The following is a 56,485-nucleotide window of genomic DNA, read 5'->3' on the forward strand; positions in this document are numbered from 1 at the left end:
TTATTACATTATCAACTGTATCCGTGTAGGCTTCATACGCCGTCATGGTTGAATCATATAGCTGCTGCCCTTCACTGCTCGTAACTGTTTTGCTGTATTTTTCCATTTGAACCTGAACCGCGTCCATTTGAGTTACTATTTCCTGATAGTATTGATCGCGACTCGTATCGTAGTAAATATAAAGGTTGCGAACCGCAACTCTGATCTCCTTAAAGCTGCTCTCCGCGCCAGTGCTGTAAACAATTCCCATGGTTTGATTGTCATAGGTGGTCTGTTGGTTTTTGCTCATTCGCAGCATGTTGACAATGCCGACAGCGCCGACTACGATTCCCAAAACCGATATAAAGAGAAACCCTATAATTAGTTTTTTAGATATTTTTAAATCCTCAAACCACTTCTTCATTGTCCTGACTCCTTCAATTATTCACGGCATCGTGTCAATCTACTGTGCCGTGATACTTTTATTTGCACATTTTAGCCTCGCCTCAGGGGCAGACCGAGACAGTGCCGATGTCTTCCGTGTTTAGCAGCCTCACCCAGTCGCGCAGCAGTATCTTCATTCCGCGCGGCTTATCCATGTTTTCAACATACCCGCCGCCGGTCCCGGAACTTAAGTTCGGTTTCTGATATTTCCGCCCAGCGGAAATATCAAAAACCGTCTTCTTTGGAGTCTTCGCCGTCATCCAAATTTCTCTTTAAAAGGCTGGCCATTATCTCACTTCCTTAAACTTTTTTTGAAATACGCTTAGCACCTGTAAAAACTTGCTCGCACGACCCTGAATAAGGTGCGCCTAATTCAGGGCACTATATTATTGTATGGGAATAGATTCACTGGCCGTAGTTTGTCAAAGACTGCGGAATCACAACGCAAGCACATTGCTATTGCTGGATTATCTGATATTTACGACTGAAGCTTTGACGGCGATTGAAGGAATTGCCATATGCGTGATGTGCAGTTCGTTGAACTTGTCCATTGCAATTTTCTTCTGTTCCATGAGAGAATGGGCGTAAATGTTCAGGGTAATTGAGACGCTGGCATGTCCCAAAATTTCGCTGAGTGTTTTAATGTCAACGCCAAGCTCCAATGCTCTTGTGGCGAAGGTGTGACGGATCGCGTGAAATTTCCGATCCTTTACGCAAGCGTCCTTTAAAATCTTTTTATATAGCTTCTGATAAGCTCTGGGGTCTGTCGGAGTGCTTGTACCGGAGATCAAATGGCAGTTTTCTCCGGTGCATTGATCGCTGTACTTTTTATGCATGTCCAGGAGAAATGCAGGCAGAGGAATTTTTCTCATGGATCTCTGACTTTTCGGCGTGCCAACAAGAAGCTTCGTTTTGCATTTGCCACCCTGCATGTTTTTTACGCGAGTTACCGTTTTTGTAACAGACATTGTTCCGGCTTCATAATCAAAATCACTCCATTTCAAGGCGCAAAGCTCTCCAAGGCGTATCCCGGTATAAAATGTCAGAAGAATTCCAAACGTTCGGATGTCCTCAGAATGAGAAATCGCAGTTTCGATTAGCCGCTGTTCATTTATGGAGAATACCTGCACCTCCGTGTTTTCCGTCTTTGGCAGCTTGACAGCTTCCATGATGACTGAATATGTGGGCCAGCCCTTTACAATCTCTTTTAGCGCCGTCTTAAAAACAATTAGTATTTTTCTCTTGTAGGATTCGGAAAGCGTAGAATAATGATTGATAGACGCGGTGAATTGTGCAGCTGAAAGCTCCGTAAGGCACTCGTTTCCGGGCTTTTCAAAAAAGGGAATTACATAGTGCTGTACGCAGGAAAAGTAATTTCCGAAGGTTGATGCTTTTACGTGATTGGTAATATCTCCATACAGCCAATGCTCAAATAGTTCTGCCGCACACTCAACTGGTCCGGGTTGTTTCATTTCCCGAGGTCTTATGTGTTCCTTGTAATTTTTTTGCTTATCCTTAACTTCTTTGTACGTTTTAGCATAGACATAACGGTATTTCCCGTCCGGCTTGAGGATACGCCCCTCCCAACGCCCGTCTTTGCGTTTATAAACATTTTCTCCTCTTCTTGGCATGTTGCTGCTCCTCTCGTGAATGACTTGAATTTTGACGGCGATTAGATCGCCAAACACAGAAAAAGCTCTGCATTTTCATATGAGTATATCGGATATTTGCCCTTCCCCACCGGTTTTTTTATTTTACAGACCAAACGGGGTTATTTTATACTCAGAATATGTCGATAAATAAGATAATTGGTGATAAAAAGCCTCCGCAGTCTTTGACAAACTACGGCCAATTTTTGTATTTTTAAGGTCCTAATTTATGGAAATTTAAACAGCGTGAGTGCACTCTACAAAAACGTTTACCGGCCCGTAAAAGTGGCGGAAGAATTTCTCCATAATAAGCTGGGGGAGTGGAGAGAGGCCGTCAACCTGTCGGCGCTGCGTTGTAATACACATGATAGCTTGAGGCTGCATTGTTCGCTCTATGGAGGAACCAAGAAATCAGGCGACCTCACGCGCAGAAAACAGCCGCAGCCAAGTCCAAAAGGCCCAGAATTCAATTCTGCCGCTCCGAACGTCAAGAGGACCGTCGACAAAAGTCGACGGTCTTTTGCTTGTCCTGTATTTAGCGGGGTTTCGGTCCTTATGTATGTCATAACACTCGAAAGAAAAATTGAGTGACAGAATTTGCAAGCCTACTCTACGGAGCGTTGATTGATTATTCATCGGTAATCGCTTACACTATGTCTGATGATTGCAGGAGAGCAGGCACGGTTTACACGCCTTATAAAGGCATCGGGGAAAGAAGAAGGGGTATCGCAAATGGATTTTGTGAAACGGAAGGAACTGAAAAACGCCTATAAAGAAAAAGCGGCCGTCGGCGGTATCTACCGCATCCAGTGTAACGGGAACGGACGCGCTTGGGTGAAATCCACAACGAACCTGGCGGGCCAGCAGAACAAGTTCGCATTTTCCGTTTCGACCAATTCTTGTCCGGAACCGGCCATGCGAACAGAGTGGATGAAATATGGATTACAGTCGTTTTCATTTGACGTTCTTGAAGTATTGAACAAGAAAGAGACGCAAACGGACCGTGAATTTTCGGAGGATATTCGCTCTCTCCACAAAACATGGCTGGAACGGCAGCGGCAGGAAGGCGTCTTACATGGAACAGATCATTAAAATCAAGCAGTTTCTTGATGATTCCGGAAAAGTCAAGCAGCTGCCGCAAAAACAGAAAGTGAGACACGCCCTGTTGGAATATCTCGCAGATAAATTTGAACTTGGCCGTACGTATTCGGAACAGGAAGTCAACGGTATCTGCGACCTGTGGCACACCTTCGGGGATTACTTTCTCATTCGGCGAGAACTCGTCGACCACGGCCTTTTGTGTCGTGAACAGGATGGGTCCCGCTACTGGAGAGCACAGACCGCCGGGCAAGAAACGGAGCTTGAGCATGACTCGTGAATTTTATTCCATTGGATTTCATATGACGGCGCAGAATTCGGCGGAGGATTCCTACGTTGTGGGCGGCTGGGCGTCCGAGTGAGGCTGCGAATCACTTCTATAACCATATACCTCCTGAAAGGGCATGAGAAAAGGGCGGACGCTGCAGCGTCACGCCCTTTTTAACAATATTGTAAAAAAGTATTTTAATGCACGAAAACGGTCGACATAACCGCAGGGAATGTTCCCGGCACAATCGCGCCGGTGTGTATGTCACGATCAGCCCACAGCGGGGTCATAGATCCACTGGATATAAGGCGTACCTCTCTGTTCATAAGATTTATATGGTTCACCAATCCAGAGGCTTTGCCCAACCATGTACCAGATTCCCAGTGTGTTCCGGTAAAGGAATGCAGTGCCGCAGGCCACAGGATCGCTTTTTAGAAGGTAATCAGACGGGTGATACCACGCCAGCACCGTCTCACCATTGTAGACAGGCCCTTTGGCAATCGACGGATTGGTAGGAGGCTGGTGGTAGACGTTTAAAAGTGGCACCTTCGGATCGGGGCGGGTTACGATCACGGAGCAGCCAGTCAACCCTCCTGTAAACAGAAAATCGTGACCGGGCGCCGATGCGTCAAACGTGACCATCGCCACGCCAACTCCGGTGGACAGGTAGGGTAGGAAGTGCGCCTGGAGAGGCGTAGAGCCCGGGGCTGCCACTCTGAAATAGATGTTTTGAATCGTTCGATGGTTATAGGTGTACATCTCCTCGTCCAGAGAAAAGGTATTGATTACCGGCGGGGGCGTGTGCGCGGGGAGAAGATAGAAGAAGTTGGTGGCATAATCGGCCACGCAGTGAAACGGATCGTTCATAAATTCTGTGTAAATCGACATAGCTATACTCCTTTCCCAAGATTTTTAAAAATTATAGCACAATTTTGGTAAATATGTTGAAATATAATTTGAAATTGCTATAATTTTAATATACATATCGTACAGTTCAATTTGAAAAAGAAAGGGGACCGTATCATGGGAATCATCAGCACGCTTTTAACTGGAGGTTGCCTTGTGGGAAAGCTCTGCCAGGGTCTCTCCAGTGCGTTTTCCAGCAACAGCATCTGCGTACAAAACGGAGTAACTAAAATTTACGATGCGGATTTGTCGGTGGGCGGCGCCACGTTTTACAGCAGCAACGAGGACAGCGCCACCGAACAGTATTACAACTATGTGGCCAACCCCACCACGCTGCCCATTTCTCTGGCTATGCCGAATGTAGATGAGAAGGGTGGCATTGAGATGCTGGTTCCGGCCAAAAAATCCCGGCCCATGAGTCTTCTTCTGGATAAATTTGTGGCGCCGTCCACCGAATTGCTGATTGGTCCCATCTCCGACAAGGATGCTGCCAATGGCGGCATTGAGGACACCGCCGTCAAACTCAGCCTGCGCAGTCTTCCGCTGAACGGTACGCCGGTGACCATCGGCGGCGTCACCATCTCCGCTGACCGAGCCTCCGGACTACTTCACGTCTCCACCGACAGCGCCGTCATCGGAAACCTGACCTATTTTTCCGCTACCGCTGACTCCGGCGTGGAGGCAGAGCGGCGGGACACCATTAGCCCTCAGCCGCAAAACGAGGCGCTGGTTGCCGGAATTACCCGGAACTACGCGCTGAATTTTGGGGACATGGGCTTCTCCTCAAACGACAAGCTTAACTGTCGGCTTTATTTTACCATCGCCGGAGGAAATGCGCTTCGGATAGAACAGCTGTCTAAGGGGAGCCGTCCACTTCCCCATGGCTATCTGGCTTATCTCCAGCAACGGGGGCTGGCGCCAGAGGAATGATCTCCATTGTCACCAGCTGCCTACCCATGGGCTTTGTGGGGGACGCTTACCGAGCGGCTCTGGAGGCTGAGGTTTATCTTTTGCGAACGGTAGTCTGGACGGCGGAGGGGGAGAGCGTACCGCCGGGGCTTTCCCTCAGCGCAGACGGTGTACTTTCTGGCGTGCCGATACGCAGCTATCGGGGCAGCATTGAGGTTTGTGCCACCTGTGAAAATCCGGAGGAAACGGCGCGGACAGTACTCTCACTGAGAATATACGGTGCGCTTAGCCTGAAAGCGCTCTCTCTGCCTGACGGGCAGGCCGGACAGGCTTATTCCGCGCGGCTGGTGGCCGGGGGCGGCGTAAACCCCTACCACTGGATGGCCGACAGCCTTCCCTCGGGGCTGCATCTCTCGGGCGCGTGGCTCACAGGAACGCCACAGGTTTCAGGGGGCTTTGCCCCCATCACGTTCACTGTTGTTGACGCGGCGGGACACAGCGCGGAAAAGTGTGTGTTTCTCCGCATTTTATAAAACAAGAGGAGGTATCAGCATGACCCGTTACACAATGACCGCAAGCAAATCGATTCCTCTGGCGGTGCCAGAGGGCTACTATGTTTTTCTTCAGGCCACCACTATGGCTGGCTTTAAAATTGGCTTTACTGTTAGAGACGCGAAGAGCGGCACGGCCTATTTCGACGGAAGCCGCCAGGGCTTAGATCCATTGCCGCCGCTGGCTGCTTTTTTTCAGTCCCATGCATCGGCGCTTGAGCTGTTTGTGGACATTCCCCAAAGCCAGCAGATCGACATCCGAATGGACAGCATGGACATCGCGGACGAGAAAGGGAATCTGCTTCTGCGCACCATTTCCATTGCCGGGGAGGACTGGACCGATAAGGATTATAACGATTTGTTGGTGACGGTGACCGCCTGCAAGAGCAATCATTAACCGAAAAAGCCGTTTTAACACAGCTTCTGAAGAACTGTATCCGGCTTGTCAATGACAAGCCGGATACAGTTCGCGTCATGCAGTGCGTTGGCCCAGACCCATTCATGCTGGTGCTTTTTCTATGATGCGGTTCATCGTTCCAAGAGAAAACATACTCTGCCCCAGGCCGTGAAATGTTTTATTCTCTATAAAAAAGTATTGTCCTTGCACAAGATTACCTGATGCACTCTTAATCATGCATATTTGTAGTCAGCATATCCAATTGGAGATTAACCTCTGTACTATCACTGCATTAACGGTGCTCCGGGAGCTGTATGAGCAGAACGACAGAGAGAAGCTGGGGCGGCATTGACGGAAAAGCTTCCCTCCGGCAGAGAGCCTGCCCTGTGTGAAAATTATGCGGTAAACGCCGCCGAAGCCTGCGCCCGCATGACCGGGGGCGCCCGCTTTGTCCGGGTGGGCAGCCATTTGCAGCACGGCGTCCTGACCCTTGCGGTGGACAACAGCTTTGAGGGGAATCTCCGTCAAAAAGACGGCGTATTTCTCTCCTCCAAACGGAAGGGCGAGGGCATCGGGACTGCCTCCGTAGCGGCCGTGGCGAGAAAATACGGCGGCAGCGCACAATTTGAGAAAAAGCGCGGCTTGTTTCAGGCTTCGGTGTATGTGCGGGTTGAACAGAAGTAGTAAAAAAGCAACCGCACAGGATTCTCTCCTGTGCGGTTGCTTTTTTCGTATGCGCTGTGCTTTCTGTACTTGTTTGCCATAGAGGTTCACATCATATTCCTATGAAGCGCATTCCTTAAGAAAGCATGCCTTTTTTATACGACAGGGGGACACCCCGTCAGCCGCAGCAGGGCTTGCAGCCCCGGTGACTTTGTGTACTGCGATATAGCGCACGGGGCTGTCCCCACAAAGCATCAACACCCGAAACAACCGTCAGGCGCTTAGCGATATAAGAACCGGAACACCCGGAAGTGCTCGAATAGTCCGCCGTGCGCAAAATCAATTGTGATGGCGATTGTTGTTCTGACGGTTTAATTTGCAGCAATCGGGTGTTGAATTACCAAATAGCTGCTGATTCGATTTTGCCATCCGGTCCAGATAATTCTGAAAGGCCTTTTTTAAATTTTTCCAAAGCTTCATGTATCCGTTCCTCCTTATCAAATCTGATGCACTAACAGTAGCATGCAAGTTTGTAGAAGTTGTGTAGAAATTTCTTCTCCGTCGCATTCCTATAAACGTTCATTATAAAAATTCAATTTCCGCCGCCTGTTTGCATTGAGCCCCGCCTATGTCAAAACAGTCTCAAAGCCCTCGGTATGATATACCGGGGGCTTTGAGGCATTGCTTTTTTACCGGCGGCCCCGGGTCTTCAGTCTTGCCATTGCCCGGGCCAGAGCAGCCTTGGAATTATAATACTCTGCGATACTCTGCTTGTGGTGCAGGCGTTCCTCGGCCCGCTGCCGGGCTTCCTCCGCCCGCTTGAAGTCAATCTCCTCCGGATGCTCCGCAGACGCTACCAGCATTATGACATAGTCCGGCGTAATCTCTGCGAAGCCGCCGCTCACAACGGCGGGATACCAGATGTTCTCCGCCTGATAGCGTACCTCGCCCGGCTCCACGGCCACCACCGTGGCCTCGTGCCCCGGCAGGATGCCGTATTGTCCGTCCTGAATGGGCAGTATCAGTGCCTGTGCTTCCCCGGTATAAACCTGGCGGTCAACGGTAACGATCTCCAGATAAAAGGTGTTTGCCATGAATCATCCGCCCTTTCTCACAAACGCTCCTGCCGCTTACGAAACGCCCAGTGCCTTCGCTTTCTCAGCTACCTCGTCGACCGTGCCCGTCATGCTGAACGCCGCCTCCGGAAAGCGATCCGTCTCGCCGCCCAGAATGGACTCGAAGCTGCACAGCGTATCCTCCAGCTTGACATAGCGGCCCTTCAGTCCGGTGAAATTCTCGGCCACCGAGAACGGCTGGGAAAGAAACTGCTGCACCTTCCGGGCGCGTTCTACGGTCAGCCGGTCGGCCTCGGACAGCTCCTCCATGCCGAGAATCGCAATGATGTCCTGCAGCTCGCTGTATCGCTGCAAAAGCTCCTGCACCGCCCGTGCGGTATTGTAATGGCGCTGGCCCACAATGTCGGGCTCCAGAATGCGGGAGGTGGATTCCAGCGGGTCCACCGCAGGATAAATTCCCATTTCCACGATTTTACGGGAGAGCACCGTGGTGGCGTCCAGATGGGCAAATGTGGTGGCGGGGGCCGGGTCCGTCAGGTCATCGGCGGGGACATAGACTGCCTGCACGGAGGTAATTGCTCCATCTTTCGTGGAGGTAATCCGCTCTTGCAGCATGCCCATTTCATTGGCAAGCGTGGGCTGATAGCCCACGGCGGAGGGCATCCGCCCCATAAGGGAGGACACCTCGCTGCCCGCCTGGATATACCGGAAGATGTTGTCGATAAACAGCAGCACATTTTGCTTTTCGTGGTCGCGGAAATATTCCGCCATGGTCAGCCCCGTCAGGGCCACGCGCATTCTGGCTCCGGGCGGCTCGTTCATCTGCCCAAATACCAGAGCCGTCTTGGACAGGACCCCGGAATTTGCCATCTCGTGCCACAAATCGCTGCCCTCCCGGGTCCGCTCACCCACGCCGGTGAACACGGAATAGCCTCCGTGCTCCGTGGCGATATTGTGAATCAGCTCTTGAATCAGCACGGTCTTTCCCACGCCGGCGCCGCCAAACAGGCCGATCTTTCCTCCCTTGGCATAAGGCGCCAGCAGGTCAATCACCTTGATACCCGTCTCCTGTATGTGAACCACGGGGCTTTGATCCTCGAATTTGGGGGGCTGGCGGTGAATGGACCATTTTTCAGAGGCGCTGACATCCCCTTTCTCGTCAATGGGATCGCCCAGCACGTTGAACATCCGGCCCAGCACCTCCTTCCCAACGGGGACAGAAATGGGACCTCCGGCGGCGACAACCTCCGCGCCGCGGCCCAGCCCCTCCGAGGGGGAGAGCATAATGCAGCGGACTGTGTTGCCGCCCATATGCTGTGCCGCCTCCATCACGGCCTTTTCGCCATTCAGGCGGACTTCAAGGGCATCCTTGATGGACGGAAGCTTCCCTGCGGGAAACTCCACATCCACCACGGGCCCCATAACCTGAACGACGGTTCCCTTGTTTTCAGACATAAAATCACTCTTTCCGAACTTGTTACGAAACGGTCCGCGCTCATGAGCCGCTGGCCTGTGCGCCGCCCACCACCTCGGTAATCTCCTGCGTAATAGCGGCCTGCCGGGCGCGGTTATATTGCAGATTCAGCTGCCGGATTAAATCCCCGGCGTTTTTTGTGGAGTTGTCCATGGCGGTCATCCGCGCCTGTTGCTCAGAGCAGAAAGACTCCACCAGCAGACTAAAAAACATCCCGTTGACATAGCGTGGGACCAGCGTGGTCAGCACCACCGTCTCAGACGGCACGTAAGTCACCGAATGCACATATTTAGACTGATCGTCCGGCTCCCAGGGAAAGGTATCCCGGCTCAGGGGAAGCAGCTGCACCATCCGCGCCTCCAGCGTCATGGACGTCACCATCTCCGTGTAAACGGCGTACAGCGCGTCCAGCCTTCCCAGCCGGTATTCCTGTGCTAAAAAGGTGCCCATTTCCCGCGCCCGGTGCATATTGGGGTTCTGCGTGGAAAACGGAAATTCCTGTACGGGAATCTTCCGTTCCCGAAACCAGGACAGGCCCACCTGTCCCACCACAAATATCCGGCAGTTCGGCGTTTTGGCGATGGCCGCCTCCGCCAGCTTGAGTACATTGTGGTTATACGCCCCCGCCATGCCCTTGTCGCCGGTAATGATGACATATGCCACCACGCCCTGAGAAGGCTGCGCCCGAAAAATGGGATTCAGATAAGGATGTGTCAGCTCGGGGGAGCGGTGAAGAATATCGGTGATGGTTCTTTCAATCCGGTCAAAGTACGGCTTCACGTCGTTCAGCTGTTTGCGTGCCTTTCTCAGATTGTTGGAGGAAATCAGGTACATGGCGTTGGTAATTTTCCGGGTTTCCTGCACGCTGCGGATGTGGGAACGAATCTCCTGCATACTTGCCATCGGGCATCACCGCCCTTCTTTTTCCGCAGGCACGGCCCCGGTGCGCTCTTTATACTTCGCAAGCTCGGTGCGGATGGTCTGTGCGACCGCATCCGAAATCACGCCGGTTTTTTGAATTTCCTCCGTTACCTCGGCATGTAGAGAATCCAGTTCGTCTACAAAGCCGCGGACGAACGCGGAAACCCGGCTCTGCGGCACATCGTCCAGCAGCCCGCCTGTGGCCGTATAGAGAATCACCGCCTGGCGGTACATCGGCATGGGATGATAAAGGGGCTGCTTGAGCAGCTCCATCATTTCTTTTCCGTGGTCAAGCAGCTTTTGGGTGGATGCATCCAGATCGGAGGCAAACTGGTTGAATACCTCCAGCTCCCGGAAGCGGGCCAGATCAATCCGCAGCGTGCCTGCGGCCTTTTTGATTGCCTTGGTCTGGGCCGAACCACCCACGCGGGACACGGACAGGCCCACGTTGACAGCCGGCCTCTGCCCCGAGAAAAACAGGTTTGTCTCCAGATAAATCTGCCCGTCGGTGATGGAAATAACATTGGTGGGAATATAGGCCGACACATCGCCCGCCTGCGTCTCGATAATGGGCAGCGCCGTCATGGACCCGCCGCCGTATTTCTTTGTCAACCGGCAGGCCCGCTCCAGCAGGCGGGAGTGCAGGTAAAACACATCGCCGGGATAGGCTTCCCGTCCCGGGGACCGTTTTAAAAGCAGAGACAGCGTACGGTAAGCCACGGCGTGCTTGGAAAGATCGTCGTAGACAATCAGCACGTCTTTGCCCCGGCTCATAAAATATTCACCCACGGCCGCGCCGGTATAGGGAGCGATATATTGCAGCGGGGCTGGTTCACTGGCGGTGGCGGAAATAATAATAGAATAGTCCATTGCCCCGTACTTTTCCAGCGTATCCCGCACCTGGGCCACGCTGGACGCCTTTTGTCCGATGGCCACGTAGATGCAGATCATGTCCTGCCCCTTCTGGTTGATGATCGTGTCCACGGCGATGGCGGTCTTTCCGGTCTGGCGGTCCCCGATAATCAGCTCCCGCTGGCCCCGGCCGATGGGGACCATGGCGTCAATGGCCAGAATGCCCGTCTGCATGGGCACATTGACCTCTTCGCGGGTTACAACGCCGCTGGCCTCGTGCTCTACGGGACGGGTTTCCGTGGTTTCCACGGGGCCTCTGCCGTCAATGGGCATGCCCAGCGCGTCCACCACGCGGCCCAGCATCGCGTCGCCCACGGGCACGTCCGTGGTCCGTCCGGTGCGCCGAACCGTCGCGCCCTCACCCAGATTTTCCTCAGGCCCCAGCAGTACGCAGCCAACGCTGTCCCGCTCCAGATTCATCACCATGCCCCGCACGCCGGTTTCAAACTCCAGCAGCTCGCCGTATACCGCGTTGTCCAGTCCGTAAACTGTGGCAATGCCGTCGCCGACGTTTAAAACCGTGCCGGTTTCGCTGCGCAGGGCCCTGTTATCGTAATTTGAAATTTCCTCCCGCAGGACGGAGACAATCTCATCCGCTTCGTTTTTCATATCATTCGCCTCTCTTGCAGCTGTCGCTTCATATCCCGGAGCCGACCGTGGACACTGTAATCATAGGTGAATCCGTCAATCTCCAGAACGAACCCGCCCAAAAGACCGGGATCCGTCTCGATTTCCAGTTCCACCGCGTCTCTGTGATGCAGGGCGCACAGCCGTTTCCGAAGTCCGTCCAGCTGTGCCTCGTCCGGAATGTGGACACAGCGCATCCGGCACACCGCCGTATTGCGTCCCTCCAGCTCCAGTGCGTGAAACGCCTCGGCAATCTCGGGAAGCAGCGCCATCCGGTTTTTGCGCGCCAGCAGCCTGTAAAAATTCAAAAGCTGAGGATCTTCCTTCACAACGTCCAAACGCCCCAGCACCCGTTCTTTCTCCACGCGGTCAACGGTGGGGTCCTCCAGTACGCGGCGCAGCGGCGGAGTATCCTCAATCAGGCGGACGGCGCGGGCAAAGCGCGCCCTGTCCATCCCCAAGTCAAAGCAGGCCGCGGCATAGCGGCGGGCAAGCTCTCTCATGACAGATCACCCGACTCGTACAAAAAGGAGTCCACCATTGCCAGATCGTTTTTCCGATCCAGCTCGCTCTGCGCCACCTTGGCCGCCGCCAAAAGCGCAAGCTGGGCAACCTCCTTGCGTACACCGCGCAGCATGTTTTCCCGCTCGGTCTGCAACTGGAGGCGGGTCGTCTCCATCAGCTTTTGCGCGTCGGTCCGGGCGCTGTCCAGCGTTGCCTCATATTCTTTTTGAGCCTGCGCCCTGGAATGCGCAAGAAGCGTTTCGCTCTCCTGGCGGGTCTGGGCCAGCTGCCGTTCATACTGGTCATGGAGCTGTCCGGCCAGCAGCTTTTCGCCCGCGGCGTCCTCCCGGTCCTTTTGAATGGCCTGCGCCCGGTGATCCAAAATAGCCGTCACCTTCTCAAACAGGAAATGCTTGAGAAACAGCCAAAGCACCAGAAGGTTGATGACCGTAAATAAAATTGTGTAGGGACTGAAATTGAGCACAAAAATCGCCCCTTATCCCATGAAAATTACGACAAGGCCAATGACAAAGCCATAAATGGCAGTAGCCTCGGCCAGTGCGCAGCCCAGCAGCAGGCTGCTGCGGATTTGGCCTGCCGCCTCCGGCTGGCGGGCAATGGCCTCGGTGGCCTTGCCGGTGGCAATGCCGATTCCAACACCGGCCCCGATTCCTGTCAAAACTGCGATACCTGCACCAATTGCGACGGACATAATTAGTTCCCCCTTAATAATAAATAAATCAATGCGATATGGTTACTCTTCTTGAATGGTTTCTCCCGTAAACAGCGCTGTCAAAAACACAAAGACGATGGTTTGAATCAATCCGTCAAAGATATCGAAATAGAGACTGAACACCACCGGAACACCCACCGGAACCAGCGCCTTAATAAGCTCCATGATTACGAACGAGCCCAGCACATTTCCAAACAGCCGCATACAAAGCGACAGCGGCCGAATGATAATCTCCATAACGTTGATGGGAATCAGCAGGGGCATGGGTTCGGCAAACTTGCGCAGGCCGCCCCGCAGACCCAGAAAACGAAACGAGCTGCCGTAAATCAGACATACGCTGGTCAGTGCCAGACCGGCCGTAACGCTGATATCCTTGGTTGGCGGTACCAGACCCAGCAGTCCACTGAGGTTCGCCACCGCGATGTACACGGCAACCGTTCCCAGCCACGGCGCAAACGCCCGCCAGCGAGGCCCGATGCTGTCCTGCGCAAACCCGTTGAGAGAGCCGACGCACATCTCCAAAAACGCCTGAACGCGCCCCGGTCGATCTGGTTTTAACTTCCGTGTCAGCAGCAAAACCAGAATCATCACCAAGACCATCAAAATCCAACTGGTTAAAACCGCCTCCGAAACCGGGATTCCTCCCAGAACCGGAATGGTAAACGCAGTCTGATTTTTTATCCCGGACATCATTGTCTCCTGAATATTTGACATACTATTATCACCTCCTGACCCAGTCAATCCCGCCTTCGCTCCGCGAATCGCAGCGAGCACAGATTCGCAGACAGAAAAGCAGGTTCGCCGCCTGTCGGACAGTATCCGGCAAACGGCGGACAGCACGATCTCACACCTTCAATTTTCCGGCCACAGGCGCGGGCCCCATCGACCGGTCCGACACCCCCGGCAGCCAGGTGATCCCGCCCTCGCACCACGGCGGCATTTTCTTAACGGGCGTGCTGTTGTTTTCATTGGGTTGCTACATTATAATGAACTTGTTGAAAAATGTAAAATGTATATTTGCAATTTTCACTATAACAAATTATTATAGTGAAACGGTCGGCGCACCCACCTTGGCGCCGCGCAGAGGAGGAGTTATTATCTCAGTCAACTATGAGTATTACCGGATTTTTTATTTTGTTGCAAAATATAAAAATTTTACGCAGGCCGCTAAAGTCCTCATGAGCAGCCAGCCTAATATTTCACGCTATATGAACAATCTGGAGGAGGAGCTGGGCTGCCGGCTGATGATCCGATCGAACAGAGGTATCGTGCTCACCACAGAGGGAGAAAAGCTGTTTTCTCATGTGTCTCTAGCCTATGAGCAGCTGCAACTGGGTGAGGCAGAGCTGGCCAGCTATACAGGCATGCAAAACGGGACCGTGTCTATCGGGGCCAACGAAACAGCCCTGCAAAGCGTGCTTCTTTCCAAGCTCAGTCACTTTCATCAGGCCTACCCCGGCTTTCACATTCACATCTCAAATTATTCCACCCCTCAGGCCGTAAAGTCGTTGGAGGACGGCATTCTGGACCTGGCGGTGGTTACCACGCCCACGGGCGCGAGGAAGCACCTGACAGAGATTCCGCTCAAGCCGTTCCGCGAAATTCTGGTGGGTGGTTCAAAGTTTGCATATCTGTCGGAAAAACAGATGAGTTTGAAGGAGCTGGCAGACTTTCCCATGGTCAGCATGGCTGTGGAAACAAAAACCTTTGAGTTTTACAGCCGCTTTTTTCAAAGGCACGGCCTTGCGCTCCATCCGGAAATCGAGGCCGCCAATACGGTGCAGCTCCTCCCCATGATAAAAGGCAACATGGGTCTTGGGTTTCTGCCGGAGGAGATTGCGGCGGACGCGCTTTCGCGCTGTGAAGTTTATCGGATTTCCCTGCTGGAAACCATTCCGGAACGGTTTATCTGCCTGATTAAGGACTCGCGCCAGCCGCTGAGTCTGGCCGCGAAAAAGCTGGAGGAAATTCTGCGGACGCCAGAATGATTTTTAACGGCTGTTTAACAGGGTAACTGCCGCCAAACTGTTAATATATCGAAAGAATTTCAGTAAAACATGTCCCTTTTCTGCGTCCCATAGAAAAATGACGACAAATATGATAGTATAGATTCTCACTGCGGCAGTTTCATGCAGCAGCCGCACGCAACGCAATTGCCGCGTGGAAGGCCCGCGCCGCAACGCGAAGCGATACGAGGAGGATCGTCCCATGCCAAGCATATTCATTCTGGCGGTGGCCCTGTCTGTGGTACTCGCCGTTTTGATGACGATATTTACCATTGCCAACCACACCGTTGAAAAATCTCTTTACCTGATTCTTCTTTCTGTGGCCAATCTCTTTTTTTCCTTCGGCAACCTGCTGGAAATGACCGCCCCTACGCTGGAAACCGCCTTTTACGGAGTTCGGGTTCAGTATCTGGGCGCGCCGCTGCTGGTGCCGCTGGCCTATCTGTTTTTCAGAGACTTATACGGAAAGAAGCGGTTCTCCGCGCGGCGGCACGCCCTGATTTTCGCAATTCCCGCTGTGTCCATGGTGTCCTTGCAGTTGTTTCCCTTGGTGAGGCTGCATTACGGCGATATCTGGTACAGCACCAGCGGGCAGATTGCCAGCATTCAGCATACCGACGGGATTGCCTATCTTCTCGGGGTACTCTTGAATTACATCTGCATTGTTCTGGGCCTTTCCCTTATCCTCAGTCACATCCGAACCGGTAGCAAGGCCCAGCGGCGGCAAAGCTTTATTCTCTTGCTGGGCTGGCTGGCTCCACTGGCGTCCAACTTTTCCTTTGTGTTTATTGGCGGCAGCCAAAGCTATGACTTTACGCCCATTGCCTATGTCTCCGCCCTGGCGGTGTTTCTCTATTCCGCTCTGACGCAGAATTTGCTGAATGTGCTTCCGCTGGCCCGGGCGCAGGTGATTGACGGACTGGAGGATGCCTTTATCGTGTGCGATGCCGACTTTCACTTTCTGGACGCGAACCAATCGGCAAGGCAGCTGTTTCCGCAGCTCTCCCGCATGGTGCCCGGCGAGTCTCTCGAGGACGTGCAGGGCTTTAAGCATCAGGGCGAGACGCTGATCTGGAAAGGCGGGGAGGCCCGGCGCTATAAAGTCACCGCGAATCCCATCCTTCAGGGCACGAAAAACAGCGGAATCTGCATTGTTTTCCGGGACGTAACGGTGGAGAGCCGCCTGCTGGAGGACCTGCACCGTCAGGCCACCATGGACGCGCTGACCGGGGTATACAACCGGGGCACGTTTTTTAACCTTGCCAGACAGACGCTGGCAAGGGATGGGGGACAGCGGGCGCTGGCGCTTTTGATGATTGACGTGGATCATTTCAAGCAGGTAAACGACACCTATGGCCACCTCTGCGGCGACGCGGTGCTGAAGTCTGTTGCGCAGGCCGCACGAACGCATTTTCGCAAAAACGATCTGGTGGGGCGCTACGGGGGCGAGGAATTTGCGGTGCTGCTGGAAGACCTGTCCTCTCAACAGGCGGTGGAGACGGCGGAAAAACTTCGTCGAACCATTGAGGAGATGAAGATTGCTTTTCAGGACAAAATTCTCCGCGTGACCATCAGCATCGGTGTGGCCCACTGTCCCGCCGACTGCAGGCAAACGCTGGAGGAACTGCTGAACCAGGCGGACGCGGCCATGTATCTCTCCAAAACCGGAGGCCGTAACCGCACCAGCCTGTACGGCGGTGACGAACATGCAGTATAAGCTCCGCCTTTTGCCCGGAACTTTCCGGATGTCGGGTCTTTTGTCTTTCCGTAGTGCGAAAGCCCATGAATACACGCCGGCTTATATGAAAGAAAGAATCCGAAGCTGTCCAACGGGACAGCTTCGGATTCTTATGGTCTGCGGCATCGGGGTAAAACGAATATTCCGTCGTTTCAAATTAAGCAGCGCTTTCCAATTGATAAATCTCAAGGGCTGGCTGGCTTTTCATAAATTCGAGGAACCGGTCTGCGTCCGCATCCTGCAAGTCTTTCTTTTGCAGAAGAATGAAGCCCTTTTCCCAATTGAGCAGAATCACATCCTGACAAAATGCGGCCTGCAATAAGTCTTCAATGGCCACCAGCATCTGATCATTTTCCCAGATGCCCGTGTCTTGAAAAACGACCGTTGCGCTTTTGCCTTCATCAAGGGTCTTATATCCGGACCAAATCCGCTCTGTTTCCTTATGTAGACGTTGATGGGAATTTATTTGGGGCTGAAACAGGTAGACCACCCCTAACAAAAAAGCAGCCGCGCCAACAATCAGCACATCTAAAAGCTCCTTTGGCGCCATAACACCAGGAATGAGGGCAAACAGCCCCAGAATGATTAAAAACCCTCCATAAACCTTATACCGTTTCCGCTTTTTTTCAGAGGTGCCTTTTGATCCCCTTGGAACGGCGTTCAGCTTATCGATCCCGGCCCACATCTTGGGGCATGCTTTTCTGCTTTTCATCTCCGCCAATTTATTAAGGGCATCAAACAGTTGAGATTTGCCCCGTTCCTCATAAGGACTTAACAAAAAAGTGAACTTCATTTAATAACTGCCAGCTCCTTTGATGATCTTAAAAATTTCTCTACCTTTTTGGAGTCACTTTAAACGCGCTACGCTGTGTCTCCTTTTAATTAAAAGTTAAATTCGGATTCCCAATCAAATTCTCCACTGGTTTCTACATTGTTCGGCCAGTGCCTGCACCACGCGGGGACCTCCGGTTCTTCCACACGGTCAAGGCTTGGTGTATAAGGCTTCATGTCGAGAACGGGACTCTGGTCATTCGCATCAATATAGGCAAGCCCGACAATTCCATGACTTACATCAATGTAAGTGACATAGGCACATGATAGTGCAATGGGGTTCGGGCGCTGCGGTGAACGCGTAGCAAATGTGCCCAGTGTGTCCGGTCCTTTTGTATATGGCTTAGTTTCCGACAAAACGCTTCTGTCCTGTTCGTTATCACAGCCAGAAAACCACCAAAGAATATTGATATAAAAAAAACCATCTAAGCCAACCAGTGAATCCCTATATTCAGGTGCAATTTCTATGCGAAATCCACCCTCATCCGCGCAAATGACGCCGATTTGCTTTACTGTAAAATGTTTATCCATAAAGAATCTCCTTTGAAATTAGATTTTTTACGGTACCGTTAATTCCAGTATAGCAATGTGTTTTTATACTACAAGCTTTTTTTATAAAATTTTGAAGCAACTTTTTTGTGCAGTTGATCCCTGACGGCATCGGGGATGTGCCGGTGAAATAAAAGGCGGGCAACTAAGCCGATAACGGCAAGGCTGCCCGCGCTTTTCTGGTTATCAAGTTCAGCTTAATCAGTACGGCTTAAAACGAACAAAGGTGTTTGCTTATTTGATCGGTAATTAGCTATTCAAAAGTATTTCTAAGTCCGATACAGACACATCCATGCGCTTGGACGTTTCTTCCATCGACATTCCAGAATCAAGAAAACGCTTTACAACCATTTTCATATTTTCGCCAACCTCAATCATGTGTCCATCCAAATCATAAAAACGTATGGAGCGTTGTCCCCAGGCAGCTTCCTTAACGCCATCTCCTACATACCTAATATCCTTGCGTTGCTGTAATTTTCCAATAAAGTCATCAAATTTATCTTCCTCAAAGTACAGCTCCATATTGTGAGGTTCTTTTAAAATGCTATCCTTTGGAATATTTAACAGCCAGTCAAAGTCCTGTTGTAAAGACAATCCGCCAAAGGAGACGTTTCTTCCATAGTCCTGAAATACCTCCAATTCAAATAAATCTTGATAAAACTTTTTGGAAAGATTTATATCTTTCACCGCGATACAAACGCCCTCATATTTCATTTGAATATCCTCCGGTAATATAAATAATCTTTGCTTCATTTTATCATTAAGTAGGCAAAAAGTCATGTATGAGAATTTGAACTCATACATGGCTTTAATTATGGGAGAGCGTCAGAAAATAAATTTTTAGGTTATTCCAAACGAAGTAGAATTGCCATAGGCGATAAGCTTATTTTGAGGGGCGGGGACATGTTCCGAGCTTTACTTCTTTTATTAGAAGGTTCATTTCACCCATCAAAGGGCTTGACAAATTCTCTATGTCGATTTAATATAACATCGTTATTAAATAACAACGTTATATTAAGGAGGCTTTATGCGCCCTGTCAACGAGGAACTTGCCGCCGCCTTATTAGAGGCGGGAAAAAAAGAATTTATGACCTATGGTTTCCTGAAAGCAAATATGAGGGATATCGCTGCCACAGCCGGGGTCACCACCGGTGCGCTGTACCGGTATTACACCGACAAGGAAGCGCTGTTTGAGGAATTGGTGGAAAAACCCTCCCACGTATTTGCCGAACGCTACCGGGAGCGTCAACGCTCTTTTGCTGCTCAGTCGCTGGACAAACAGCTTCAAAATATGCCTGAAATTACAGATCATGAATCAGATTGGATGATGGCCTATCTCTACGACCATTTTGATGCGTTTAAGCTCATCGCCTGCTGCTCTGCCGGCACCCGATATGAACACTACATCGACACCCTGATTGAAATCGAAGCCGAGGCAGGGCATCAGCTGATCGACCGCATGCGAGCGAATGGTCTTCCTGCACAGGCGCTGGACGACGGGTTGATTCACATTCTCTCCGGCGCATTATTCAACGGCATGTTTGAAACAATCCGCCACGATATGCCCAGGGAGAAAGCCGCCAAGTACATGGAAAGCTTGCGGGATTTTTATTCCGCAGGCTGGTTTAAGGTTTTGGGAATAGCAGGGGGCTGAGCGCCCCTGTTTTTCCGCCGCCAGGTTAGCAATATCTAACTAAATAAGGAGATGTAATTTATGAAAACCAAAAAAGAGCCTTCCCCGTTTGCCAAGCTATGGGGATGGGCAAACGCATACCACGGAGGGTTCTGCGGCTCAGTGGTTCTGGCTGTCATCGGGGTAGCAGGTACCATGCTGGCCTATCTGTGTGTTGCTGCGATCATCAGGCTGCTGCTCTCGGGCGGGGGACTGCGGGAATGCCTGCCCTGGTGCGGGCTGATGCTGGGAGGATATTTGATAAAAGCGGTATTTTCCAGCCTGTCCACCGGCATGTCCCATACCGCCACCTACCATACTCTGCGGGATCTGCGGAAGAGCCTTCTGAGCAAGCTTTCCCGGGTACCCATGGGAACCATTTTAAATACACCCTCCGGGCAGTATAAAACCACCATTGTGGATCGGGTGGAGGGGATGGAGCCAACGCTGGCCCACCTGATTCCGGAGATGACCTCCAACCTGCTTGTTCCTCTGACACTTGTCATCAGCATCTTTGTGCTGGACTGGCGGATGGGCCTTGCCTCACTGGTTACCACGGCAATCGGTCTGCTGATTGTTTCCCAGAGCACAAAAACCTATGCCGTCCGCTGGAAGGGGGCGGTGGAAGTCGGCCGCCGTATGGCAAACGCCATTGTGGAATATGTGGGCGGCATTCAGGTGGTCAAGGCCTTCAGTCAGAGCGCCGGTTCCTACAAAAAATACGCCGGAGCTGTGGAAGACAACGCCCGGTATTTCGTGGACTGGATGCATGACAACCAGAAATACATGGCCTCGTGGCAGAGCATCCTGCCCGCCGTTCTGGTTTCCGTGCTTCCCACAGGCCTGCTGCTTTGGAACAGCGGAAGCCTCAGCGCCGCGGATTTTCTTACGGTCATCGTTTTGTCCCTCGGCCTCACCGGACCAATGATTGCCGCCCTGAGCTTTGTGGATGAGCTTGCAATCGTAGGTACTAATGTGGGGGAAATCGCGGGGATTCTGGAGTCGCCGGAGCTTGTGCGGCCCCAGCAGCCTGCCAAGCTCAGCGGCAGCGGGGTAACGCTGAAAAATGTTTCTTTTACTTACGGGGAAGTGAAGGAAGAAGTTCTTCATAAAATCAATCTGGATATCCACCCCGGCACGGTGACTGCACTGGTTGGGCCTTCCGGCTCAGGAAAATCCACAATTGCCAAGCTGATTGCCGGATTCTGGGACGTGACGGGTGGTGCCATTACATTGGGGGACGTTGATTTACAGGATATCCCGCTGGACCAGTTGAATCGGCAGATCGCCTATGTGGCGCAGGATAACTACCTGTTTGACCGGACAGTACGGGATAACATCCGCATGGGACGACCGGATGCAGCGGACGCAGAAGTGGAAGCCGCCGCCAGGGCCGCCGGGTGCGATATGTTTATCCGGGCGCTGGAGAACGGCTACGACACTGTTTGCGGCGAGGGCGGTGGACATCTTTCGGGCGGAGAGCGCCAGCGGATTTCCATTGCGCGCGCCATGCTTAAGGATGCACCCATCGTGATTCTGGATGAGGCTACCGCCAGCATTGATCCGGAAAACGAAGCGCTGATTCAACGCGCTATTTCTGCGCTGACAAAGGGAAAGACCCTGATCGTCATTGCCCATCATCTGGGGACCATCGCCGGTGCGGATACTATTGTGGTGGTGGAAAACGGCCGGATTGCGGCACAGGGAAACCAGGCGAAGCTTCTGGAAACATGCCCGCTTTACGCCCAAATGTGGAAAGCATATCTGGGTACCCGGGACGCGGCCTGAGAGGAGAGAATATTATGTTTGGCATACTAAAAAAGATTTTTGCCTTTGCGGGAGGCAAGCGGGGACTTTTGAAAAAAGCAATGGGGGTATCCCTTCTGGGCGCACTATTTGCATCGCTCCAGTTTTTGGCCCTGATGCTGGCGATGGATATGGTGGTGGGCGGAGCAAAGTTGACTGTTTGGCCGGTTGCCTGCATCATGCTGGTTTCTATTCTGGGGCACATTGCCTGTGCCTACTACTCCACCAATGCCGAGACGGATACGGGCTACCATATGGCCGCGGAGAAGCGGGTACATATCGGCGACCGTCTGCGATACATTCCCATGGGATATTTTAACGACAACAGTCTCGGCAATATCACGGCAGTGGTCACCACTACGCTGGGCGATGTGGAAAATACCGCCGCACGGTGCCTTGTTATGGTGATCGGCGGATTCCTGAATACGCTGGCTCTGTGCCTGATGCTTCTGTTTGCCGATTGGCGGCTGGGCCTGATCGCCATTGCGGGCATTTTATGCTATCTGGCGGTCACGGAGCTTTCCCAGAGTGCCACCTCTAAAACCGGCCCCGCCCGCCAGTATATTCAGGAAACATTGGTAGAGAAAGTGCTGGAATATGTGCAGGGCATGGGTGTGGTGAAGTCCTATGGGCTGGAAAAGGACAGCGGGCAGGCAGTTTACAATACTGTGGACGACAGCTGCCAAAAGGCGCTGGCACTGGTGCGTTCGATCACGCCTTGGTCGGGAATTCGCCAAATTACGGTGCGGATTTTCAGTGTGGCAATCGTTGTTGCGGCGCTGGCTTTCTATGCGGGAGGAACCTTGTCTCTGGCCCGCTGCCTGCTGATGCTGATTGCTTCTTTCTTGATTTACGCAGAGTTGGAAAGTGCCGGAAATATGTCCGATCAACTCCAAATGCTGGGTGCCGCCATGGACAAAGCCAACTCCATTGACAATACGCCCACCATGGATATTGACGGACAGGAAATCGCGTCCTCCCATGCCTTCGTCGAATTTCAGGATGTTCACTTTGCTTACGGTGACCGCACGATCTTGGACGGCATCAGCTTTACAATTCCGGAAAAAACCACCACTGCCGTGGTCGGCCCCTCCGGCGGCGGCAAGACCACGCTCTGCAATTTGATTGCCCGTTTTTGGGATGTGGATGACGGAAAGATTCTGGTTGGCGGCCACGATGTGCGGGAATACAAGCTGGACAGCCTGATGAAAAATATCTCTATGGTATTCCAAAATGTCTATTTGTTCAATGACACCATTGAGAACAATATCAAATTTGGCAGGCCCTCCGCCACACACGAACAGGTGATGGATGCTGCTAAGCAAGCCTGCTGTCACGACTTTATCACCGCGCTGCCGGAGGGCTATGATACAGTGCTGGGAGAGGGCGGAGGTACGCTCTCCGGCGGGGAAAAGCAGCGCATTTCCATTGCGCGGGCGATTATCAAGGACGCGCCGATGATCATTCTGGACGAGGCCACGGCAAGCGTGGACCCGGAGAATGAGGTGGAGCTTCAGACAGCCATCAATGCGTTGACCCACGACAAAACCATTATAATGATTGCACACCGGCTGAAAACCGTAAAAGATGCCGACCAGATTCTGGTGCTGGACGGCGGCCATATCGCACAGCGCGGCACCCATGCAGAACTGTTGGAGCAACCCGGCCTGTACGCCGATTTTATCGGTCTGCGCCAGGAGGCTGTGGGCTGGAAACTGGCATAGCAAGTGGGATATATCCACACCTTTTTGGCCCGACAAAGGTTACTTTCAGCATGCGCCACATAATCCATGACTTTTTTCAGGGCGGTGCTGCTCTGCGTTTTTTCCTTGATGGTGGTGACGATTTCCATAAAGTAGTTCACTTTGATAAAGAAGTGAGATATACTATATTTCTGGATCAACACTATATTTCAATACAGATTATATATAGTATCTGTTTCATAGGAGGCCCCATGGAATTAAGAAACTATAAACCGGAGGACTGTGTTGCCTTAGCGGAGCTTTTTTTCAATACCGTACACTCCATAAATGCGAGAGATTATACAAACCCTCAGCTTAATGCTTGGGCAACAGGAAATGTAGACATATCCGTTTGGAATAAGTCTTTTTTGGCCCATAACACATTGGTCGCAGAGATAAATCGTGTCATCGTAGGTTTCGGAGATATGGACGATACCGGATATCTTGACAAACTCTTTGTTCATAAGGATTATCAAGGCAAAGGTATTGCGGCAGCTATTATAAACAAGCTGGAACAACAGGCAGGACTTAAGAATATTTCTCTTTTTACCACTCATGCTTCCATTACGGCGAAACCCTTTTTTGAAAAACACGGTTATTTTGTTGTTCAAGAAAATCTGGTGGTTCGCAACGATATTAAACTTACTAATTTCATAATGGAAAAGGCCACGATGAAATAGCCAGTTGAAACAAAAAAGGAAGTGATGATTATGCGTAAGGAAATTGAAATACAGGGCTGTGTAGAAATCCCTGAAAGCCTCACCTTAGATGAATTTTATGATAAATTCATTGCCTTTATAGAGGCTAACAGCTGGTCATTCGGCGGCGGAATGAATGAGATCATTGACGGCTTCTACATCAATCCCGATGGAACCAAAGGAACACACGTTTTAGATGAATCTGAGGAAAAATAATTTATGGATCATTACAAATCATGGGCAGGACTTAAAAAGCAATTAAATGAAGCTCTCTGTGACGCATTAAAAAACAGGGTTACATACTTTCTCACACGGTATCATGATGTGCACAACTCCTACGGCAGAGCAGCCATCTTGCTTGATGGCAAAGAGCTGGTCTGCTTCTCATGGATAAAAATGTATTATCAGGAGCGAGACATTACACCTTTATACGATAAAATGCCCGGTTCGCCCTATGAAGAGCTGGTCGAAAAAATGAAGCCTACATGGGATGCCAACTGCACTTATTGTGAGATGGATTTTTTAGAGGCGGTTCTTCAATTTCGCAATATGCCGATTCAAGAAGCTCTTACATCCGAAAACTATATTATCAGAGTATTGGCAATCATGGACAGGCGTGTCGGCAAAAGGACACTCTTAAAAATCCTTGAGGATGAAGCATATAAGGATTTTCCCGCGTGGGTACGTCAGTTTTACGAATTGCGTTTATCCAAAATAGATTAAAACGACAGGCAAGCGGAAAGCCAAGGGTAGAAACTCTTGCCTTTCCGCTTTTTCTTACTCATTTAAAATAATTCATCGTTCCCCATCGAAATTCTCAAACTTTTCAGTCGTGGCGTTCTGCTCAAAATAAGCCGCAAGGGTGGAATCCCGATCTTTGAAATAAAAAAGTGTGCGTCTGAGCCATTCTTATTTCTCCCTCACATGTGCTTTTCATAATAAATGCTGGAAAAAATATCTGTAAACATCATCACAGAAAAGGAAAACGCAAAACCCATTCCGACACCCATAATGAGTTGGACCTCCTGTTTCGCTCCTACGATCAGAAAGAAAAGCATCAAAACAAAGTTAATATTCTTTGCTATGTGAAAAGCTTTGCTGGTGGATGTAAGCGAAATAAGACGATTGCGTTCATCTGATTCCTCAAGGTGTTCTTTTTTTGCGGCTTCTTTATTGATACTGATAAATAACTCACCGATACCAATCACCAACATTAAAACGCATAAGATAATTCTTTTCACATCAAACCCTTTTAAAAATCCCAATGTCAGCAGAGTTAAGCCTAAGAGCAGGGACATAATTCCGTATACAAGTTTCTTCTTGTCATAAATCTTCACGCTGTTTATCCTCCAATTCCTTATTTACTTGCAGACAACACAAATCTTCCACCGTTGTTTCAAATACTTTAGCCATCCGATACGCCAGCATCAAGGAAGGACTGTACTGCTCTTTTTCGATAGATATAATGGTTCTGGAAGAAACATAGACTAAATCTGCTAATTGCTGCTGTGTCATGTTGGCCTTGTTCCTTAAGTCTTTCACCTTTGTTATCATGCTCTCCTCCCCCTTATATGAAGCAAACTTCTCGTGAAGTTAGCTTCATATTATTATATAACAAGTAAATTGTCAAGTTTGTTTAAAAGTGTATATGAAAGAGAGTTTGAAGCAAAAAAAGTAAATTAAAATAAAAAAGCCTCGCTTCTTTATTAAAAAGCGAGGTGTATCTATGAAAAACGAGGGTTTTGAATAAAAAATTCAAAACCCTCGTCAGGTCGCATAAATACTGACTTTTTCAGCCCTGTATCTATTTTGACCTATTCTTATGTGGACACCGTGGAAAAAAGATTTCTTATCTTTCTCCAAAGAGAGCGCCAAATTCTCAAAATAAATCAGATTCTCCGCAGGCAATGACCAATTTTATGATGCCATAAATCCTCAGACTCTTCATGGCCGTGTTCAAATAATTATGCGGCTGTTTTCGGTCGATGTACTTGCCATTGATAATTCCTGCCCTGTTTTCTGATAAAAGGCGGCGGGAGCTTCTTCGGTTGAACCATATCGGGCGGCGGCTTTAAATGGATGATTTGTTTCTGCGCCAATGGTTTTGGCGAAGCGGAGCGCTCCAGAAACGGGTAAGCCTGCCAGCATGAAATGGACTGTTTTCGCATATTTTTCATTCTTTTGCCGGTTGGAATTATTGTGAGAATTTCACTGTAGCCACTGCCAGTGCCTCGGAGCAGAGTATCCCCTTGGCGGGGAGGCTCACACGCTGTCACAAACGGCTCACACGCCGTTTCAACTGATGTGGTGGTGTCTACTGCTTCATCGATGCGGCTATCGCTTACAGGGGCGCAGCTGGGTTCCACGTTTTCGGAGCAATTTTCTACATGGAGGGTATCGGCAAAGGCATCCTCCTGAATGGCATTCATGAGCGACAGCTTGGAAAGGTTCCGTTCCGCCGCAAGGTCAATATAAAATGAACGCTGCTCATCGGTTTCGCAGCACTCCAGTATCACGGCGTTTTGTGTCCAGCCAAGGGACTGTGCCCTGCTCATAAGAGTCGGGCTGTTTTCATAAGTGCGGTAAAAATCACGCATCCTGCGGAGATTGCGAAGGGAGAAGCCCTTCAGCGATGGAAACCGGTCGGCGAGCATTTCAGCCAAATGCGGGATAAACGCTTTTTCACCCTGACAGCAGATGCATTGACCAATCCGTGTATAAAGCTCCAGCAATGCCCAATTGCAGGGCTTCTCGTCTTTTTCATAGCATTCAGCTACCGCAGAGGCAATCTGTTCCAGATACAGGGCACTGTTCTTTTTCAACGCTTTCATAGACTTCTCCTTTCCGGCTCCGTGGGAGCCTGTTTTTTTATGTACCCGGCAGAGCAAGCTCCGCCGGTGAAATGCTTGGGATTGTTAGTAGCTTTGTTTCATTTCAAGGCCGCCGTCCTGTTGTGCAGTTGCTTCATCCATATGAACGCCCAGCCGGTTGGGAAGATAATCACTCAGCCAAGTGCCGCCGAAAGCACTGTGTGACTGCAAACGCCATATGGCGAGCTTTCCCATATGCAAATCCACATTTTCCATAGAAAACAGCAGATTGGTGCAGCCGTCATGCTCAAAAGCGAAAACATCCTTGAAGATATCGCCGTTTTGCAGGATGCCTTCCTGCGTCAGCAGCTCGTTGATGCCGTTTACCCATTCTGAAAGCTCCCCGCCGCAGCCTTGAAGAATCAATCCTTCACGGTCTGTCATGGTGCGAAGTTCATCTGTCGTAATCCGTTTCACGGTGCATCCTCCTTTCATTCCATCCTCATGCCGAACTGCGGAGTGGGACTTTCCTCCGGCTCAGACGGTGCTGGACGCGAGAGCACCGAGAAGCTGTCCTCTCCGGGAACGACACCGAGGGTGCGCCCATTGTCAAAGGTGCAGTGAAGCGTGCCGATGTCATCCACAAAATCTACCGTCCCTTCCGTACCCGGCGCAATGGGGGCGTAGGGATCGTCCATACTGTCGAGGCGGATACGGGTTCCGCTGGGATACCGCTCCTTCATCCGCTGTGCTTTTTGGTAATCGAAAAACATTTTCATTCCTCCTGATATGCTTTGAATTTGTGTTCAGCTACTTATGGGATATAGAAAATCAGGTGCAGGATATTTCCCCGCACCTGATTACCGTTGCCCTTATATGATCTGCTCAATCTCCGTTCCGTCCTTGAAGCGGATGAGTAGTTTTTCTTCACTGAGTACAGTGATGGCGCTGATCAGCTGCCGCACCGTGACCTCATCGAATGTGGTGATGCCGGTGTCCACCGCTTCCAGCTCGGCGGCCAGCTGCTCCGCCCGTTCATCCGCCTGTTCGGTATCCTGCTTATTTTTCTCCAGCTCGCTCCGTTTTGCCACCAGTGCGGAGAATTCCATGCTGACCTTTTTCAGTTCCTCGTCGTATTGGGTGGAATCCGCTCCCACGGCGGCAGCAAGCTGGAGAAGCCTGTACTGCTGTTCCCGCAGTTGGGACAGCCTGCTGTCGATGGCTGCGAGGCTGGTTTCGCCGTTCTCCGGCAAAAGGGCTGTTCGGATGCTGTCCTGCAGAATCGCTTTCAAGCTCTTTTGACTGAACATTTCGTTCATGGCACTGACCACCGCAGTGTGAATCCGGCTTTCCTCCAGCGTGGGGGCGTCCTTGCAGAACTTCTTACCATTCTCCAGACGGTTGATGCACCGCCAGACAATTTTTTTACCTTCCGGTCTGGTCCATGTCACCCTGCGGTAAGGGCTGCCGCAGTTCCCGCAGGATAACAGCTCGGTCAGCACATATTTGCCGCTGTATTTGGCAAGCTCGGTCTTGGCGGCTGTGCTGACTTTTTTCAGGCTGGAGCGCCGTGCCATTTCCTCCTGCACCCGCTGAAAGGTCAGCCGGTCGATGATGGCAGGATGGCTGTTCTCCACGTAATATTTGGGAAGCTCACCGGTGTTCTTCTTAGTCTGGCGGGTAAAAAGGTCTGCGATGTAGGTTTTCTGGAGCAGAGCGTCCCCCATATATTTTTCGTTTCGAAGCATCCCCCGTATCACGCCGTCATTCCACTTTTTATGCCCCCGCGCCGTTTTGATGCCATCTGCCTCAAGGTCTGCGATGATTTTTGCTACGCTGTGCCCAATCAGATACCGTGAAAAAATCCTGCGGACGATTTCCGCTTCCTCCGGGTCGATTTCAGGCAGATTGTTCTCGCCTCTGCGGTAGCCTAAAAATCCAGCATAATGGAAGTAAACCTTGCCGTCCTTGAAATTTTTGCGGTGTCCCCAGCGGATGTTTCCGCTCATAGACTCGCTTTCGGCCTGTGCCTGACTCATCATAAAGGTGAGAATCATCTCATTGTCCATGTAGAGGGTGTTGACATTTTCTTTCTCGAAGAAAACACCCACGCCCATCCGCTTGAGCCTGCGGACATAATCCAGACCGTCCAGTGTATTCCGGCAGAACCGGGACACCGATTTGGTGATAATCAGATCCACCTTGCCCTTTTCGCAGGCTTTGATCATCCGCAGAAAATCCTTGCGCTTTTTGGTAGAGGTTGCGGTTTTACCCTCGTCCGCAAACATATCCACCATGGTCCACTCCTGCTGGGCGGCGATTTTTTCGGTGTAATATTCAATCTGCGCCTGATAGCTGTCGAGCTGTTCCTCGGAGCTGGTGGAAACGCGGCAGTAGGGCGCTACCCGCAGGCGCTGTTTGCGGATATCCTTTTGGTTGTGCTTGGGATCTGCGGGAATCACCGTGACTTTTCTCACTGCGCTTTCGGGCACTTTGCATCCTCCTTTCCATCTGCTTCAAGGGATTTTCCGTTGATGAGCTGCAAGCGGAGACCGTCGTGGGCGGTAAATTGGATTTCCTGTACTGCGGTTGTAAAAAGCTCTCTGAGAAGTTCCGCATTGATAGATTGGGTGAGGATTTTTTCCTTCAGTCTCTGCATCTGATAATAAGGCATAGAATCAGGCAGTCCGCTGTATTGCTCTGCGGCACAGGCCAGTATCAGCATTTTGGTGTACTCCGGTCCCGGCTCCGCTTTGTTCAGCTCCCGGATGACCTCGTTCTGGATGCGTACCGCCTCCAGCGTCGTCTCATTTGTATTTTGCGGCAGGGACCATTCTAAGAGGTTCGGGGTCTGCGCCAGCACATCCAGCCTTTCGGATAGGGCTGTGCGGATGTCCTCGTCCTCTATGTAACGGCGGTTGGTACAGCCCTCCTTTTCGCAGTACCAGCGGGGCTTTCCCCCAGCTCTGGTATCGCGGATCATCCTGCCACCGCACACGCCGCAGACCGCCTTTTCACGGATGGGCTTGATGTAGTCCGGGCAGGGTGTATAGGTATTCTTTTCTCCCCTGACAAGCTGGGCCTGCAGAAAGGCTTCCGGCTCAAGGATGGGGGGATATTCCTTTTCCCCAAGATAGCGTTCGTTTTCAAGGATGCGTTTAACCATGTGCTTGTTCCATTCAGTCGTGTGGCTGTGGTAACGAAGCCCCCGGCGCATCATTTCAGCGGCAATTTTGCTGTAGGCCATGCCGTCCGCATAAAGCCTGAAAATCTCTTTGACCGCCGCCGATTCTTTGGGGCTGCATTGTATCTCTCCCTTTTTCATGGTGTACCCAAAGGGGATTTTTCTCTGCCATGCCATATTACCGCACCGTCCTTTCCATGGTTTCTTTCAGCGTCAGACCGTTGTAAAGGCTTATACTCATCGCCGTTTCCGAAGAGATGGTGATGCTCTCCACCAGCGTTTCAAACACTTCCTCCGTGAGTTCCTCCAGATATTCGGGGCTGTCCTCCAGATAATCCAGCATGGCTTGGGTGGCTTTGATTTGGCTGTCCTCACCGTTGGCCTCCATGATGCGGCGGCGTTGACGGCGCAGCTCCCGGAGCTTAAAGTCAATTTCGCTGGTTTGGGATAAATAAAGAGCAGAATCTACGTATCCCTTCGACTTGAGTCGAACAAGAACGAGATTCTGCTCGGTGAGCTGGGCGATTTCTTTGTCGATATCATTGATTCTGCGGTTGGAGCGAAGCTCCTTTTCCCGAAGCTCGGTCAGCTGAGATAAGACCGGGGACAGGATTTGCGCGCGATGCCGTTTCAGCTTGTGGTACATGCGGAGGATTGCCGTGACAATCTGTTCCTCCGGTATCTGTGAGGTGGGGCAAAGGTCTTTGTCACGGTCATGCCTCCGGCAAGTCCAGTAGATCTTTTCATTGACGATTTTTCTGCGGAACAGGGTTCCGCAGCCTTCACAGCGGATTTTCTTTGCCAGCAGTGCGGAGGAAACCGTTCCGTTTGTCTGCCTCCGTCGGCTTTCCATCAGCGCCTGCACCCGCTGAAAGTCCTCCTTGGAAATAATCGCCTCATGGCAGTTCTCTACAAAATATTTTGGCTTTTCACCCTTGTTGCGCACCTGCCGGAACGGGATTTCGTTGGTGGCGAAGCTCTTTTGCCAGAGCATATTTCCGGTGTAGGCGATGTTGGTGAGGATGTATGCCACTGTGCTTGGGTGCCAGACAGTTCGCCCCTTGGTGCGGGGGACGTCTGCCTTGTTCAGATCGTCTGCGATGTCACTCTTTCCCTGACCGCTGAGATAAGCGGCATAAATGCGGCGCACCACCTCGGCCTGTTCGGGGATAATCATCAGGGTGCGCCCCTCCAGTCGGTAGCCGTAAGGCTCGGACGGCGAGAGGTAGTCGCCCTTTTCCATGCGGATGCGGACGCTGATCCGCATATTGTTTGAGTGGTTCTGTGACTCCATCTGTGAAAAAGCGCCGTAGATGGTGGCGATCTGCTCCGACGTCATCTTGCCTGTATCGATGTTTTCTTTCTCAAAGTGGATGGAGATGCCCAGCCGAAGAAGCTCCCGCACATACTGGATATATTCCTTGGTGTTTCTCGCAAAGCGGGATATGGATTTGACGAGGACGCGGTCAATCTTTCCGTCGCGGCAGTCTTGAATCATGCGGTTGAATTCATCCCGCTTGCTTGCCACAAGACCGGAAATGCCCTCGTCTGCGTAAATGTCCGCCAGCTCCCAGCTCTCCTGTGCGGCGATATGACGGGTGTAATAATCCACCTGTGCGATGTAGGAGTTCTGTTGATCCTCCGAGTCGCTGCTCACACGGGCATATGCCGCCACACGGAGCTTTGCAATTTGCGGCTTTCTCGCCTGTATCAATGTGATTTTGGGCGGTTCTGCCGATGTTGAATTGGGTTGATACATCTTTTTTCCCTCCTTTCAACGACATACACTACCACACCTCCCGGCATATAGCTACTGAATAGTTGATAATATTCAGAAAACAATTCCGGGACTCAGCAGGGCGCGATGATGGTGGGGCGCAGCCTGCGTTCCAAGTCTTTTTTAACCTGTTCAAGCTCCTTGTTGGTCATGCCCTTGACGGCTGCAAGCCGTGTGAGCTGCTGCAGGGCGGCAGCGTACATCAGATTATCGGATACCTGTGCGTTTGTCATGGCGTTTCCCTCCCTGATAAAATAGGCGCCGGAGCCAGCCCGACGCTGATTGCCAGTGCCTCGTCAATTTTTTGCATTTCCTGTTCATCCAGCCTGCCGACATATTCCCGAAGCCTGCTGCGGTCGATGGTGCGTATCTGCTCCAGAAGCACAAAGGACTCCTTCAGGCGGCCGCAGGCATGACCGATGCTTGCATGGGTGGGGAGCGGCTTTTTCGGCTTCGCGGTAATGGCGGCGGCAATCACGGTGGGACTGTAGCGGTTTCCAACATTGTTTTGCAATATGACAAGGGGCCTTACACCGCCTTGTTCCGAGCCGACCGTTGGATTTAAATCTGCGTAGTAGATGTCGCCTCGTAAAATGGTATTATGGAACTGTTTCAAATACACACCTCTTTTCTTATGCCGGTATTCTTAATGGCACAAAAATAGAGACCGCCCTGTATGATCTGCTTTGCTGTGAGAACCTTTGCAGGCAGGGCGATCTCCATTGCTTCTGACATTAAGTCTTTTTTCTGTAATAACGGTGCTTAATTCAACACTATTCCCCAAGCACACAGAGCTCTGGTGTATAAGAGCTCAAAAGGCGACGGCCTGAACTGCGGTTGGCTTCACCGCATCATAGGAATCTCACCTCCACCGGGATCTCCGCTGGCTGCCCTCATTGCGTGATCCCCCTGCCAAGGGGGGCTGTGACTGGACAGAAGTATCAATATAGGCTGACGGGGTCATTGCGAAACAGGCTGCCACAGCCTGCTTTTCGGACGGATGGGTACCGCTTTGCACCTTATTTGGCCGTCTTTGATAGGAGCAGAAAGAAACAACGAACAGAAAATAAGTGCTTTCGTTTTCTTACTGCCTGCCTACAGGTGGTCTTGGCGCATCCTCCGGGGTCGCTTTCCCTTTTTTGGGGCCGTCAGCTAACGTATTCAGGTCGTCGGATATGAAATTTTCAAAGAGCAGTGAGGGTGAATAGAAAAACCCCCTCACTACTAAGCCGATTTCGTGAGGGGGTCTACAAAAAATATTTTTACTTTTCTATCATTTTTTTGAGCTTCAGCCGAATCTGTCGTTCACGGTAGCTGATAGTTTGTTGCTTGATACCGGTTTCCCGCTCCAATTCCGACTGAGATTTTCCTTGAAAGTACAGGGCAAAGATTAAAGCCTGTTCCTCCTTAGAAAGCTGTGCGAGGCACCTGTGGAGCTTTTCCGTTATGAGCTTGTCCATGACCACATCCTCCACACGGGGAGAGACAAGGTCTGGAATACCATCCTCACCTGTAGTTTCCGCCGTATCCATGGCACTGTAATAAAAGACGCCGTTTGCCGTATCCCTTTCCTCCAGATAGGTTTCACGACGCTTCATGCGGTGATAGGTAAAATAGACTTCTTCGCTGACCGGCACAAGCTGACCCTGCACTTTGATTTGGTATTTTTTCTTGCTCTCCCTCTGACGCTGAGTATCTCTTTTGATGCTTTTCATAAAATTTGCTCCTTTGAATTTCAAATTTTTGAAATCCGCCGGAACCGTTGAATCCGCATAAACGAAACAAGACGGCAGGAGAACCTCCTTTGCAGGAAGTTCCGCACTGCCGTCTTGCGTTCTGGCGGATTTCATTTTTGTTACTGAGGTACGGTTATGCTACAGGTTTTACACGATCATGCGTTATGTTCAATGTGCCATCGGTATTTACGGTGATGCGAGTAACGCAATCTTTTATTTGAATTTCAAACAGACGTTGATCGCTGCTCATATCGCCGATGCGTTTTTTATTCAGGTTTCTTACTTCGGTCATAGAAATACTTCCCTCCCCTCGACTGATTTTTGAGTGTTCAGGCATATAAAGCAAAAGCTGTTATCGCCTTACGCAATAACAGCATACTAATTTATGGGACAAGCTTGGAGGTGTGGGAATAGCTTTCCAGTAGCGTGTGAGTAGCGAATTTTTAATATTGTACCAAGTTCATGCATGAAGTCTAAATATGCAAAGCCAATATCAGCGTTAATCAAGTTAACCTTGATATCAGTCTCAAAACGTGATAAAATATTCCAAATAGGCTATTTGAGGGCAAAGCTCTTTGGAGGAGATATTATGGCGTTCAGCTACAATAAGCTATGGAAAATACTGATAGATAGAAAAATGATGAAAAAAGATTTGATGGCTATGACGGGCTTAACTACAACTACTATGGCAAAGTTAGGCAAAGAACTGCCGGTCAGCATGGACGTTTTGGCGCGCATATGTAAGGCTCTCAGATGTAATATTGGAGATATCGTCGATTATATTGATGAAGAAAATAAATAGGATACAGTTCAGTTTGAATGGAGGGTTTCGGCATGAGGTTATGTTTTGGCTCATATTTAGCGATTCTTGTTCCGTGCAAGGCAGTTAATATTGATAATAAGCAGTTGTGCGAAGCACTTCTTCATTCTGTTGCCCCCAATTATGAGTTTACATTTTCAGGGCAGGAAAATGCAGATCGTGTCAGAGAAGATGCCACATCAAAATTATTGCGGTGTGAACAAAATCTCTCAAAAGATATTACTGGGCCAGCCCGCAGCGCCGTTCCACAAGAAGTAGCCAGCTACTTTAAGAACAATGTCATCAAACTGTTGGACAGTAATTTATCCAAGCAGATAATCCTGACACTTAAAGACATGATTGGTAATGATCTTCCTGAAAAAGATGGGAAGAAAATACATGGTATTTACGATGATACGAAAGTCGAGCTGGTCAATGGCATAACCAAAAAAGAATTGGCATCACAAACCGAATTCTGTTTTCATTCGTTTTTGGCCGGAGTCTTTTTATATGTTGTCACAAACACTACGAACCGAAGCGGTAAAAAGACGATTCGATCTGTTACACAAGAGTATGTTCTTTCCTTCACATCTCGGATTGAAGAAATAACGCTCCTTGAGGATAATGTGTCAGATCGGGTCCGCACTTATGATCATAGAAACGGAAAGACCGATACAGAATTCGCCGAAGGTGTCGCAGAGTATGTTATAGACAAAATCAAGCAACTACCTCAGCCATCAAAGCAGGACGATTCCCTGCTTGTTACTCTGCTGTCAGAAGCTAATGGAAAGTGTTTATATTGCGGTGGTTATCTTGGAATTCCCAAGCGAGGGAAGATTCCGGTTAAAAACTGTGAAATTGTCTATTTGAAGCAGTCACCAGATGAAGCGGACAGCTATGAAAATGCGGTAGCATTATGTACAAACGAATGTGCTCCTCTTGTTCCGGTGATGTCATCTGATGAAATAGCAGAGTTGCTTGAAAAAAAACACCGTTGTGCGGATATTCAGGCATTTCTTGACAGAATATCCGGTATTAAGTTTCAGGATGAAATAGAGACTGTTCTGCGCGAAGTTCATAAGACAAAGAATGCGCAAGGACTGGAACCAACAGATATCAAGGATTTGGTTGAGATTGAGCGTAAGATTCACGAACCTTTCCTGAAGGACAAGATTAATGCGAGTATGGCTCGCTTATATAAAACTGTAAAAAACACTTGCTCCCGTCTTGAACAGGAAATCGGATTTGACACGAATATGTTTGGGGAGTTAATGAAATCCGCTTATAAGCTGCTCGAGAGTGGAATACAGAAAAAATCAGATATTATCGATCCACAGGAATACATAGCGGATCTCTTAGTTGAAAAACTATTTTCACAAGTTGGACAGAGACATAGAGATGCCTGTGAGATCATTGTTGGATATTTAGTGAAAAGGTGTGATTTGTTCAATGAAAATACCAAGCAAAGTTAATTCCTTCTCCGATAGCGTCATTGCTCTTTTCGCGCCTATCTTGGAGAAATTAGAGGAGCGGGATATGACCCCGCATGAACTGCTCGAAGCGACACGGACAAAAGTATCAGAAATAAGCATATTTCTTGATGCCCTTGATTGTTTGTATAAACTTGGGCAAATAGAAATACCTGACGGGACGGAGGTACTCCACTATGTTAAAGCGGATAACATGCGATAAGTTTAAAACTCAGCCGGAAGATTTCCGACCTGGGCTTAACGTCATCCTTGGCAGTTCGGATGGCAGCAACGCTATTGGCAAGTCCACTTTTCTGCTGATACTGGATTTTGTATTTGGAGGGGATAACTACCCGAAATCCGCAAAGGATGTGATCACTTATATTGATCACCACACGATAAACTTTATCTTTGAATTTGATGATTTTCCCTACTTTTTTTCTCGAAGCACAAGCCGCCCGTCCGTGGTGAATCGCTGCGACAGCCAGTTCCATGTCATTGAGGAAATGAGTGTGCCGAACTATCGCAAATGGCTGTTCCATGAGTATAGAATACTCCTGAGGGGTATTACTTTCGATGAAATTGTAGAAAGATTCTTCCGTATTTACGGCCATGGAAGTCATAACGAACACAAGCCTCTGCAAAGCGAGCGCGAATCAATGGCAACGGCTGTAGAGTACCTTATGAAATTATTGGATAAGTTTGAAGCCATCCAGAATCTGAAAACCGCCGAAGAAAGCTATGGCATCAAGCCAAGCAAACAAGCGGAACGTTCCATATCGGATATCACGGCTGATATTGGCGAGAATAAGGAAAAAATAGAAAGTCTGGAAAAACGCAGGGAGAGGCTGTGCAGACAAAATGAAGAGGCCAACCTGCGCGCTTTGGGTATTGATCCACAGCAAGCGGAGCGGCTTGCTGAAATTAAGAGTGAGTTAGGTAAACTGAGCCGCCGGAAGAGTCGTTTGATATCCCAGCTTAATGCAGTCCGCAACAATATGCCTGGTAATGACGGAGCGCTAAAAAAAGACTTTTCGGCGCTGCTCCATTTTTTCCCTGATGCTAAAATTGATGCTTTTACTGATGTTGAAGCTTTCCATGCTAAGATCAACGGTTTTCTTCGCGCTGACATTGAGGAAGAAATTGCACGGCTGACGCCGCAAATTGAATACATAGATGCCGATATTGCAAACTATGAGAAGCAAATCGAGGGTTCAGGAGTCGCCAAATCGCTCTCGCAATCCATTCTTACTCAGTACGCCCGTGTGTCACGGGAAATAGAAAAACTGGTTGAAGAGAATGAAGCGCTGCAAGGCGAAATGGAGCAAATGGAAAAGCGCAAGGAGATTGAACATCTGCTGGCGAATCTCCGCAAACGGCAGGAAGAAGCTCTCGCCGCTGCTCAGGATGAAGTGAACGCTGAAATGCAGCGAATTAATGATATTATTACCGGCGGTGACAGAACTGCACCAGAATTGACGCTAAAACCGGACAAGACCTTTGAGTTTGAAACCCCCGATGATAAGAGTGAAGGAACAGCGTTTAAGAGTCTGGTAGTGTACGATCTGAGTATGCTTGCTTTAACTCCGCTCCCTGTTCTGATTCATGATTCAAGCATCGTTAAGCGCATAGAGGATGCGGATTTTGAAAAGATACTTGGTTTGTATCAGAAAAGCGGTGAAAACGGCAAGCAAGTGTTCATCGCATTTGATAAGGCAGATACTTATACACCAAATACATACAAAATCGTTGATAAGGCGTCAGTTCTCCGCCTGTCCGTGGGCAATGAATTGTTTGGTATGTCTTGGAGTCGGCAAAATGCTGTGCCAGAGACGGAGCCCATACCCAGAGCAGATGCCGAGGATAAGGCGAAAACAGAACAGCGAAACGATAAAGAATAAGGAGATAAAAGCACATGGCGGCTATTAAAGACCTATTACAGCAAATTACTGATCCAATGCTGCGCGAACGGCTGACGGAGGAAGTAACCCGCATCAGTAAAAATAAAAAGTTCGGTCTGGTATTTGAGGAACACGTCCCTGAATGTACTCCGCTCTATGGCGTACCCATAAGGTGCGATTCGACCGTTGCACGCAAGACAGGCAAACTAAACCAAATTTACATAGTAAAAAAAATTGACGGCAAAACTGCCGTCTGTGAGGATAAGGTATCGTCAGAAATAACAACCATACCTTTATGCGATCTGGTTGCTGTGGCACAGTTTGGCGATCCTATTTTCCCTTCTCTCGAACCCATTGCTAAAGTGGAAAATGCGCCGAATGACAGCCTCTGGCACACGATTATTGAAGCGGATAACTACCACGCCCTCCAACTCTTGGAGTATCTTTACGAGGGACAAGTGGATTGCATATACATAGACCCGCCCTACAACACCGGGGCAAGGGATTGGAAATATAATAACGACTATGTGGACTCCGCCGATGCATGGCGCCATAGCAAATGGCTTTCGATGATGAAAAAGCGTTTACGATTGGCGAAGCGTATTCTTAATCCAAATACAGGCGTTCTTATTGTTACAATTGACGAACATGAGGTTCACCATCTACGGACGATGCTTGAGGATATCTTTCCAGAATTTTTTGTTCAAATGATAACCGCAGTCACGAATCCCAAAGGTGTAACTCAAGGCCGTTTTTCCCGTGTAGAGGAGTATGCTATCTTTTGCTTTGCTAAGAACGCATTTGTTGCAGACAGCAAAGATAATTTGCTTAATATACCTAATCCTAATCGAAAGCCTCGATGGAAAGGGCTTCTTCGTTCCGGAACAGACGCACTGAGAACTGATAGGGAGAGTATGTTCTATCCTGTTTTAATCGATGCTGAAAAACAGATGATTATTCGTGCTGGGCATTATCTACCCATTTCCCAGAATCCTGTACTTGGAGATAAGATCGATGGATATGATGTTGCATGGCCTATCAGACGCGATGGGTCATATGGCCGGTGGAGTGTGGGCAGTGAAACACTGAATGATCTGATTAAAAAGGGATATGTGGCATGTGGGAAATTTGACATGCAAAGAGAGACATGGGGTATTTCTTACATCAGCCAACCTAATCAGCTTCAAATTGAGCGCGGTGGTATAAGAATTGTTGCTCGGAATCCCATTACAGGTGTTGTGGAAATTGAATATGTTAACGATGACACACGAGTAATAAAAACCGTATGGCATCGTACCACTCACGATGCGGGTGCATATGGTTCAGACATGGTATCAGCGTTAATTGGACAATCACGAGCGTTTTCGTTCCCGAAGTCTCTTTATTCTACAAAGGATGCCATTTCTGCAGTTATGAAAAACAAGCCTACCGCTCTTATTGTTGACTTTTTTGCCGGTAGTGGAACGACTCTTCATGCTGTTAATTTGCTGAATGCTGAGGACAATGGAAAACGGCGATGCATCCTTGTAACAAACAACGAAGTCTCTGAAGCCGAAGCACAACTGTTAACTGAACGGGGATACCAGCCGGGTGACCCCGAATGGGAAAAGCACGGCATTTGCCGTTCGGTTACTTGGCCGCGCACGGAGTACAGCATCCTCGGCAAACGGGCTGATGGCACGGTGCTTTCAGGCGAATATTTTACAAACCAAACAACGACAAAAGAAGTCAATCGCTCGTTTTATCAGATGGGCTTTGTTGAAAGCCCGGCATCGCTTACCCCTGCTGCGAAAAAGCAGATTGTTGCTCTCATCGGTAAGGATAAGCTGCCGCAGTCTCTTGTGAAAGCAGACAGCCGCTTCATTGTATCAGAAAAGCATACAGCATCCGTGTTGTTTGACCCTGACGCTGCTGATGAATGGCTCAATGCCCTTGAGGATCGGGAGCATATAACCGATTTCTATATCGTGCCAAAAGACAGCCGAACATATAATAACATCAGACAAAAGGTCGTGGATCTTCTCGGTACGGTCACGGTAACCGAACCGCTGAAGCGCCCGATGAGCGAAGGTTTCGCCGCTAATGCAGAATACTTCAAGCTTGGCTTTCTTGATAAAAACAGCGTGTCGCTCGGTCAGCAATTTGCCGAGATTCTTCCCCTGCTATGGCTGAAAGCCGGAGCGATCGGCAAACGCCCCGAGCTGGACAGTGCGGAACTGCCGAATATGTTGATTTTGCCGCAGAATTCTTTTGCAGTTCTCCTTGACGAAGACTGCTACGGCAAATTTGCCGAGGCTTTGCTGGAGACGAAAAATATTGGTACGGTATATTTTGTTACAAACTCCGAGGAAGCGTTCAGAGAGATGTCGGATGGTATTGGAATCGAGCAAACTTATCAGCTATACCGCGACTATATTGATAATTTCGTAATCGGGAGCAGGAGGAATAATCTATGAGAGCAACGTTATTTCCGTTTCAAGAATCGGCACTTGCCGACTTGCACGAGAAGATAAAAAAAGCACATGCCTATTGGAGTGAAAAAGATCCTCAGGTCATTTCGTTTACTGCTCCCACAGGTGCCGGTAAGACAATTATTATGACCGCTTTATTTGAAGACATTATCTTCGGCCATGCCTATGGAGTAGCGGAGCCGGATTCTGTTTTCGTTTGGCTTTCGGATATGCCGGAACTCAATGAGCAGACACGTTTGAAAATTGAAAGCAAATCGGAAAAATTTCGCGCAAGGGACATTCGAGTAATTGACTCGACTTTCGATGCAGAGTATTTTTCCCCCGGCGGCATCTATTTTCTGAACACACAGAAGCTCGGTTCGGACAAGCTGCTCACGCAAAAATCCAATTTGCGTGAATACACGATTTGGGAAACAATTGCAAATACTGCGGAGCGTCAGCCCAAGTCCTTTTATGTCGTAATCGATGAAGCGCACAGAGGAACATTTACTTCCTCACAGGCCGAAAACAAAGCGCAATCTATCATGCAGAAATTTGTTAAGGGCAGTAAAGAAGATACTCTCCCTGTTATGCCGCTTATTATCGGAGTGACCGCTACACCTCAACGGTTTCAAAAGCTTGTGGCCGATACAACATCTACTATACAAAAAGTTGTCGTTCCCCCGGAAGATGTGCGAGAATCCGGCCTTTTGAAAGACAGAGTTATTATTCACTTCCCTGACATTGCAATCGGTGCCGATATGACGATGTTTAAGGAAGCGGTTGCCAATTGGAAGAAGAAATGTGAACGGTGGCAGTCTTATTGTGACCGCGAGGAAATTAAGAAACCGGTCCGTCCTGTTCTTGTCATTCAGGTTGAGGACGGAAATGAACGTGAAATCACTCAAACAGATTTGGATTCCTGTATCTCTATACTTGAAGACGCTATCGGGCGCAGACTTCAAGCCGGAGAAGTTGTTCATACATTTGATAAACATGAAACCATTAAAAGGCATGGGCTGGATATACGCAGGGTGGATGCTTCCCGCATTGAAGAAGATGAAAAGGCTCTCGTTGTGTTCTTTAAAATGAATCTTTCCACTGGCTGGGACTGCCCCCGTGCCGAAACAATGATGTCGTTCCGGCACGCAAACGATTATACTTATATCGCCCAATTGCTCGGACGTATGATACGTACCCCGCTTGCCCGTCGTGTGGAGTCTGATGCCGAACTGAACAATGTAGGTCTATTTCTTCCTTTTTTTGATGAAAAAACAGTCAAAATGGTGGAGCAGGCATTGCGCGACAGTGAGGCAATTGTTCCTGCTGAAACCGGATCGCATAAGGAGCTTATCACCCTGAAACGTGATCCTGCATTTGCCGATGTATTTGGCGATATGAATTTAATTACTTATCGCATAGATTCCGCACGGAAACAACCCGCACTCCGTAGACTGATTGCGCTTGCCCGTGCGCTAACGCAAGACATGATTGCGCCTGAAGCGCGAAAAAGCACACTGAAAAAGGTACTTGATGAGTTTGAGTCGGAAATAGCCGCATTGAAGAAAAGCGGCAAATTTGAGGAGATATCTAAAGCTGTTACAGGCTTGGCGCTGCGAACGCTTACCATAGATTACGGCAGCAGCGCAGAAGGGACAACAGACAACATATCAGAAATTGTGGAGCTCTCAGAATTTGATATCAACAACCTCTTTGAACGGGCAGGAAAAGTGCTCGGTGAGGGTCTGCACAAGGAATATTGGGTCCGTCACGCTGTCCGTGATTTTAAGGATGTAAAAACAGAAATCATTGTGTTGACAAACGATAATGCAGCCATGGAGCGGCTTGAATCGTTTGCAGACAAGCTGTTCAATGAATTATATGACATGAATAAAACAGCATTCCGAAAATTGAAAGAGGATCGTAGAGATGCTTATAAAAAGCTGGCTCTATCATCAACGACCCCAATTGCGCTTGACTGGGAGCTGCCCCCAACCATTGATTTTTTGATTGGCGAAGATGCTGTAATTCTGGAAAAACACCTCTACATCCCTTCTGATGGTGGTGAATTCAAGGTAAGCCTGAATGACTGGGAGCTTGGTGTTATCAGGGAAGAAATGAAGGATGAAAAGGGTGCTGTAGCGTGGCTCCGCAACCTTGACCGTAAAAGGTGGTCATTGGAAATTCCATACGAAGTGGACGGAGTGGTAACTTCGATGTTCCCTGACCTGATTGTTGTCCGAGCTGATGCGCATGGATATGTTTTTGATGTACTTGAACCGCATGACTCAAGCCGTAAGGATAATTATCCAAAAGCCGTCGGATTGGCCAAGTTTGCAGAGAAGCACGGAGAGCATTTCGGACGTATTCAATTAATCCGCAAGGTAAAAGGAGCGGACAAGCGAGATCACTTCTATCGCTTGGATATGGGAAAACTGAGTGTCAGAAATAGGGTTCGCGGTGTGACATCTAATGCCGAACTCGATAGAATCTTTAATGAGGATGCACAAACAGAGGAATAGACTTCAAGAAGGAGGAAACATCGTGGCTAATTGTGAATATCAATATCCGGAGCTGGCCGTGGAAAAAAAGCATGGTGACGAGTGTTTCCTTAACGGCTGCTGCTCCGCTCATCTTGTAGACTTTTGGAGATGGGCATACTCCAACCTGATGGGAAATACGGAGCGTGGCAAACTCGCCGAGTACATTGTTTCTCTGGCGATGCACTGTGCCAATGGTGTTAGCGAAGGCTGGAGAGCTTTTGACGTGTTGACACCAGAAGGTATAAAAATCGAAGTGAAAACCTCAGCCTATTTGCAGAGTTGGGCGCAAAAGAGGATATCCCATATTCGTTTTGGCATCCGTGAAACTCTGGCTTGGGATTCGGTTACGAATACTTATGCGGAAATTGCTATGCGCCAAGCGGACGTTTATGTGTTTTGCGTTCAAAACTGCAAAGAACAGAAGTTGGTAAACCCGCTTGACTTAGCACAGTGGGATTTTTACCCCATTGCTACAGAAGCTCTGGACACTGCCGTTAGCAATCAAAAATCAATAGGGTTAAATACGTTATTGGCCCTTGGTGTTAAAAAGTGTTCTTTTACCGAGTTGCGCGACACAGTAATTTCATTGGCCAAGACGCCGATTGACAGATAATAACAATACGAATAAAAAGATTTGGAGGTACTTTATGGCTTTTCAAACTGCACTAACAATCAAGGAAACAATTTCCAATATACATAGCAAAAAATATTTGCTGCCGTCTATTCAACGTGAATTTGTCTGGGATGTAGACCAAATAACCCAGCTGTTTGACAGCCTGATGCTTGGCTATCCCATTGGTTCCTTTCTGTTTTGGGAGGTTAGCCCTGCTAACGTGAAGGAATTTGTTTTTTATGAATTTCTTCGGAATTATCACGAACAGGAAAAGGATGGTCGGCACAATCCGAAAGCAAGTATTATCGGCAACGAGACCGTCACTGCTATTCTTGATGGCCAGCAACGCTTGACATCGCTGTATTTAGGATTAATGGGGACATACGCCTATAAAAAACCGTATATGCGGTATGACAATCCGAAAGCCTACCCTATAAGAAAGCTTTATCTGAACTTACTGAAAAAATCGGATGACGATGACTGGTTTTATGATTTTGCATTTCTTACTTCTGATGAGTGCAAAAATGACGATAGCCACTACTGGTTTTTCGTTGGGGATATATTGAGTTTTGATAAACTGTCCGATGCGATGAAGTACCTCCAAAAAGTCAACAGCTATCTTGTTAAAATCGGACAAGGCTCATATGATGAGGAGAAAGCAGAATTTGCCACCGAAACACTTAGTAAACTGTGGCAAGCAATTCACGCCGATGGAACGATCAGCTATTATCTTGAAAAGAGCGATAAACTGGACAAAGTCCTCAATATCTTTATTCGTGTAAACAGCGGTGGAACACCACTCAGTTACTCCGACCTTCTCCTTTCCATTGCTTCTGCACAATGGGATGACCTGGATGCTCGTGAGGAAATTCATAGTGCCGTTGACGAAATAAACGCAATCGGCAGAGGATTCAATGTCAATAAAGATTTTATACTCAAAGCCTGTTTAGTCCTGTGTGATTTCCCTGACATAGCATTCAAAATTGATAACTTCAATCACACTAATATGATGAAGATACAGTCGGAATGGTCAAATATTATGGCTGCCCTGCGAGAAGCGGTGACCCTTGCTGCCAGACTGGGTTTTAACAGAGATAACCTGACATCAAATAACCTGTTCATACCTATCGCCTATTATATTAAACACATAGGCTTGCCTTCAAATTTTGCGGCATCACCCAAAAATGCTGAAAACGTTAGGACAATTAAAAAATGGCTTGTAAGCGCCATGCTGAAGCGTGTGTTCAGTTCCCAGCCTGATGGTGTCCTGCGCCCTATTCGGGAGATAATCGCTAAAAGTGATGGTTCGATCTTTCCACTTAAACAAATTATTGAGCGGTTTAAGGGAACAAACAGAACACATGAATTCACGGATGCTGACATTGAAAATCTGCTGTATCTCAAATATGGACAAGGTGATACGCTGACAGTGATGTCGGTTCTCTACCCTTGGGCAGACTTGCACAATTTGTTTCATATGGATCACATTTTCCCAAAAGCAGAGTTCACAGAGCGCAAGCTTCGTAAGATGGGAGTTCCTTCGGATAGAATTTCAGATTTCTTGGAGAACTTCAATTACATAGGAAACCTTCAATTACTTGAGGGGCTGGACAACACATCAAAAACCAATAAAGATTTTAAGAAGTGGTTTGAGGATAACCTGCCTACAGAAGAGGCAAAGACTGCCTATCGGCAGAAACATCTGATACCCGACGGTGTTGATCTTGCGTTTACAAACTTCCCGGAATTTTTAGAAGCCCGTGAAACTTTAATAATTGATAGATTAAAAAAGGAACTGCAAGGATAGTTTGTGAGAAAAGAACTTGGGGGATAGACGATGGATTTGAAAATTGAAGAGCTGTGGCATTCTACCTGCCAAGACGATTGGCTGATTGCCGAAAATTGTTATTGGAATCAGGTTTCTAACGCCAATAGAAGTCTAGAAAAGTCGCTTGAAGTATTAAATCCAGATGATATAAAACAAATGAATGTTGAGACATTTTATCTCTTTCTCCACGATACTTACTTTGTCTGGAAATATACTGCCAAAAATCGGCTTGCCACCACCCGCGCACAGTTAAAAAGGCATTTGACTGACATCACAACACTGGCTGAGATTCAGAACGAATTGTTTTCTTTTGATAAAACACAAATTCGTACTGGACTTGAGATCGCAAGCAGGATTCGAGGTTTGGGTATCGCCGGAGCGTCAGGATTGCTTTCAGTTTTATTCCCTGATTATTTTGGAACGGTTGACCAATTTGTAGTGAAGTCCTTGCTGCGTATTGATGAGTTAAATGAACTTGAAAATCTTGTTCGGATGCGCCCGGAGGCGTTGACGCTTGCAGATGGCGTAATGATTGAACAGGTATTGCGCGCAAAGGCAGACGAATTGAATCGAATATTCCAGACTGGCACATGGACGCCAAGGAAAATTGATAAAATCCTTTGGGCCTATCGTGAAAAGAATGAAAATTCGCCTTCTTTGAACAAAAAGTTAAAATTTGAAATTACATAACAAAAATCGGTTTTAAGTTCACTTTTTTGGGAAAGAGAAGTATTGAAAAATTGTTGTAAAACAAAGAAAAGGAGCGCTAATTAATTATGAAAACCGTTTCTAATTTAAATGAATTAATCACGAACATCCAAACTTTAGATGGATACCTCAATTCTCAAGTTGATCCGGAATATGATTTTGCCCTTAACTTAATCAAAAACGGAACTTGCTTTGTTGCGATGGAAGATTCCAGCGTTTATAGATTTTATCCCAGTAGATTCATTGGTTACGCTGACAATTCAATGGACGCTCATTTGAACAACGTGGAAAAAGACGGGAAAGAGACTAATCCGGCTATATCAAAAATTTTGGGTGCCAAACCTTCGATTAATTCTATCTTAAATAAGGAATATGCAAGATACTGCGAAACATTGGGCTTTGAGCCACGTGATAAAGGCGCATTTGGAAGCGAAAGAAAGTTTTGGGTAATAGAAAAATGATTAACAGGAGCAAACACGATGTACGACTTAGATAAAATACTTGATGAAGTACGCACAAAGTACTATGCATCAACGACTTTACCGCGCCCCAATATATTATGGTCTGATGAACACTGGACAGCCATCAATGGCAAATACGATTTATATAATAATCAGATTACTATCAGCCGGGCATTAAATAGTAATGACATTTCTTATGAAGCTTTGGCATCCGTCGTTTATCACGAAAGCTTGCACCAGGATTTTGCAGAGCATGACCGCAAATTTATGCTGAGGGCCAATAGATTTCCTAATTACAAGACATATGCAAAAGAACTGGATGAATACCTTAGCGATTATTCACTTAACTTGAAATATGACAAAATAACAGCCGATTATTCAAAAGATAAAAACGAGGTGGTTTTTGTTATCATTCCTTATCTGGAAGATTTTCAAAACGCCTTTACTTTTTATGATGGGAACATCTATATTGACACAGAAGCACGAATTTCAAATGTTTCAAAAACCAACTTAACAATCTTTCTGGTAGACAACGGAGAAAAATACCATATTGTTGCTTGGGCGGAAAATGCAGAATTCTTTAAGGTTCAAAAGCAGATACTTCATGGCGATTTCGGAGGGCTTGACTTTTCTTATAGGATTTGGACTTTGAGGGATAATGTAAAAATTCTTTTTGATACAACATGTACTTATGCTATTGGGAAAAAAGCGTTTCCTGTTTCTTTAGAGGCTGACAAGTTTATCATATATGATATTAGATCAGATGTAATACAAGAAGATTTAAAATATGTAAACTCATATTGCGAGGGGTTTTATGAGTTAGGAATGGCTCCTTTTGCAACAGAGATAGCCGCACCATATACGCAGCTTGCATATATGGAGTTATATGCCATCGCTGTCAATGAGGCTGGGTTTCGGGGAGTGTGGGCGGCAAATGCACTTTGCAAAATGGATTTGAATTATGATACGCTTTTTAATAGAGCTGATGCTCTGAGGGATAGCGGACTTATTACATTGGCTTATCATGAAATGAAAAAGGCGTATTCTTTGGCGAGCAAAAATTCTAACTGTGCCGTAGAATTAATTAAATTATGTGCTATGGTGTCAGATTTCTCTCTCGGCAATCAGTTGATTAAAGAACTCTCTGGTTCAATTGCTGTAGATGAATATCTTGCCAACAGTATTACCCATCTTCAAAAGTAAAGGCATTATATAATTCAGCGAAATTAAAGCAGTAGATGAATAATTGCTGATGACAAAAGAGGAGGTGTGTTAATGCCGTTTACTATTGTCCGTCAAGATATAACAAAGCTGAAAGTTGACGCCATCGTCAACGCAGCTAACACCGAATTGCGAATGGGCGGCGGGGTCTGCGGAGCGATATTTAAAGCGGCGGGAACAACGCAGCTTCAATCTGCCTGCGATAAACTCGCACCAATAAAGACTGGTGACGCCGTTATCACACCGGGGTTTAATCTTTCGGCGAAGTTTGTCATTCACGCGGCGGGGCCGGTTTATCGACATTGGAATGAGGCAAAGAATGAGAAAGATCTCCGTGCCGCATACACGAATTCGCTGAAACGAGCTGTTGAAAACAATTGTGAAAGCATAGCCTTCCCATTAATTTCAAGCGGCATATATGGCTATCCAAAGGATAAAGCACTAAAAGTAGCTACCTCGGCTATTCAGGAATTTCTATCTGACCATGACATTGATGTGATTCTTGTGGTATTTGATAAATCGGCATTTAACATAAGCCGTGAACTACTTGGTGCGGTAGACAGCTATATTGACGAGCATTACGCCGATACGCATCCGCACCAAACTCAAAGCCGGGAACTGCTTGATGTGGAGCAGGAAGCCTTAGATGAGGCCGATGAAAGCGCCAGTAAGTACAACGGGCCTTTTTTAAAAGAGATGCTTGCTCCATCCGTTGGCGCACCCGCCCCACTTGATGATTTGGTCGGCAACCTTGATGAGCCGTTCTCAAAGACGTTGCTACGCTTGATTGATGCCAAAGGTAAGACGGATGTGGAAGTTTATAAACGGGCCAACCTTGACCGTAAGCTGTTCTCTAAAATTCGGAGCAACAAAGGCTATATGCCGAGCAAGCGCACAGCAATTGCCCTTGCCGTGGCGCTGGAGTTATCACTTGACGAAACCGATGACCTCTTGAAGCGTGCGGGATATGCACTTTCTCACGCTGTTAAGTTTGACGTGATTGTGGAGTATTTTATCACAAACGGCAAGTATGATGTTTTTAAGATAAACGAAGTGCTGTTCGAATACGACCAGCCGCTGCTGGGAGGCTGATGAAATGAAAGAAAATATTCCTATTCCTAAACCAATCATTGATACCAAAGAGGCGAACGCCCTCGATACACTGACGGAGCGTTATAATAAACTAATTGAGCCGAGCAAAGTATCAAAAACATTGAAAGAGGTCGGCTCGAAAGTTGAAGAAATTATCCCCAGCAAAGTTAAATCTTTAGGGAGCGGCGTATCCTCAGCTATATCAGAACAGGAAATATACCGACAGGCTCTTGAACTGATTACTAAAGGATTTAAGTACGTTGAAGAGATGGCTGCTAAAACTTCAATTAGCGAACAGGCAATCATATCAAAAGTAAATAAAGTAACACCAAATATCTCTATTTCTGACTTTGAGGACATTTGCTTTGCACGTAGCTACAATATATCAAAACTTGTATCCTCATATAAAACTCAAGACTTCTTTATTGCTTTTGCAGAGGGCGGCGCAACAGGCTTTTTTGGCTTTGCAGGAATACCTTTCAACTTAGTCCTGAGTACATTTATTTACTTTAGAGCCGTACAATCGATCGCAATGTATTACGGCTACGATGTAAAGAATAGCGTTGAAGAATTAGTGATTGCAAGCGAAGTTTTTACAAGAGCATTAAGTCCAACCCAGCAAGATGTAAATAACGAATTGACAGCTACAATTAGTAAAATAATGCTAATGAGTCAAGCTTCTATGATTAAACAAACGGCCCAAAAGACTTGGTCTGATATGGCTTCAAAAGGCGGTATTCCTCTTTTGATGACACAAATGAGAGCTTTGGCGAATAAAGCTGCGCAAAAAGCACTCGATAAAGTTGGGCAAAAGGGTCTTGAAAATAGTCTGTTCAGAGAGGTGTTTGAACAAATTGGCAAGAAACTTACAAAAGAGGTTATAAAAAAAGGAATTCCTTTTGTTTCGGCAATAATTGGTGCATTTATAGATGCAGCACAAATGAAAAAGGTATTAGACTACGCTGACGTGTTTTATCAGAAACGATTCATTTTAGAAAAAGAAAACCGCATCATGGAGATTAGCAGTGAAAACTGTGTAATTATTGATACCGACATAATTGTAAACGAGAACAAAAACGATTAAAATTGTCGCTTTCGAAGTGACCACTCGCCCCGCTGGAGCTGTTATCCTTAAGTCATCAACAAAACTTAAGGAGGACATAGCAATGAAAAAGGGATTAACAGAGCTGGTTTTTATACTGGACAAAAGCGGATCAATGAGTGGTTTGGAAAAAGACACGATCGGCGGCTATAATTCTATGCTTGAAAAGCAAAAGGCGGTTGAGGGTGAATGCCGCATTACTACGGTGTTATTTGACAATAACTACGAGTTGCTTCATGATCGCATTGATATTAGGGCTGTCAACCCAATCACGGAGAAAGAGTATCAGGTGGGCGGCTCCACAGTGCTTCTTGATGCCATCGGCAGGACGATTCATAAAATCGGCAATGCACAAAAGAACACAGCCGACGACTATAGAGCTGAAAAGGTGATGTTCGTAATTATTACCGACGGCGAGGAAAACGCAAGCCGCGAATATTCATCCGATAAGATAAAAGCACAGATTGAGCGGCAAAAGGCAAAATACGGCTGGGAGTTTATCTTTCTCGGTGCAAACATCGACGCTGTACAGACTGCGGGGCGGTTTGGAATTGCCCCAGATAGAGCTGTTGACTATCTGGCGGACAGCGCGGGAACGGAATTGAATTTTAAAGTAATGAGTGCCGCCGTATCGACATTTCGGGAAAAAGGAACCGTAGACGAAGCATGCTTTGAAGAAATTCGTAAGGATGTCAGGCGTAGAGGAAAACGGAAAAAGTAATGGAGCATAGGAGAGTGAACCGCATGTATTGCAGGATCGGCCTGGACCGACGTGATCAGACAGTTCATCAGCGTCGCGATCCTACTGCCATATTATCTGAGGCACAAAAGCTACCTTAAGCTTTCCGTCAAAAATGTCCGCTTGAAATCCTGGTTAGCCAAGCCAATCTTTAAGGTCGGCGTTTCAATCTTCGCCATCAACCTTTTCCAAAGTCTTCCCCTCAGTGCTGCGAACATAATTGCCGCACCATATGGAGACAACACAATAGCGGCACTTGGCATTGTAAACCGCGTGGTCAGTTTCAGGCGGTATTGTTCTTTCACTGATCCAGATTATGTTTGCCAGCATTTTGTTTTTCACATATGGCTTTCAAGCGATGGCTATCGTTTATCTGCCCTGCATTAAATACAGCAGGGCAGGCTTTTTGTTCAGCATCTCCAGACAGGGTACTATTTATATTCCGGCATTATGGCTGCTACAGCAGATTTTGGAGAAAAATGGCATCTATTACGCTCCTGCTGCCGTAGATGCAATTACGACGCTGAGTGTTATTCTGTTTCTTTGTGCAACAAAGGAACAGAGAAAATCGTTGCCGAAAAACTGAAACAAATTTTTCTGTGTACTTCTGTCGTACAATAGAAAGCCCTATTAAAAACTGTAAACAATAACAGGCCCGAATTGTCCATTACAGACCCAGACCTGTTATTTAGTGTATCAAACAAGAATTTATTTTTTAACCGGCGGTATGTGAAACTCTCAGATTTGACAGGCTGGTGCCAGATCCAATAAGGCGCCAAATCTTTGGCAGGCTGTTATAAAACAAATGAATGCCAAAAGCTCTGAAATCTCGCTGTCTGTAAACACTTCTTTCAGCATGCAAAATTCATCATTGCTGATATGCGTTGCTCTACCGGACAAGTTCGCCAAATGGATAGCCATTTGTATTCGTGAATCCATTTCGTTTTTTGAAGGAGCCCCTTTAGCCTTACAATATTCACATCCATTATTGAATGCCAGAGTACGCCGGACTTCTTCTTTTAGTTTTGCTGATAAGGTATCCCGGCCAAAGAAGCATTCTTCCAAGGATATCCATTTCTCCAGAATATCCTTATTATGTCCTAACAATTGCTGAAAAGGTGTAAGCCCGTTCTGTGAAAATGAAATTAATGCCATAACTTTCCTCCTCGTATAATTCATTCTGTTGACAAAGTAATTATATCAGGATTATAATAATAAATGTATATTATATGATATGAGTATTTTTAAATATTATATCATATAATATATATTTTTTTATAAAGGTGTTATATATGAAAATAGATGAAATTGATGTGCGAATACTGCGGGAACTGCAGATGGACAGCCGAATCTCCATTAGAGAGCTGTCAAAACGGGTAAACCTTTCTCCGCCTTCCGTTACAGAGAGAGTTCGGAGGCTTGAGGACCATTACGTGATTGAGGGATATACGGTTTGCCTTAACAAAAAGAACCTCGGTCTTAAAATAGACTGTATTATTGAAGTTACAATGAGGGACGGTCAGTATGAAAAATTCAAGAGCTTTATAAAGGACTATCCATACAGCGAATGGTGTTATAGGGTTGCAGGAGCAGCGTGCTTTATCGTGAAATTGTCGGTCCCATCGTTGGAGGATATCGAACCGTTCATCAATACTGTTTCCGCTTATGCTTCGACAAAGACATCGATCGTTTTTTCAGAAGTGGAAGTTGATAGCTGTATCTGTAAGTTTTTATAAATGACTTGTCATAAATGCATTTGTTGGAAATGGATTTCCTAAAACGTTGATTGCTTTTTCAACAAGTTAATTCTATTTCTCATTTGCGTACACACTCTGTAATTAGGCTTTTTAGACCCAATAATTCGGTTTGCTGTGTGTGCTCATTTGAATTTTTAACAATTGTATGCTTGTGTGAAATACAGTTTCTACCGTTCTTCTTGGCATAATACAGTTCCTTATCTGCACGATTATAATAATCGTTTATTGTGTCTTGTTTGTCCGGGATACCTGTTTCAATGCCTATGCTGACAGATAGGCATTGATTGGGACAGGATTTCACCTTCAGTTGCGAGAGCGAGGCGAGAAGATTTTGTGCCATACTTACGACCCTTTCATCTTCGGTATCCTGAATAAAAATCAAAAATTCATCCCCGCCGATTCGCCCGATAATATCACCTTCCCTTTTAAAGCAACTTTTCATCTGAAGGGCAACCTGCTGTAATATATGGTCACCCTTTAGATGACCTAATGTATCGTTATAGCTTTTAAAATAGTCTATATCGATCAGAAGCACCCCAACGAGTTTTCTTTCACGCTTGCAGATGTTCCAAGCTGTGGAGAGTGTTTGTTCCAGACCGTTTCGATTAAGCAGTTGTGTTAAATGATCCGTAGTTGCCTCCAGTGCCAAAGCACTCATTGTTTTATATTCGCAAAGTGACGTATGAATAAAATTTCGGGCTATTCTCACAGAAACTAAAAGTGTAGATATGTTGCAGAGCAACAGCAGTAAAAACTCTTTGAGATATATTTTCCCTAAGCAAAATTCAATTGTTATATAAGCGGTCACAATTACAAATATTAGTACAATTTTTTGCCACGGAAGAACAAACAATATGGATAATAAAATAAAAGCTATTGATCCAAAAACTGCGATTCGTATCGCCGCAGACTCTGCTCCAAGTGATGGAACCAGCAACAGAATGGCAACTGCAATAATAAGCAATACCGACATTGCCATGCGCTGGTTATTATAGTATTGTATTTTTTCCTTGACTTGTTTATCGTCAAAACATTGTATTTTCATAGCATTCCTCGCAATATTCAAAAACTTTTTCTGAAGCGTTTATATACGCTTATTTGATCAGAGCATCATTGGGGATGCCAAACTGAGCGCGATAATTTAGGTGCTCCTGTTCCAGACGTTTCCATTCCATATCTGCAGTATGGAATTCAGACAAAGCTTTTTCCATTTCCGGTGAATCATATGGAATTTTTTTCTCCACCAATCGGCGAACCTTCTCTCTTCTCCTTTCTACAGTAATGCCTAATGTATATAATTTGCTTGCCTGCTTAATCAGTTTTCTTTTTTCAGTTGGTGTCATACCTATCCCTCTTTAATGTAACTTATAATTTTTATATGTATCATTATAGGTTACAATTTGCATAAAATCAAGTTGAAGAAAGCACAAAAAGAGCCTCCTTTCGGAGACTCTAATTGACTAACTTAAATTTATTCCTTTTCGGTAATATGGCGAACCAATACTTCTATCATTTCATTGACCATATCAATTTGATCCGGTTCCAGGTGCTTTAGCTGTTTGCCGAGTTGCTCCACGCTGTCAGGTATCACTGGATGTTCCAGAAGATCCCCCAAGAGATAATCAGCAGAAGTTCCAAGCACATTGCATATCTTCAGAAAAAGAGAAAAGCTGGGCAGGCTGCCGCCGCTTTCAATTCTGCGGATATGCACGGCGTTTACTCCGCACAGCTCCGAAAGCTGCTCAGAAGTTAATCCCTTGCTTTTACGCAATTGGTTTATTCTCTTTCCCAATGCCTGCCGCATTCTATTCTCACCTCCATTTGTAACATTAAATTTTTATTTGTATATTTATAGTTTACAGAAGTAGTGTTTCCATAAATAGTTCCTTGTATATTACAGAAAAACATTTAAAGTTACACTTCTTCTTTTTCTGTAATAAATATTCTTAGAGTGAGAGGTTCTGGTGGGTCCATCATGAACCGCACCTGGGTTCAGCAAAAAGGCGGAAATCCCCCTTGGCGGGAAGTCCGTCTTTTCGCTTTTTACATTTTGGTTTATTTTTTCAGAATCAGCCGGTTGCTGGTATTACTGCCGTTCTCCCTGTAGCGAGACTCCTTTTCAATCAGCCCCGCCTTCACCAAATCATGCAAGGCACGCTTGACAGTGCTTCGGGAGAGCTGCAAGTCGGCGGAAATGGTCTTGACCGCAGGCCAGCAGTCTGAGTCCTTTCCGGCACGGTCACGGAGGTAAATATAAACTGCCCTCGCCCGATGGGGGAGCTCATCGGGCGAGGCAGAATAAATGTGGTTAAAAAAGCTCATGGATTATCAGCTCCTTTACGTTCTGACATGGCTGCGCCGCTTTAGAGGCTCTGCGGGCGGTTCCGCCACGGGTGTGTGGAGTGCACCGGTTCCGATGGGCGGTTCAAGAATTTCCCCGGTTTCCTCGTCCACCATCAGACAGGCCGTGTGTTTGCGAACGATATTTTCCTCCAGCGTCTGCTTATCGGCATAGACTACCTTCCGGTTCGCCTTTTCCTCAACGATATAGGGTTTTCTGAAGCGGATGCCCCAATCCAAAAACAGCCGCAGCCTTGTTCGCATGGGATGGGTGCCGGTTTTCATAACGACAAAGTTGCCCTTTGGAATGGATTTCAGCTCATCCGGCGTCATGAGAGGGCGCTCCATCATTTGTAAACTCTGGCTTGGATCGTTCTTTCCACGGCTGATGCTGCCGCTCATGACCGTTCGGCTGCCCATCGCCTTGCTCAGCACCTCGGCAGTCTGGCTGTTTGGTGCGAAGCCACCGAAGATAGTGTCCTGACAGTTGTCCACGATGATTTCCGCACCCTCCTTGCCGTAATTCTTTTCAAGCTGGCCGAAGGACTGGATAATGGGGATCATGGAAAGGCGGCGGGAGCGGCTGGCCGAAAAAATCAGCTCCAGCGATTCGATGGCAGGCAGCGTACCCAGCTCATCACAGTAAAACATGACACGGTTTTTCAGCTTGCCGCCGTTCTCGTCCGCCACCGCAAGAATTTCCCGATAGAGTTGCTGGATCATCAGGCTGACCATAAAATATTTGGTCAAATCTTCTTCGGGCAGGACCACAAACAGCGCAGATTTTTCATTGCAGAATTTCTCCGCATCAATGGCTGTATCAAAGCAGAGTATCTGCTCCATTTCGGAGTCAAGAAAGGCATTCAGGCGGGACAGCACGGTGGAGAGTACCGACGCCATGGCCTGTTCCGCAGAGTTGAGAGCAGCTCCCGCAAACCAGCGGGCCTTGTGGTCGGGCGGCAGCTTTTCCATGAGGAGCTGGAACTGACTTTTGCCCTTCACCTTGCTGGGGGCCAGCAAATCCTGCACCAGCTTGAACACACTGATGATATGTCGGCAGTCCACCTTTTTCCCATCCACCTTGGTGGGCGGCAGATATTCGGCTATCAGCAGAATGATGGAAGACAGGAGTCCCTCGGCGGCATCGTAGAAAAACTGATTCTGCCCGTAGTTCTCGCCGCTGGCGTTGATGATGGTTTTGGAGATGATCTTGGCGTATTTCTCCGCCTTGGCCTTTGCCACAAGGTTGTTTTCGTCGGCAAGGTAAGTGTCCATGTAGGTATTGACCAACTGGAGCATATTGTTGCCGTCGGAACGGGTGGGATTTCGAAGGTCAATGACCGCCACATGGTAGCCGTAGTGGTCACGGGCAATGGCGCCATAGTTGCGGTAGAGGTCCCCCTTGGTATCAGTGGTCAGAAAACTCATGCCGCTGGCGCAGGCATATTCCAGATTCGGGTACAGGAAAAAGGCCGTCTTGCCCACACCCGACGCGCCAATCATGAGGCAGTGGACGTCATCGGTGTCCACCAGCGCCGTGACCTTATTTTTCGCTCCTGTACTGCCGAGGATGATGCCTTGCTCCGAAACAGCGGGGAGGCTTTCTCCCTGCCGCCACAGCTCCGGCTGGAAGGGAATGTGCTTATAAATGCTTTTGATTTCTTGCTTGGTGGAAAAGCGCGCCGTGCCATGCTGGCCATCGCCCACCGTGCGGGACTTGATTCCATTGAGGGTGTAATAGTGCGCCAAAAGAGAAAGGCCGCCGATGACGAGAAACATCACGGCGGCCGCAGCAAATAAGA

At 47.9% G+C, this 56,485-nt stretch carries 63 protein-coding genes (2 of these 63 cut by a window edge); 29 read left to right on the forward strand and 34 right to left on the reverse strand.

What is annotated here, in order from left to right; translation table 11 throughout:
* The 3 genes from ABVS15_RS09800 to ABVS15_RS09810 all read right to left on the reverse strand — a co-directional run.
* On the reverse strand, positions 1–403 hold the start of the coding sequence (locus tag ABVS15_RS09800) for a methyl-accepting chemotaxis protein (RefSeq protein ID WP_369283550.1). 1,430 nt of this gene lie to the left of the window's left edge; 403 of the gene's 1,833 nt are visible here — the first part of the coding sequence; it begins with the start codon at positions 401–403; its stop codon lies beyond the left edge, outside the window.
* 82 nt (positions 404–485) lie between these two features.
* A complete protein-coding gene (locus tag ABVS15_RS09805) occupies positions 486–683 on the reverse strand; it encodes a hypothetical protein (RefSeq protein ID WP_369283551.1) in 198 nt (65 codons plus the stop codon).
* Between the two features lie 207 nt (positions 684–890).
* The gene (locus ABVS15_RS09810) at positions 891–2,054 is read right to left on the reverse strand and encodes a tyrosine-type recombinase/integrase (RefSeq protein WP_369283552.1); all 1,164 of its coding nucleotides are present in this window, start codon (positions 2,052–2,054) and stop codon (positions 891–893) included.
* A 750-nt stretch (positions 2,055–2,804) separates the two neighbouring features.
* Between ABVS15_RS09810 and ABVS15_RS09815 the strand changes: the two genes are divergently transcribed.
* Positions 2,805–3,164 (forward strand): GIY-YIG nuclease family protein, encoded by a 360-nt coding sequence (locus ABVS15_RS09815; protein ID WP_369283553.1) that lies wholly within the window; start codon positions 2,805–2,807, stop codon positions 3,162–3,164.
* On the forward strand, positions 3,148–3,450 hold the full coding sequence (locus tag ABVS15_RS09820; protein ID WP_369283554.1) for a DUF2087 domain-containing protein: 303 nt from the start codon (positions 3,148–3,150) through the stop codon (positions 3,448–3,450). Before ABVS15_RS09815 ends, ABVS15_RS09820 begins: the two co-directional genes overlap by 17 nt.
* Positions 3,451–3,708: 258 nt before the next feature.
* Here the strand turns inward: ABVS15_RS09820 and ABVS15_RS09825 are convergent, their stop codons facing one another.
* Positions 3,709–4,326 carry a hypothetical protein gene (locus ABVS15_RS09825; RefSeq protein WP_369283555.1) on the reverse strand — a complete coding sequence of 206 codons (618 nt, stop codon included), beginning with the start codon at positions 4,324–4,326 and terminating at the stop codon, positions 3,709–3,711.
* Between the two features lie 135 nt (positions 4,327–4,461).
* On the opposite strand from ABVS15_RS09825, the gene ABVS15_RS09830 reads away from it, so the two are divergent.
* The 4 genes from ABVS15_RS09830 to ABVS15_RS09845 all read left to right on the forward strand — a co-directional run bounded on the left by ABVS15_RS09830 (position 4,462) and on the right by ABVS15_RS09845 (position 6,885).
* Positions 4,462–5,274, forward strand: a complete 813-nt coding sequence (locus ABVS15_RS09830) for a hypothetical protein (RefSeq protein WP_369283556.1) — start codon at positions 4,462–4,464, stop codon at positions 5,272–5,274.
* Complete coding sequence (locus ABVS15_RS09835) at positions 5,271–5,786, forward strand: Ig domain-containing protein (RefSeq protein WP_369283557.1); 516 nt, start codon at positions 5,271–5,273, stop codon at positions 5,784–5,786. The genes ABVS15_RS09830 and ABVS15_RS09835 overlap by 4 nt, the downstream gene beginning before the upstream one ends.
* A 19-nt stretch (positions 5,787–5,805) precedes the next feature.
* On the forward strand, positions 5,806–6,201 hold the full coding sequence (locus ABVS15_RS09840; RefSeq protein ID WP_369283558.1) for a hypothetical protein: 396 nt from the start codon (positions 5,806–5,808) through the stop codon (positions 6,199–6,201).
* A 348-nt stretch (positions 6,202–6,549) separates the two neighbouring features.
* A complete protein-coding gene (locus ABVS15_RS09845; protein ID WP_369283559.1) occupies positions 6,550–6,885 on the forward strand; it encodes a GHKL domain-containing protein in 336 nt (111 codons plus the stop codon).
* 318 nt (positions 6,886–7,203) lie between these two features.
* Here ABVS15_RS09845 and ABVS15_RS09850 read toward each other — a convergent pair whose 3' ends face one another.
* The 9 genes from ABVS15_RS09850 to ABVS15_RS09890 form a co-directional block, all read right to left on the reverse strand.
* Entirely contained in the window at positions 7,204–7,344 is a 141-nt protein-coding gene (locus ABVS15_RS09850) for an LDCC motif putative metal-binding protein (protein WP_369283560.1), read from the reverse strand.
* A 209-nt stretch (positions 7,345–7,553) separates the two neighbouring features.
* The gene (atpC, locus tag ABVS15_RS09855) at positions 7,554–7,958 is read right to left on the reverse strand and encodes an ATP synthase F1 subunit epsilon (protein WP_369283561.1); all 405 of its coding nucleotides are present in this window, start codon (positions 7,956–7,958) and stop codon (positions 7,554–7,556) included.
* A gap of 36 nt (positions 7,959–7,994) precedes the next feature.
* Positions 7,995–9,395 (reverse strand): F0F1 ATP synthase subunit beta, encoded by a 1,401-nt coding sequence (gene atpD, locus ABVS15_RS09860; RefSeq protein ID WP_369283562.1) that lies wholly within the window; start codon positions 9,393–9,395, stop codon positions 7,995–7,997.
* A gap of 40 nt (positions 9,396–9,435) precedes the next feature.
* The gene (atpG, locus tag ABVS15_RS09865) at positions 9,436–10,317 is read right to left on the reverse strand and encodes an ATP synthase F1 subunit gamma (protein ID WP_369283563.1); all 882 of its coding nucleotides are present in this window, start codon (positions 10,315–10,317) and stop codon (positions 9,436–9,438) included.
* Positions 10,318–10,323: 6 nt separating this feature from the next.
* Entirely contained in the window at positions 10,324–11,856 is a 1,533-nt protein-coding gene (gene atpA, locus ABVS15_RS09870) for a F0F1 ATP synthase subunit alpha (RefSeq protein WP_369283564.1), read from the reverse strand.
* The gene (gene atpH, locus ABVS15_RS09875; RefSeq protein ID WP_369283565.1) at positions 11,853–12,377 is read right to left on the reverse strand and encodes an ATP synthase F1 subunit delta; all 525 of its coding nucleotides are present in this window, start codon (positions 12,375–12,377) and stop codon (positions 11,853–11,855) included. Before atpH ends, atpA begins: the two co-directional genes overlap by 4 nt.
* On the reverse strand, positions 12,374–12,862 hold the full coding sequence (gene atpF / locus ABVS15_RS09880; protein WP_369283566.1) for a F0F1 ATP synthase subunit B: 489 nt from the start codon (positions 12,860–12,862) through the stop codon (positions 12,374–12,376). The genes atpH and atpF overlap by 4 nt, the downstream gene beginning before the upstream one ends.
* Before the next feature lie 12 nt (positions 12,863–12,874).
* Positions 12,875–13,090, reverse strand: coding sequence for an ATP synthase F0 subunit C (gene atpE / locus ABVS15_RS09885; RefSeq protein WP_369283567.1), 216 nt, complete (start codon positions 13,088–13,090; stop codon positions 12,875–12,877).
* 42 nt (positions 13,091–13,132) lie between these two features.
* Entirely contained in the window at positions 13,133–13,825 is a 693-nt protein-coding gene (locus ABVS15_RS09890; RefSeq protein WP_369283568.1) for a F0F1 ATP synthase subunit A, read from the reverse strand.
* 356 nt (positions 13,826–14,181) lie between these two features.
* On the opposite strand from ABVS15_RS09890, the gene ABVS15_RS09895 reads away from it, so the two are divergent.
* Positions 14,182–15,099 (forward strand): LysR family transcriptional regulator, encoded by a 918-nt coding sequence (locus ABVS15_RS09895; protein WP_369283569.1) that lies wholly within the window; start codon positions 14,182–14,184, stop codon positions 15,097–15,099.
* A gap of 220 nt (positions 15,100–15,319) precedes the next feature.
* On the forward strand, positions 15,320–16,834 hold the full coding sequence (locus ABVS15_RS09900) for a diguanylate cyclase (protein ID WP_369283570.1): 1,515 nt from the start codon (positions 15,320–15,322) through the stop codon (positions 16,832–16,834).
* Between the two features lie 178 nt (positions 16,835–17,012).
* Here the strand turns inward: ABVS15_RS09900 and ABVS15_RS09905 are convergent, their stop codons facing one another.
* From ABVS15_RS09905 to ABVS15_RS09915, 3 genes are all read right to left on the reverse strand, one after another.
* Positions 17,013–17,648 (reverse strand): hypothetical protein, encoded by a 636-nt coding sequence (locus ABVS15_RS09905; protein WP_369283571.1) that lies wholly within the window; start codon positions 17,646–17,648, stop codon positions 17,013–17,015.
* Between the two features lie 89 nt (positions 17,649–17,737).
* A complete protein-coding gene (locus ABVS15_RS09910) occupies positions 17,738–18,217 on the reverse strand; it encodes a TrmO family methyltransferase (RefSeq protein ID WP_369283572.1) in 480 nt (159 codons plus the stop codon).
* Between the two features lie 267 nt (positions 18,218–18,484).
* Positions 18,485–18,949 carry a VOC family protein gene (locus ABVS15_RS09915; protein ID WP_369283573.1) on the reverse strand — a complete coding sequence of 155 codons (465 nt, stop codon included), beginning with the start codon at positions 18,947–18,949 and terminating at the stop codon, positions 18,485–18,487.
* A gap of 313 nt (positions 18,950–19,262) precedes the next feature.
* Here ABVS15_RS09915 and ABVS15_RS09920 point away from each other — a divergent pair, with 313 nt between their 5' ends.
* The 6 genes from ABVS15_RS09920 (at position 19,263) to ABVS15_RS09945 (ending at position 24,876) form a co-directional block, all read left to right on the forward strand.
* Complete coding sequence (locus ABVS15_RS09920) at positions 19,263–19,889, forward strand: TetR/AcrR family transcriptional regulator (protein WP_369283574.1); 627 nt, start codon at positions 19,263–19,265, stop codon at positions 19,887–19,889.
* Between the two features lie 60 nt (positions 19,890–19,949).
* Positions 19,950–21,695: an ABC transporter ATP-binding protein gene (locus ABVS15_RS09925; protein ID WP_369283575.1), complete on the forward strand. Its 1,746-nt coding sequence runs from the start codon at positions 19,950–19,952 to the stop codon at positions 21,693–21,695.
* Positions 21,696–21,709: 14 nt separating this feature from the next.
* Positions 21,710–23,437: an ABC transporter ATP-binding protein gene (locus ABVS15_RS09930; RefSeq protein ID WP_369283576.1), complete on the forward strand. Its 1,728-nt coding sequence runs from the start codon at positions 21,710–21,712 to the stop codon at positions 23,435–23,437.
* A gap of 230 nt (positions 23,438–23,667) precedes the next feature.
* Positions 23,668–24,135, forward strand: a complete 468-nt coding sequence (locus ABVS15_RS09935) for a GNAT family N-acetyltransferase (protein WP_369283577.1) — start codon at positions 23,668–23,670, stop codon at positions 24,133–24,135.
* Positions 24,136–24,165: 30 nt separating this feature from the next.
* Positions 24,166–24,369, forward strand: a complete 204-nt coding sequence (locus tag ABVS15_RS09940; protein WP_369283578.1) for a hypothetical protein — start codon at positions 24,166–24,168, stop codon at positions 24,367–24,369.
* A 3-nt stretch (positions 24,370–24,372) separates the two neighbouring features.
* Positions 24,373–24,876 (forward strand): hypothetical protein, encoded by a 504-nt coding sequence (locus ABVS15_RS09945; protein WP_369283579.1) that lies wholly within the window; start codon positions 24,373–24,375, stop codon positions 24,874–24,876.
* A gap of 197 nt (positions 24,877–25,073) precedes the next feature.
* Here the strand turns inward: ABVS15_RS09945 and ABVS15_RS09950 are convergent, their stop codons facing one another.
* From ABVS15_RS09950 to ABVS15_RS10005, 12 genes are all read right to left on the reverse strand, one after another.
* Positions 25,074–25,490 (reverse strand): DUF2178 domain-containing protein, encoded by a 417-nt coding sequence (locus tag ABVS15_RS09950; protein ID WP_369283580.1) that lies wholly within the window; start codon positions 25,488–25,490, stop codon positions 25,074–25,076.
* Positions 25,477–25,707 (reverse strand): helix-turn-helix transcriptional regulator, encoded by a 231-nt coding sequence (locus ABVS15_RS09955; RefSeq protein WP_369283581.1) that lies wholly within the window; start codon positions 25,705–25,707, stop codon positions 25,477–25,479. Before ABVS15_RS09955 ends, ABVS15_RS09950 begins: the two co-directional genes overlap by 14 nt.
* Positions 25,708–26,117: 410 nt before the next feature.
* A complete protein-coding gene (locus tag ABVS15_RS09960) occupies positions 26,118–26,984 on the reverse strand; it encodes a DUF1016 N-terminal domain-containing protein (protein ID WP_369283582.1) in 867 nt (288 codons plus the stop codon).
* 84 nt (positions 26,985–27,068) lie between these two features.
* Positions 27,069–27,440: a hypothetical protein gene (locus ABVS15_RS09965; RefSeq protein WP_369283583.1), complete on the reverse strand. Its 372-nt coding sequence runs from the start codon at positions 27,438–27,440 to the stop codon at positions 27,069–27,071.
* A gap of 14 nt (positions 27,441–27,454) precedes the next feature.
* Positions 27,455–27,736, reverse strand: a complete 282-nt coding sequence (locus ABVS15_RS09970) for a DUF4314 domain-containing protein (protein ID WP_117418221.1) — start codon at positions 27,734–27,736, stop codon at positions 27,455–27,457.
* 99 nt (positions 27,737–27,835) lie between these two features.
* Positions 27,836–29,455 (reverse strand): recombinase family protein, encoded by a 1,620-nt coding sequence (locus ABVS15_RS09975; protein ID WP_369283584.1) that lies wholly within the window; start codon positions 29,453–29,455, stop codon positions 27,836–27,838.
* Positions 29,437–30,324 carry a recombinase family protein gene (locus ABVS15_RS09980; protein WP_369283585.1) on the reverse strand — a complete coding sequence of 296 codons (888 nt, stop codon included), beginning with the start codon at positions 30,322–30,324 and terminating at the stop codon, positions 29,437–29,439. The genes ABVS15_RS09975 and ABVS15_RS09980 overlap by 19 nt, the downstream gene beginning before the upstream one ends.
* Position 30,325: 1 nt before the next feature.
* Complete coding sequence (locus ABVS15_RS09985; protein WP_369283586.1) at positions 30,326–31,906, reverse strand: recombinase family protein; 1,581 nt, start codon at positions 31,904–31,906, stop codon at positions 30,326–30,328.
* Positions 31,907–31,998: 92 nt separating this feature from the next.
* Complete coding sequence (locus ABVS15_RS09990) at positions 31,999–32,157, reverse strand: hypothetical protein (RefSeq protein ID WP_369283587.1); 159 nt, start codon at positions 32,155–32,157, stop codon at positions 31,999–32,001.
* On the reverse strand, positions 32,154–32,540 hold the full coding sequence (locus ABVS15_RS09995) for a type II toxin-antitoxin system PemK/MazF family toxin (protein WP_207715825.1): 387 nt from the start codon (positions 32,538–32,540) through the stop codon (positions 32,154–32,156). The genes ABVS15_RS09990 and ABVS15_RS09995 overlap by 4 nt, the downstream gene beginning before the upstream one ends.
* Positions 32,541–33,186: 646 nt before the next feature.
* Positions 33,187–33,639 carry a sigma-70 family RNA polymerase sigma factor gene (locus ABVS15_RS10000; protein ID WP_369283588.1) on the reverse strand — a complete coding sequence of 151 codons (453 nt, stop codon included), beginning with the start codon at positions 33,637–33,639 and terminating at the stop codon, positions 33,187–33,189.
* 154 nt (positions 33,640–33,793) lie between these two features.
* Positions 33,794–33,952: a hypothetical protein gene (locus tag ABVS15_RS10005; RefSeq protein ID WP_170313502.1), complete on the reverse strand. Its 159-nt coding sequence runs from the start codon at positions 33,950–33,952 to the stop codon at positions 33,794–33,796.
* Positions 33,953–34,249: 297 nt separating this feature from the next.
* Between ABVS15_RS10005 and ABVS15_RS10010 the strand changes: the two genes are divergently transcribed.
* From ABVS15_RS10010 to ABVS15_RS10075, 14 genes are all read left to right on the forward strand, one after another.
* On the forward strand, positions 34,250–34,462 hold the full coding sequence (locus ABVS15_RS10010) for a helix-turn-helix transcriptional regulator (protein WP_117418225.1): 213 nt from the start codon (positions 34,250–34,252) through the stop codon (positions 34,460–34,462).
* A 32-nt stretch (positions 34,463–34,494) separates the two neighbouring features.
* Positions 34,495–35,931, forward strand: a complete 1,437-nt coding sequence (locus ABVS15_RS10015; protein WP_316323447.1) for an ABC-three component system protein — start codon at positions 34,495–34,497, stop codon at positions 35,929–35,931.
* Positions 35,909–36,151, forward strand: coding sequence for an ABC-three component system middle component 7 (locus tag ABVS15_RS10020; protein WP_369283590.1), 243 nt, complete (start codon positions 35,909–35,911; stop codon positions 36,149–36,151). Before ABVS15_RS10015 ends, ABVS15_RS10020 begins: the two co-directional genes overlap by 23 nt.
* Positions 36,126–37,829: a DUF2326 domain-containing protein gene (locus tag ABVS15_RS10025; protein ID WP_369283591.1), complete on the forward strand. Its 1,704-nt coding sequence runs from the start codon at positions 36,126–36,128 to the stop codon at positions 37,827–37,829. The genes ABVS15_RS10020 and ABVS15_RS10025 overlap by 26 nt, the downstream gene beginning before the upstream one ends.
* 14 nt (positions 37,830–37,843) lie before the next feature.
* The gene (locus tag ABVS15_RS10030; RefSeq protein ID WP_369283592.1) at positions 37,844–40,285 is read left to right on the forward strand and encodes a site-specific DNA-methyltransferase; all 2,442 of its coding nucleotides are present in this window, start codon (positions 37,844–37,846) and stop codon (positions 40,283–40,285) included.
* Positions 40,282–42,801 (forward strand): DEAD/DEAH box helicase family protein, encoded by a 2,520-nt coding sequence (locus ABVS15_RS10035; RefSeq protein WP_369283593.1) that lies wholly within the window; start codon positions 40,282–40,284, stop codon positions 42,799–42,801. The genes ABVS15_RS10030 and ABVS15_RS10035 overlap by 4 nt, the downstream gene beginning before the upstream one ends.
* Positions 42,802–42,823: 22 nt before the next feature.
* Positions 42,824–43,435, forward strand: coding sequence for a hypothetical protein (locus tag ABVS15_RS10040; protein ID WP_369283594.1), 612 nt, complete (start codon positions 42,824–42,826; stop codon positions 43,433–43,435).
* A 34-nt stretch (positions 43,436–43,469) separates the two neighbouring features.
* Positions 43,470–45,242, forward strand: a complete 1,773-nt coding sequence (locus ABVS15_RS10045; protein ID WP_369283595.1) for a DUF262 domain-containing protein — start codon at positions 43,470–43,472, stop codon at positions 45,240–45,242.
* A 30-nt stretch (positions 45,243–45,272) separates the two neighbouring features.
* Complete coding sequence (locus ABVS15_RS10050) at positions 45,273–45,953, forward strand: hypothetical protein (protein WP_369283596.1); 681 nt, start codon at positions 45,273–45,275, stop codon at positions 45,951–45,953.
* 86 nt (positions 45,954–46,039) lie between these two features.
* Positions 46,040–46,432, forward strand: a complete 393-nt coding sequence (locus ABVS15_RS10055; RefSeq protein WP_369283597.1) for a hypothetical protein — start codon at positions 46,040–46,042, stop codon at positions 46,430–46,432.
* A gap of 18 nt (positions 46,433–46,450) precedes the next feature.
* Complete coding sequence (locus ABVS15_RS10060) at positions 46,451–47,635, forward strand: hypothetical protein (protein ID WP_369283598.1); 1,185 nt, start codon at positions 46,451–46,453, stop codon at positions 47,633–47,635.
* A 72-nt stretch (positions 47,636–47,707) separates the two neighbouring features.
* Positions 47,708–48,745, forward strand: coding sequence for a macro domain-containing protein (locus tag ABVS15_RS10065; RefSeq protein WP_369283599.1), 1,038 nt, complete (start codon positions 47,708–47,710; stop codon positions 48,743–48,745).
* 4 nt (positions 48,746–48,749) lie between these two features.
* Positions 48,750–49,829, forward strand: a complete 1,080-nt coding sequence (locus tag ABVS15_RS10070; RefSeq protein WP_369283600.1) for an EcsC family protein — start codon at positions 48,750–48,752, stop codon at positions 49,827–49,829.
* An 82-nt stretch (positions 49,830–49,911) separates the two neighbouring features.
* Positions 49,912–50,568: a hypothetical protein gene (locus tag ABVS15_RS10075; RefSeq protein WP_369283601.1), complete on the forward strand. Its 657-nt coding sequence runs from the start codon at positions 49,912–49,914 to the stop codon at positions 50,566–50,568.
* Between the two features lie 756 nt (positions 50,569–51,324).
* Here the strand turns inward: ABVS15_RS10075 and ABVS15_RS10080 are convergent.
* Entirely contained in the window at positions 51,325–51,741 is a 417-nt protein-coding gene (locus ABVS15_RS10080; protein WP_066646151.1) for a carboxymuconolactone decarboxylase family protein, read from the reverse strand.
* A 137-nt stretch (positions 51,742–51,878) separates the two neighbouring features.
* On the opposite strand from ABVS15_RS10080, the gene ABVS15_RS10085 reads away from it, so the two are divergent.
* Positions 51,879–52,322, forward strand: coding sequence for an Lrp/AsnC family transcriptional regulator (locus ABVS15_RS10085; RefSeq protein WP_066646153.1), 444 nt, complete (start codon positions 51,879–51,881; stop codon positions 52,320–52,322).
* Between the two features lie 79 nt (positions 52,323–52,401).
* On the opposite strand, the gene ABVS15_RS10090 is transcribed toward ABVS15_RS10085, so the two are convergent.
* The 5 genes from ABVS15_RS10090 to ABVS15_RS10110 all read right to left on the reverse strand — a co-directional run.
* Positions 52,402–53,388: a GGDEF domain-containing protein gene (locus ABVS15_RS10090; RefSeq protein ID WP_066646154.1), complete on the reverse strand. Its 987-nt coding sequence runs from the start codon at positions 53,386–53,388 to the stop codon at positions 52,402–52,404.
* A gap of 49 nt (positions 53,389–53,437) precedes the next feature.
* Positions 53,438–53,686: a hypothetical protein gene (locus ABVS15_RS10095; RefSeq protein ID WP_369283602.1), complete on the reverse strand. Its 249-nt coding sequence runs from the start codon at positions 53,684–53,686 to the stop codon at positions 53,438–53,440.
* Positions 53,687–53,814: 128 nt separating this feature from the next.
* Positions 53,815–54,147: a helix-turn-helix domain-containing protein gene (locus tag ABVS15_RS10100; RefSeq protein ID WP_066646156.1), complete on the reverse strand. Its 333-nt coding sequence runs from the start codon at positions 54,145–54,147 to the stop codon at positions 53,815–53,817.
* Between the two features lie 251 nt (positions 54,148–54,398).
* Positions 54,399–54,665: a helix-turn-helix domain-containing protein gene (locus ABVS15_RS10105; RefSeq protein WP_369283603.1), complete on the reverse strand. Its 267-nt coding sequence runs from the start codon at positions 54,663–54,665 to the stop codon at positions 54,399–54,401.
* A gap of 15 nt (positions 54,666–54,680) precedes the next feature.
* On the reverse strand, positions 54,681–56,485 hold the 3' portion of the coding sequence (locus tag ABVS15_RS10110) for a VirD4-like conjugal transfer protein, CD1115 family (protein ID WP_369283604.1). It continues 19 nt past the right edge of the window; only the last 1,805 of its 1,824 coding nucleotides appear in the window; the start codon falls outside the window, past its right edge; its stop codon occupies positions 54,681–54,683.

Source organism: Oscillibacter sp. GMB15532 (genome assembly GCF_041020825.1).
GTDB lineage: Bacteria > Bacillota > Clostridia > Oscillospirales > Oscillospiraceae > Oscillibacter.

Coding starts and splice junctions, on each gene's coding strand:
- ABVS15_RS09805 (WP_369283551.1), bottom strand. CDS start 683: ATGACGGCGAAGACTCCAAAGAAGACGGTTTTTGATATTTCCGCTGGG.
- ABVS15_RS09810 (WP_369283552.1), bottom strand. CDS start 2,054: ATGCCAAGAAGAGGAGAAAATGTTTATAAACGCAAAGACGGGCGTTGG.
- ABVS15_RS09815 (WP_369283553.1), top strand. CDS start 2,805: ATGGATTTTGTGAAACGGAAGGAACTGAAAAACGCCTATAAAGAAAAA.
- ABVS15_RS09820 (WP_369283554.1), top strand. CDS start 3,148: ATGGAACAGATCATTAAAATCAAGCAGTTTCTTGATGATTCCGGAAAA.
- ABVS15_RS09825 (WP_369283555.1), bottom strand. CDS start 4,326: ATGTCGATTTACACAGAATTTATGAACGATCCGTTTCACTGCGTGGCC.
- ABVS15_RS09830 (WP_369283556.1), top strand. CDS start 4,462: ATGGGAATCATCAGCACGCTTTTAACTGGAGGTTGCCTTGTGGGAAAG.
- ABVS15_RS09835 (WP_369283557.1), top strand. CDS start 5,271: ATGATCTCCATTGTCACCAGCTGCCTACCCATGGGCTTTGTGGGGGAC.
- ABVS15_RS09840 (WP_369283558.1), top strand. CDS start 5,806: ATGACCCGTTACACAATGACCGCAAGCAAATCGATTCCTCTGGCGGTG.
- ABVS15_RS09850 (WP_369283560.1), bottom strand. CDS start 7,344: ATGAAGCTTTGGAAAAATTTAAAAAAGGCCTTTCAGAATTATCTGGAC.
- atpC (WP_369283561.1), bottom strand. CDS start 7,958: ATGGCAAACACCTTTTATCTGGAGATCGTTACCGTTGACCGCCAGGTT.
- atpD (WP_369283562.1), bottom strand. CDS start 9,395: ATGTCTGAAAACAAGGGAACCGTCGTTCAGGTTATGGGGCCCGTGGTG.
- atpG (WP_369283563.1), bottom strand. CDS start 10,317: ATGGCAAGTATGCAGGAGATTCGTTCCCACATCCGCAGCGTGCAGGAA.
- atpA (WP_369283564.1), bottom strand. CDS start 11,856: ATGAAAAACGAAGCGGATGAGATTGTCTCCGTCCTGCGGGAGGAAATT.
- atpH (WP_369283565.1), bottom strand. CDS start 12,377: ATGAGAGAGCTTGCCCGCCGCTATGCCGCGGCCTGCTTTGACTTGGGG.
- atpE (WP_369283567.1), bottom strand. CDS start 13,090: ATGTCCGTCGCAATTGGTGCAGGTATCGCAGTTTTGACAGGAATCGGG.
- ABVS15_RS09890 (WP_369283568.1), bottom strand. CDS start 13,825: ATGTCAAATATTCAGGAGACAATGATGTCCGGGATAAAAAATCAGACT.
- ABVS15_RS09900 (WP_369283570.1), top strand. CDS start 15,320: ATGCCAAGCATATTCATTCTGGCGGTGGCCCTGTCTGTGGTACTCGCC.
- ABVS15_RS09905 (WP_369283571.1), bottom strand. CDS start 17,648: ATGAAGTTCACTTTTTTGTTAAGTCCTTATGAGGAACGGGGCAAATCT.
- ABVS15_RS09910 (WP_369283572.1), bottom strand. CDS start 18,217: ATGGATAAACATTTTACAGTAAAGCAAATCGGCGTCATTTGCGCGGAT.
- ABVS15_RS09915 (WP_369283573.1), bottom strand. CDS start 18,949: ATGAAATATGAGGGCGTTTGTATCGCGGTGAAAGATATAAATCTTTCC.
- ABVS15_RS09920 (WP_369283574.1), top strand. CDS start 19,263: ATGCGCCCTGTCAACGAGGAACTTGCCGCCGCCTTATTAGAGGCGGGA.
- ABVS15_RS09925 (WP_369283575.1), top strand. CDS start 19,950: ATGAAAACCAAAAAAGAGCCTTCCCCGTTTGCCAAGCTATGGGGATGG.
- ABVS15_RS09930 (WP_369283576.1), top strand. CDS start 21,710: ATGTTTGGCATACTAAAAAAGATTTTTGCCTTTGCGGGAGGCAAGCGG.
- ABVS15_RS09935 (WP_369283577.1), top strand. CDS start 23,668: ATGGAATTAAGAAACTATAAACCGGAGGACTGTGTTGCCTTAGCGGAG.
- ABVS15_RS09940 (WP_369283578.1), top strand. CDS start 24,166: ATGCGTAAGGAAATTGAAATACAGGGCTGTGTAGAAATCCCTGAAAGC.
- ABVS15_RS09945 (WP_369283579.1), top strand. CDS start 24,373: ATGGATCATTACAAATCATGGGCAGGACTTAAAAAGCAATTAAATGAA.
- ABVS15_RS09955 (WP_369283581.1), bottom strand. CDS start 25,707: ATGATAACAAAGGTGAAAGACTTAAGGAACAAGGCCAACATGACACAG.
- ABVS15_RS09960 (WP_369283582.1), bottom strand. CDS start 26,984: ATGAAAGCGTTGAAAAAGAACAGTGCCCTGTATCTGGAACAGATTGCC.
- ABVS15_RS09970 (WP_117418221.1), bottom strand. CDS start 27,736: ATGTTTTTCGATTACCAAAAAGCACAGCGGATGAAGGAGCGGTATCCC.
- ABVS15_RS09980 (WP_369283585.1), bottom strand. CDS start 30,324: ATGGCATGGCAGAGAAAAATCCCCTTTGGGTACACCATGAAAAAGGGA.
- ABVS15_RS09985 (WP_369283586.1), bottom strand. CDS start 31,906: ATGTATCAACCCAATTCAACATCGGCAGAACCGCCCAAAATCACATTG.
- ABVS15_RS09990 (WP_369283587.1), bottom strand. CDS start 32,157: ATGACAAACGCACAGGTATCCGATAATCTGATGTACGCTGCCGCCCTG.
- ABVS15_RS10000 (WP_369283588.1), bottom strand. CDS start 33,639: ATGAAAAGCATCAAAAGAGATACTCAGCGTCAGAGGGAGAGCAAGAAA.
- ABVS15_RS10005 (WP_170313502.1), bottom strand. CDS start 33,952: ATGACCGAAGTAAGAAACCTGAATAAAAAACGCATCGGCGATATGAGC.
- ABVS15_RS10010 (WP_117418225.1), top strand. CDS start 34,250: ATGGCGTTCAGCTACAATAAGCTATGGAAAATACTGATAGATAGAAAA.
- ABVS15_RS10015 (WP_316323447.1), top strand. CDS start 34,495: ATGAGGTTATGTTTTGGCTCATATTTAGCGATTCTTGTTCCGTGCAAG.
- ABVS15_RS10020 (WP_369283590.1), top strand. CDS start 35,909: ATGAAAATACCAAGCAAAGTTAATTCCTTCTCCGATAGCGTCATTGCT.
- ABVS15_RS10025 (WP_369283591.1), top strand. CDS start 36,126: ATGTTAAAGCGGATAACATGCGATAAGTTTAAAACTCAGCCGGAAGAT.
- ABVS15_RS10030 (WP_369283592.1), top strand. CDS start 37,844: ATGGCGGCTATTAAAGACCTATTACAGCAAATTACTGATCCAATGCTG.
- ABVS15_RS10035 (WP_369283593.1), top strand. CDS start 40,282: ATGAGAGCAACGTTATTTCCGTTTCAAGAATCGGCACTTGCCGACTTG.
- ABVS15_RS10045 (WP_369283595.1), top strand. CDS start 43,470: ATGGCTTTTCAAACTGCACTAACAATCAAGGAAACAATTTCCAATATA.
- ABVS15_RS10050 (WP_369283596.1), top strand. CDS start 45,273: ATGGATTTGAAAATTGAAGAGCTGTGGCATTCTACCTGCCAAGACGAT.
- ABVS15_RS10055 (WP_369283597.1), top strand. CDS start 46,040: ATGAAAACCGTTTCTAATTTAAATGAATTAATCACGAACATCCAAACT.
- ABVS15_RS10060 (WP_369283598.1), top strand. CDS start 46,451: ATGTACGACTTAGATAAAATACTTGATGAAGTACGCACAAAGTACTAT.
- ABVS15_RS10065 (WP_369283599.1), top strand. CDS start 47,708: ATGCCGTTTACTATTGTCCGTCAAGATATAACAAAGCTGAAAGTTGAC.
- ABVS15_RS10070 (WP_369283600.1), top strand. CDS start 48,750: ATGAAAGAAAATATTCCTATTCCTAAACCAATCATTGATACCAAAGAG.
- ABVS15_RS10075 (WP_369283601.1), top strand. CDS start 49,912: ATGAAAAAGGGATTAACAGAGCTGGTTTTTATACTGGACAAAAGCGGA.
- ABVS15_RS10080 (WP_066646151.1), bottom strand. CDS start 51,741: ATGGCATTAATTTCATTTTCACAGAACGGGCTTACACCTTTTCAGCAA.
- ABVS15_RS10085 (WP_066646153.1), top strand. CDS start 51,879: ATGAAAATAGATGAAATTGATGTGCGAATACTGCGGGAACTGCAGATG.
- ABVS15_RS10090 (WP_066646154.1), bottom strand. CDS start 53,388: ATGAAAATACAATGTTTTGACGATAAACAAGTCAAGGAAAAAATACAA.
- ABVS15_RS10095 (WP_369283602.1), bottom strand. CDS start 53,686: ATGACACCAACTGAAAAAAGAAAACTGATTAAGCAGGCAAGCAAATTA.
- ABVS15_RS10100 (WP_066646156.1), bottom strand. CDS start 54,147: ATGCGGCAGGCATTGGGAAAGAGAATAAACCAATTGCGTAAAAGCAAG.
- ABVS15_RS10105 (WP_369283603.1), bottom strand. CDS start 54,665: ATGAGCTTTTTTAACCACATTTATTCTGCCTCGCCCGATGAGCTCCCC.